This window comes from Sorangium sp. So ce119 (assembly GCF_051524405.1).
Classification (GTDB): domain Bacteria; phylum Myxococcota_A; class Polyangia; order Polyangiales; family Polyangiaceae; genus Sorangium; species Sorangium cellulosum_G.
This window is the reverse complement of record NZ_CP150310.1, coordinates 2,087,966-2,145,636: the sequence shown is the minus strand read 5'-3', so window position 1 is coordinate 2,145,636 and position 57,671 is coordinate 2,087,966. Positions and strand designations below refer to the sequence as shown.

At 72.3% G+C, this 57,671-nt stretch carries 40 protein-coding genes and 1 pseudogene (1 of these 41 cut by a window edge); 19 read left to right on the top strand and 22 right to left on the bottom strand.

Annotated elements, in window-relative coordinates:
• The first annotated feature begins 16 nt into the window (after positions 1 to 16).
• From WME76_RS08415 to WME76_RS08405, 3 genes are all read left to right on the top strand, one after another.
• Positions 17 to 361, top strand: a complete 345-nt coding sequence (locus tag WME76_RS08415) for an SCP2 sterol-binding domain-containing protein (RefSeq protein WP_061615991.1) — start codon at positions 17 to 19, stop codon at positions 359 to 361.
• Between the two features lie 172 nt (positions 362 to 533).
• Positions 534 to 1,745 carry a CaiB/BaiF CoA transferase family protein gene (locus WME76_RS08410; RefSeq protein WP_437959654.1) on the top strand — a complete coding sequence of 404 codons (1,212 nt, stop codon included), beginning with the start codon at positions 534 to 536 and terminating at the stop codon, positions 1,743 to 1,745.
• A gap of 633 nt (positions 1,746 to 2,378) precedes the next feature.
• Positions 2,379 to 3,032, top strand: coding sequence for a hypothetical protein (locus WME76_RS08405; protein ID WP_437962088.1), 654 nt, complete (start codon positions 2,379 to 2,381; stop codon positions 3,030 to 3,032).
• Between the two features lie 44 nt (positions 3,033 to 3,076).
• Here the strand turns inward: WME76_RS08405 and WME76_RS08400 are convergent.
• A pseudogene (locus WME76_RS08400) lies at positions 3,077 to 3,385 on the bottom strand (hypothetical protein); the annotation flags it as partial.
• Between the two features lie 225 nt (positions 3,386 to 3,610).
• Here WME76_RS08400 and WME76_RS08395 point away from each other — a divergent pair.
• The gene (locus tag WME76_RS08395) at positions 3,611 to 6,460 is read left to right on the top strand and encodes a protein kinase domain-containing protein (protein WP_437959653.1); all 2,850 of its coding nucleotides are present in this window, start codon (positions 3,611 to 3,613) and stop codon (positions 6,458 to 6,460) included.
• A gap of 10 nt (positions 6,461 to 6,470) precedes the next feature.
• Positions 6,471 to 7,550 carry a hypothetical protein gene (locus WME76_RS08390; RefSeq protein ID WP_437959652.1) on the top strand — a complete coding sequence of 360 codons (1,080 nt, stop codon included), beginning with the start codon at positions 6,471 to 6,473 and terminating at the stop codon, positions 7,548 to 7,550.
• 33 nt (positions 7,551 to 7,583) lie between these two features.
• Here WME76_RS08390 and WME76_RS08385 read toward each other — a convergent pair whose 3' ends face one another.
• The gene (locus tag WME76_RS08385; protein WP_437959651.1) at positions 7,584 to 8,399 is read right to left on the bottom strand and encodes a uracil phosphoribosyltransferase; all 816 of its coding nucleotides are present in this window, start codon (positions 8,397 to 8,399) and stop codon (positions 7,584 to 7,586) included.
• 241 nt (positions 8,400 to 8,640) lie between these two features.
• On the opposite strand from WME76_RS08385, the gene WME76_RS08380 reads away from it, so the two are divergent.
• Both WME76_RS08380 and WME76_RS08375 read left to right on the top strand, forming a co-directional pair.
• Positions 8,641 to 9,132, top strand: a complete 492-nt coding sequence (locus WME76_RS08380; protein WP_437959650.1) for an SMI1/KNR4 family protein — start codon at positions 8,641 to 8,643, stop codon at positions 9,130 to 9,132.
• Positions 9,133 to 9,189: 57 nt separating this feature from the next.
• Positions 9,190 to 11,145 carry a serine/threonine-protein kinase gene (locus WME76_RS08375; protein ID WP_437959649.1) on the top strand — a complete coding sequence of 652 codons (1,956 nt, stop codon included), beginning with the start codon at positions 9,190 to 9,192 and terminating at the stop codon, positions 11,143 to 11,145.
• A 63-nt stretch (positions 11,146 to 11,208) separates the two neighbouring features.
• Here the strand turns inward: WME76_RS08375 and WME76_RS08370 are convergent, their stop codons facing one another.
• Entirely contained in the window at positions 11,209 to 12,201 is a 993-nt protein-coding gene (locus WME76_RS08370; protein WP_437959648.1) for a hypothetical protein, read from the bottom strand.
• A 184-nt stretch (positions 12,202 to 12,385) separates the two neighbouring features.
• Between WME76_RS08370 and hisD the strand changes: the two genes are divergently transcribed.
• Positions 12,386 to 13,768 (top strand): histidinol dehydrogenase, encoded by a 1,383-nt coding sequence (hisD, locus tag WME76_RS08365; protein ID WP_437959647.1) that lies wholly within the window; start codon positions 12,386 to 12,388, stop codon positions 13,766 to 13,768.
• Positions 13,769 to 14,038: 270 nt separating this feature from the next.
• Here hisD and WME76_RS08360 read toward each other — a convergent pair whose 3' ends face one another.
• Positions 14,039 to 14,968 carry a DUF4388 domain-containing protein gene (locus tag WME76_RS08360; protein WP_061610377.1) on the bottom strand — a complete coding sequence of 310 codons (930 nt, stop codon included), beginning with the start codon at positions 14,966 to 14,968 and terminating at the stop codon, positions 14,039 to 14,041.
• 353 nt (positions 14,969 to 15,321) lie between these two features.
• On the opposite strand from WME76_RS08360, the gene WME76_RS08355 reads away from it, so the two are divergent.
• A complete protein-coding gene (locus WME76_RS08355; protein ID WP_437959646.1) occupies positions 15,322 to 16,386 on the top strand; it encodes an L-erythro-3,5-diaminohexanoate dehydrogenase in 1,065 nt (354 codons plus the stop codon).
• A gap of 100 nt (positions 16,387 to 16,486) precedes the next feature.
• Here WME76_RS08355 and WME76_RS08350 read toward each other — a convergent pair whose 3' ends face one another.
• The 6 genes from WME76_RS08350 to WME76_RS08325 form a co-directional block, all read right to left on the bottom strand.
• Positions 16,487 to 18,733: an ATP-binding protein gene (locus tag WME76_RS08350; protein WP_437959645.1), complete on the bottom strand. Its 2,247-nt coding sequence runs from the start codon at positions 18,731 to 18,733 to the stop codon at positions 16,487 to 16,489.
• A gap of 101 nt (positions 18,734 to 18,834) precedes the next feature.
• Positions 18,835 to 19,119, bottom strand: a complete 285-nt coding sequence (locus tag WME76_RS08345) for a hypothetical protein (protein WP_437959644.1) — start codon at positions 19,117 to 19,119, stop codon at positions 18,835 to 18,837.
• A gap of 106 nt (positions 19,120 to 19,225) precedes the next feature.
• A complete protein-coding gene (locus tag WME76_RS08340) occupies positions 19,226 to 22,861 on the bottom strand; it encodes a sigma 54-interacting transcriptional regulator (protein ID WP_437959643.1) in 3,636 nt (1,211 codons plus the stop codon).
• A 99-nt stretch (positions 22,862 to 22,960) separates the two neighbouring features.
• Positions 22,961 to 23,836: a DUF2520 domain-containing protein gene (locus WME76_RS08335; RefSeq protein ID WP_437959642.1), complete on the bottom strand. Its 876-nt coding sequence runs from the start codon at positions 23,834 to 23,836 to the stop codon at positions 22,961 to 22,963.
• The gene (nadD, locus tag WME76_RS08330; protein ID WP_437959641.1) at positions 23,833 to 24,495 is read right to left on the bottom strand and encodes a nicotinate (nicotinamide) nucleotide adenylyltransferase; all 663 of its coding nucleotides are present in this window, start codon (positions 24,493 to 24,495) and stop codon (positions 23,833 to 23,835) included. Before nadD ends, WME76_RS08335 begins: the two co-directional genes overlap by 4 nt.
• On the bottom strand, positions 24,479 to 25,096 hold the full coding sequence (locus tag WME76_RS08325) for a hypothetical protein (RefSeq protein WP_433935612.1): 618 nt from the start codon (positions 25,094 to 25,096) through the stop codon (positions 24,479 to 24,481). Before WME76_RS08325 ends, nadD begins: the two co-directional genes overlap by 17 nt.
• Positions 25,097 to 25,205: 109 nt before the next feature.
• Between WME76_RS08325 and WME76_RS08320 the strand changes: the two genes are divergently transcribed.
• Complete coding sequence (locus WME76_RS08320; RefSeq protein ID WP_437959640.1) at positions 25,206 to 26,480, top strand: (2Fe-2S)-binding protein; 1,275 nt, start codon at positions 25,206 to 25,208, stop codon at positions 26,478 to 26,480.
• 89 nt (positions 26,481 to 26,569) lie between these two features.
• Here the strand turns inward: WME76_RS08320 and WME76_RS08315 are convergent, their stop codons facing one another.
• The 3 genes from WME76_RS08315 to WME76_RS08305 all read right to left on the bottom strand — a co-directional run bounded on the left by WME76_RS08315 (position 26,570) and on the right by WME76_RS08305 (position 29,864).
• On the bottom strand, positions 26,570 to 27,319 hold the full coding sequence (locus WME76_RS08315) for a heme exporter protein CcmB (protein WP_433935610.1): 750 nt from the start codon (positions 27,317 to 27,319) through the stop codon (positions 26,570 to 26,572).
• A gap of 8 nt (positions 27,320 to 27,327) precedes the next feature.
• Positions 27,328 to 29,259 (bottom strand): biosynthetic arginine decarboxylase, encoded by a 1,932-nt coding sequence (speA, locus tag WME76_RS08310; protein WP_437959639.1) that lies wholly within the window; start codon positions 29,257 to 29,259, stop codon positions 27,328 to 27,330.
• A gap of 227 nt (positions 29,260 to 29,486) precedes the next feature.
• The gene (locus WME76_RS08305; RefSeq protein WP_437959638.1) at positions 29,487 to 29,864 is read right to left on the bottom strand and encodes a hypothetical protein; all 378 of its coding nucleotides are present in this window, start codon (positions 29,862 to 29,864) and stop codon (positions 29,487 to 29,489) included.
• A 253-nt stretch (positions 29,865 to 30,117) separates the two neighbouring features.
• Between WME76_RS08305 and WME76_RS08300 the strand changes: the two genes are divergently transcribed.
• Positions 30,118 to 31,131 (top strand): CPBP family glutamic-type intramembrane protease, encoded by a 1,014-nt coding sequence (locus WME76_RS08300; RefSeq protein ID WP_437959637.1) that lies wholly within the window; start codon positions 30,118 to 30,120, stop codon positions 31,129 to 31,131.
• A 15-nt stretch (positions 31,132 to 31,146) separates the two neighbouring features.
• Here WME76_RS08300 and WME76_RS08295 read toward each other — a convergent pair whose 3' ends face one another.
• On the bottom strand, positions 31,147 to 31,632 hold the full coding sequence (locus WME76_RS08295) for a hypothetical protein (protein WP_433935605.1): 486 nt from the start codon (positions 31,630 to 31,632) through the stop codon (positions 31,147 to 31,149).
• Positions 31,633 to 31,905: 273 nt separating this feature from the next.
• Between WME76_RS08295 and WME76_RS08290 the strand changes: the two genes are divergently transcribed.
• The 3 genes from WME76_RS08290 (at position 31,906) to WME76_RS08280 (ending at position 35,157) form a co-directional block, all read left to right on the top strand.
• Positions 31,906 to 32,592, top strand: a complete 687-nt coding sequence (locus tag WME76_RS08290) for a transglycosylase SLT domain-containing protein (RefSeq protein WP_437959636.1) — start codon at positions 31,906 to 31,908, stop codon at positions 32,590 to 32,592.
• Between the two features lie 200 nt (positions 32,593 to 32,792).
• Entirely contained in the window at positions 32,793 to 34,178 is a 1,386-nt protein-coding gene (locus WME76_RS08285; protein WP_437959635.1) for a KamA family radical SAM protein, read from the top strand.
• 148 nt (positions 34,179 to 34,326) lie between these two features.
• A complete protein-coding gene (locus WME76_RS08280) occupies positions 34,327 to 35,157 on the top strand; it encodes a hypothetical protein (protein WP_437959634.1) in 831 nt (276 codons plus the stop codon).
• A 58-nt stretch (positions 35,158 to 35,215) separates the two neighbouring features.
• Here WME76_RS08280 and WME76_RS08275 read toward each other — a convergent pair whose 3' ends face one another.
• The 4 genes from WME76_RS08275 to WME76_RS08260 all read right to left on the bottom strand — a co-directional run bounded on the left by WME76_RS08275 (position 35,216) and on the right by WME76_RS08260 (position 41,721).
• The gene (locus WME76_RS08275; RefSeq protein WP_437959633.1) at positions 35,216 to 36,361 is read right to left on the bottom strand and encodes a helix-turn-helix transcriptional regulator; all 1,146 of its coding nucleotides are present in this window, start codon (positions 36,359 to 36,361) and stop codon (positions 35,216 to 35,218) included.
• 431 nt (positions 36,362 to 36,792) lie between these two features.
• Positions 36,793 to 37,425: a hypothetical protein gene (locus WME76_RS08270; RefSeq protein WP_437959632.1), complete on the bottom strand. Its 633-nt coding sequence runs from the start codon at positions 37,423 to 37,425 to the stop codon at positions 36,793 to 36,795.
• Between the two features lie 336 nt (positions 37,426 to 37,761).
• Positions 37,762 to 39,822 carry a MopE-related protein gene (locus WME76_RS08265; RefSeq protein ID WP_437959631.1) on the bottom strand — a complete coding sequence of 687 codons (2,061 nt, stop codon included), beginning with the start codon at positions 39,820 to 39,822 and terminating at the stop codon, positions 37,762 to 37,764.
• 234 nt (positions 39,823 to 40,056) lie between these two features.
• The gene (locus WME76_RS08260; RefSeq protein WP_437959630.1) at positions 40,057 to 41,721 is read right to left on the bottom strand and encodes a hypothetical protein; all 1,665 of its coding nucleotides are present in this window, start codon (positions 41,719 to 41,721) and stop codon (positions 40,057 to 40,059) included.
• A 213-nt stretch (positions 41,722 to 41,934) separates the two neighbouring features.
• On the opposite strand from WME76_RS08260, the gene WME76_RS08255 reads away from it, so the two are divergent.
• Both WME76_RS08255 and WME76_RS08250 read left to right on the top strand, forming a co-directional pair.
• A complete protein-coding gene (locus WME76_RS08255) occupies positions 41,935 to 43,278 on the top strand; it encodes a porin (RefSeq protein ID WP_437959629.1) in 1,344 nt (447 codons plus the stop codon).
• Between the two features lie 11 nt (positions 43,279 to 43,289).
• Positions 43,290 to 46,922 carry a PHP domain-containing protein gene (locus tag WME76_RS08250; RefSeq protein WP_437959628.1) on the top strand — a complete coding sequence of 1,211 codons (3,633 nt, stop codon included), beginning with the start codon at positions 43,290 to 43,292 and terminating at the stop codon, positions 46,920 to 46,922.
• A 231-nt stretch (positions 46,923 to 47,153) separates the two neighbouring features.
• Here WME76_RS08250 and WME76_RS08245 read toward each other — a convergent pair whose 3' ends face one another.
• The gene (locus WME76_RS08245) at positions 47,154 to 48,824 is read right to left on the bottom strand and encodes an OmpA family protein (RefSeq protein ID WP_437959627.1); all 1,671 of its coding nucleotides are present in this window, start codon (positions 48,822 to 48,824) and stop codon (positions 47,154 to 47,156) included.
• A 987-nt stretch (positions 48,825 to 49,811) separates the two neighbouring features.
• On the opposite strand from WME76_RS08245, the gene WME76_RS08240 reads away from it, so the two are divergent.
• Positions 49,812 to 50,699 carry a formylglycine-generating enzyme family protein gene (locus WME76_RS08240; protein ID WP_437959626.1) on the top strand — a complete coding sequence of 296 codons (888 nt, stop codon included), beginning with the start codon at positions 49,812 to 49,814 and terminating at the stop codon, positions 50,697 to 50,699.
• A gap of 188 nt (positions 50,700 to 50,887) precedes the next feature.
• On the opposite strand, the gene WME76_RS08235 is transcribed toward WME76_RS08240, so the two are convergent.
• From WME76_RS08235 to WME76_RS08225, 3 genes are all read right to left on the bottom strand, one after another.
• The gene (locus tag WME76_RS08235) at positions 50,888 to 52,732 is read right to left on the bottom strand and encodes an IgGFc-binding protein (RefSeq protein WP_437959625.1); all 1,845 of its coding nucleotides are present in this window, start codon (positions 52,730 to 52,732) and stop codon (positions 50,888 to 50,890) included.
• Positions 52,733 to 53,131: 399 nt separating this feature from the next.
• The gene (locus WME76_RS08230) at positions 53,132 to 54,169 is read right to left on the bottom strand and encodes a cytochrome d ubiquinol oxidase subunit II (RefSeq protein ID WP_437959624.1); all 1,038 of its coding nucleotides are present in this window, start codon (positions 54,167 to 54,169) and stop codon (positions 53,132 to 53,134) included.
• Positions 54,159 to 55,622 (bottom strand): cytochrome ubiquinol oxidase subunit I, encoded by a 1,464-nt coding sequence (locus WME76_RS08225; protein ID WP_437959623.1) that lies wholly within the window; start codon positions 55,620 to 55,622, stop codon positions 54,159 to 54,161. The genes WME76_RS08230 and WME76_RS08225 overlap by 11 nt, the downstream gene beginning before the upstream one ends.
• A gap of 144 nt (positions 55,623 to 55,766) precedes the next feature.
• Between WME76_RS08225 and WME76_RS08220 the strand changes: the two genes are divergently transcribed.
• Both WME76_RS08220 and WME76_RS08215 read left to right on the top strand, forming a co-directional pair.
• Complete coding sequence (locus WME76_RS08220) at positions 55,767 to 57,077, top strand: thymidine phosphorylase (RefSeq protein ID WP_437959622.1); 1,311 nt, start codon at positions 55,767 to 55,769, stop codon at positions 57,075 to 57,077.
• Between the two features lie 53 nt (positions 57,078 to 57,130).
• Positions 57,131 to 57,671: the 5' portion of a sensor histidine kinase gene (locus WME76_RS08215; RefSeq protein ID WP_437959621.1), read on the top strand. The gene runs 527 nt beyond the window's last position; 541 of the gene's 1,068 nt are visible here — the first part of the coding sequence; its start codon is at positions 57,131 to 57,133; its stop codon lies off the right edge, out of view.

Here is a 57,671-nt window from a genome sequence, read left to right as displayed (position 1 = left end):
GATCCGGAGGCGATCCATGGCCGTCGATATCCAGAGACTGTTCAACGAGGAGCTCCCTGCTGCCCTGGCGAAGAATTCCGACACGGCCAAGCAGATCGGCGGGAAGTACCAGATCAACGTGACGGGCGACGGCGGCGGCGAGTGGCTGATCGACCTGGCGAGCGCCACGCCCAGCATCGCCCCCGGCAACCCCGGCAACGCGGACGTCACGATCGCGCTGACCGCCGAGGATTTCCAGAAGCTGCACGAGAACCCGCAGGCGAACTCGATGCAGCTCTTCTTCGCGGGCAAGCTCAAGGTCACGGGCAACCAGATGCTCGCGATGAAGCTCCCGAAGCTGTTCCAGCTCAACGCGGGCTGATCCAGGCGCCGGCGGCTCGCAGGGCGCCGCCGCGCGCCGCGACGGGCTGCCGCCGGGGCGCGACCACCGCGGCCACGAGGCGACGGCTGGGCGCCGGGACGTGCTGCACGGCGGACATCATCTCCGTCTCTTTTCCTCCCCACCGCAGCCCGCGCAGGACAAAGAGGTCGCCATGCGCCCGCTCACCGACACGCGCATCCTCGATCTCTCGAGGCTCCTGCCGGGGCCCTTCGCGACCCTCGTGCTCGCGGATCTCGGCGCGACCGTCGACAAGATCGAGGACGTCGCCGGCGGCGACCTCCTGCGCCACATCCCCCCGCAGATCGCCGGCGAATCGGCGGCGTTCCAGCTCCTGAACCGGGGCAAGCGCAGCGCCCTGCTCGACCTCAAGAAGCCCGAGGGGCGCGACGCCTTCCGCCGGCTCGCCGCGACGTACGACGTGCTCGTCGATCAGTTCCGCCCGGGGGTGCTCGATCGGCTCGGGCTCGGCCACGAGGCGCTGCGCGCGGACAACCCGCGGCTCATCGTCTGTGCGCTGACCGGCTACGGCCAGACCGGCGCCCTGGCCGAGCGCGCAGGGCACGATCTGAACTACGTCGCGCGCGCCGGGGTCCTCGGCGCGCAGGGGCCCGCGGAGGGCCCGCCGCAGGTGCCCGGCCTCCAGGTCGCTGACGTGAGCGGCGGCCTGTGGTGCGCCGTCGCCGTCCTCGCCGCGCTGCGGGAGCGCGAGCGCACCGGGCGCGGCGCGGTGCTCGACATCGCCATGACCGACGGCGTGCTCGGCTTCGCCCTCCCGTCGCTCGCCGCCGCGCTCGCGGGCGGCGCTCGCGCGCGCGGGCAGGACGACGGCGACGGCGTGGCCCCGCGCGAGCGCGCCGCGGGCGACGAGCTGCTCACCGGCGGCATCGCGCCGTACAACACCTACCTCTCGAAGGACGGGCACGCGATGGCGCTCGCCGCGCTCGAGCCGAAGTTCTGGGCCTCGTTCTGCGAGGGGGCTGGCCTCGATCCCGACCTGGGCGCGCTGCTCCCCGGGCCGCATCAGATCGAGCTCAAGCGCAAGCTCGCCGCCGTCTTCCGGGGGAGGACGCGCGCCGAATGGGAGGCGTTCTCCGCCGAGCGCGACTGTTGCCTCGAGCCGGTCCTCGAGCCGCGAGGCGTCGCCGCCGATCCCCACCTCGCGTCGCGCGGGCTCCTCTTCGAGATCGCCTCGGCGCGCGGCCCGATCCCGCAGATCAGGACGCCCGTCACGCCGCGCGGGGTCGCGTTCGCGCCGGCGCCCGGCGCCGGAGAGCACACGCGCGCCGTGCTCCGCGACGGGGGCTTCTCGGACGCAGACATCGACGCGCTGATCCACGCCGGCGCGGCGCGCGAGGCGCGCTGAGCGCCGTCAGGGCGCGCTGACGGCGCGCCGGCGAATGGATCGCGAGGCGCGCTGACCGCCGGCGCGTCGCGCCGAGCGCCGCCGCCAGCCCGGCGCTCGGCCTCGCGTCGCTCGCCTCAGATCTTCTTCAGCTCGTCGACGAACTCCCAGTCGGCGATCAGGTGCTTCTTGAGCAGCAGCGACAGGAGCGCCGCGAACATCGCCTCCCAGCGCACGTTGTTCCCGAGGATCTCGCTCGCGTCGGCGCCGTGCGAGACGGCGCGGAGCGCGGAGACCAGGTCGCGCGCGGTGAGGCCCGTATCGTCCGCGGTCGGCGCCGGCGGCGGATCGGACTGGGCTGCGGCCCGGGGGGCGGGGGCCGCCGCCTGGCGCTGCGGCTTGCTCCCGCGCGCGGGGAGCGTGATCGTCGTGCCGTCGAGGAGCGTGAGCGAGACCATCCGGCGCCGGCCGCGGCCCTGCGGCGCGGGGATGTTGCGCACCTCGCGCTCGCTCGGGGGCTCCTCGCCGTAGTCCGCCGGCGCGGGCGGCGGCGGGGGCTCCGGGGGGCTCTCCGGGACGCTGCGCGCCGCGGCGCTCGCGCGCCCGAGCACGGCGCCGAGGAGCGCCGCCGCCGGCGTGCTCGGCGCGGGCGCCATGTCCATGCTCGGCGCGGCCTCGCTGGCGGGCGTCACGGGCCCCGGCGCGGTGCTGGGGCGCAGCGTCTTCCGGCGCTCCGACTGCGTCGTCGGCGCGGACTGCGTCGTCGGCGCGGACTGCGTCGTCGGCGCGGACTGCGTCGTCGGCGCGGACTGCGTCGTCGGCGCGGATTGCGTGGCCGGCGCGGATTGCGCCGACTGCGCGGATTGCGCTGCCTGCGCGGCCGCGAGCAGCTCGGGCGACGGCGCCACCTTCAGCGTCGGCCGCGAGCGCTCGTCGGGGCGCCCGCGGATCTGCCGCTCCTCCGGGCGGCCGCGGACCTCCCGCTCCACAGGCCGCTGCGCGGGGCGCGGCGCCTCCCATCCCAGCTCGTCGTCGAGGACGCCCACGTCGTCGGCGTCGACCTCCGAGGTCTCGATCGCCGGCAGCGCGTCCTCGACGAGCCGGGCCCCGGAGCGGAGCGCGGGCCTCGTCAGCAGCAGGGGCTCCGGCGTCGACGCGACCTCCTCCGAGTGCCTCGCGGTCTCCGGCGCCCTGGCGAGCTCCGAGGACGGCGGCGGATCGACGGGGCGCGCCCGCGACTGCGGCTCGCTCACCTGCGTGCGCTGCGCGGGCGCGGGCGGCGGCGCCGAGCGCGCCCGCGCCCCGTAGTAAACGCGGATCGCGTTACGGATGTCGCTCGGCGGAGCGATCATCGCGCGCACGGGCAGCCCGGAGAACGCCATGCACTCCTTCATGCCGTCCTCGTTCGTCGGATCGTCCATGGCGACGTAGAGCGTCTCGCCCTGGTTGCGGACGTGGCGCACGTAGATCGGCACGAGGCAATACCGCTCGGCCACGTCGTGCGGCACGAGGTTGAGCAGCTGCCGCGAGAACTCGATGTGGAGCAGCGACACCCAGGGAACGGCGAGCTGGTGTGACAGGATCTGCGTCAGCTGGGTCTCGTTGATGAGGCCTTGCTCGACGAGGAGCGTCCCGAGCCGCCGCCCGTCCGTGCGCTGCATGTCCAGGGTGCTCTCGAGGGCCTCCTGGGTGATCATCCGCGCGTCGACCAGGAGCTGACCGAGACGTAGGCGAGGCGTAACCATCGCGCCCGAGGTTACCCCAAGTGGGATCCAGGACCTAACAGACGGCTGGACGAGCCCCCCCGCCCCCCTCCCGGCCGCGCCCCGGGGGCCGGCGCCGACCTCGACCCCAATCGCTATCCCGAACGTGGTAAGGTCCCGCGCGTGTCCACAGTGGTCTGCCCGCAATGCGCGAATCCGTGCGAGCAGGCGCACAAATTCTGCCCGGTGTGCGGCTTCCCGATCTCGGAGTTCAACCGGACGTCCGACGACCCGCTGATCGGCACCACGCTCCCGGGCAACTACGTGATCCTGGAGCTCGTCGGGGTGGGCGGCATGGGGCGCGTGTACCGGGCCGAGCAGAAGGCCCTGGGGCGCACGGTCGCCGTCAAGATCATCCATCCGCACCTGCTCGGCGACGAGAGCGCGTCCGTCCGGTTCATCACCGAGGCGCGCGCCGCGAGCCGCCTGAACCACCCGAACTCCGTCGGGGTCATCGACTTCGGCAAGAACGGCGGCCAGCTCTACCTGGTCATGGAGTTCCTGCGCGGGCGCGACCTCGCCCGCGTCGTCTACGAGGACGGCCCGCTCCCCTTCCGCCGCATCGTCGACATCCTCTGCCAGGTGCTCGCGGCGCTCTTCGAGGCGCACCACCTCGGCATCATCCACCGCGATCTCAAGCCCGAGAACATCGTGCTCGAGCCGATGCGCTCGGGCGGCGACTTCGTGAAGGTCGTCGACTTCGGCCTCGCGAAGATGAAGGCGGAGGTCGCGACGACGAACATCACGAGCCCGGGCATCGTCTGCGGGACCCCGGACTACATGGCCCCGGAGCAGGGCCGCGGCGATCCGATCGACGCGCGGAGCGACCTCTACGCGTGCGGCGTCATCCTGTTCCAGCTCCTCACCGGCCGGCTCCCCTTCGAGGCAGAGTCGCCGACGCAGGTCGTGCTGATGCACCTCTCCCTGCCGCCGCCGGATCCGGCGCTCATCGCGCCCGAGCGCGAGATCCCCGAGCCGCTCGTCGAGGTCACGCTCCGCGCGCTCGAGAAGGAGGCCTCGCGGCGCTACCAGTCCGCGGACGAGTTCGCGGCCGCGCTCCGGTCGGCGGTCGGCACGTTCGACACGCCCTCGGGCCGCTTCTCATTCGCCGAGGCGACGGTCATCTGCGCCGCGTGCCGCGCCATCGTGCCGCGCGGCCAGAAGTTCTGCGGCGAGTGCGGCGCCCGGATCGCGCAGCCGCACGCGCCCGCCCCGGCGCCGCGCGCCGCGCAGGGCGCCGCGCCCCCCACCGCCCGGCGCGATCGCGCGTCCTCGGCGCCCCCGCTCCCGCTCCCGTTCGCGGCGCGCGAGGACGACCTCGCGTGGCTCGACGGCTGCCTCGCGGACGTCGAGGGCTCGGTCGTCGCCGCGCGCATCGTCGGCGAGCACGGCGTCGGCAAGACGCGGCTCCTCCGCGAGTTCCTCGACGTCGCCGCGAGCCGGGGCGACGTCGTGATCCAGACCGGCCCGGATCCGTGGGGCGCCGAGGTCGGCTACTACGCGCTCCGCTGGGCGATCGCCGGGCTCGCCGAGCTCCCGCCCGACGGCGGCAACGCGTCGAACTGGAGCGGCGCGACGCCCGAGGCGCGGCGCGGCCTGCTCGAGATCTTCGGCAAGGGCGACCGCGGCAGCGACGTGCGCAGGCACGCCTGGAACAAGCCCGCCGCCGGGGGCCTGTCGCCCGACGACCGCCGCTTCATCGCCGCGGAGGCGCTGCGCTGGGCGCTCTCGCGCGCGCAGCAGGCCGCCTTCCCGCACCGCGTCCTGCTCGCGGTCGACGATCTGCACGCCGTCGACGGCGCGAGCCGGAACGCGTTCGCCGACGTGATCGCGGAGCCGCCGCTCGCGGCGCTGCTCATCGTCGCCAGCCACACGCCGGGCTTCGATCCCGAGTGGGGCGGGGCCGCGCGCACGCTCGGCGGCCTGCCGAAGGACACCGCGCTCTCGCTCCTCCGGAGCAGCGTGAGCCTGGATCACCGCGGCGCCCGCAAGACACCGCCGAGCACGGGCGGCGCGCGCCTGTCGCCGCGGCGCGACGCCGCGGACGGCGCGACCGATCCGGCCGCGCTGGGCCTGCCGCCGAGCGCGGCGAGCCCGTCCGGACCGGGCGGCGAGGCCGCGACGGTGCCGCCCCTCTACATCGACCAGCTCGTCCGCTACACGCTCGAGGGCGGCAGCGACCCGCCCGCGCGGATGGCCGACCTGGTCGCGGCGCGCATCGAGCGGCTGCCGCAGGACGCGCGCCGCACGCTGCAGGCGCTCGCGGTCATCGGCGACGCGGCCGACCGGCCCACGCTGCAGCGCCTGCTCCCGGACATCCGCGCCTTCGACGACCTGCTCGGCAAGCTGGTCGCGGCGGGCATGATCGAGGAGCACGCGAGCGGCATCCGCACGACGCACCCGCTCCTGCGCGACGTGACGCTCGCGACGATCCCGGCCGGCGTCCGGCGCGACCTGCACGCCAAGGCGACGTTCGACAGCGCGGGCGACCCGCTCGCGCTGCCGATCGAGGTGCAGGCGATCCACGCCTACCACGCGCAGAACGCGTTCGTCGCGCTGATGCTGCTCGAGCAGGCGGCCGATCGCGCCGCCGCGCGCGGGGACAACGCCGGCAGCGTGCTCGCGCTGCGCCGCGGCCTCGACCTGGCGCGGCGGGAGATCTTCCGCGGCGAGCTCGACGACCCGGTGCGCGCGGTCCTGATCTTCAGCCGCAAGCTCGGCGAGGCGCTCGCGCGCGCCGGCGACCTGACCGACGCCGACGGCGTGCTGCGCGAGGCGCTCGACCTCGCCGGCCCCGGCGGCCCCGATCGCGCGCTCGTCCTCGGCGCGCTCGCGCACGTGGCGCACCAGCGCGAGCGCACGGGCGAGGCGTCGATGTACCTGCGGGAGGCGATGGACCTCGCGCGGCAGAGCGCCGACAGCGACGTGGTGCAGTCGCTCGACAAGATGCGGCGCGAGTGGATGTCGCGCTGAGCGGGGCACCGTGAACGGCGAGGAACGAGCGCAAGGGCCCCGATCTCCGGCGAACGCAGCGGCGACGGCCGAGCGCGCGCCGTTCATCGCGCGGTGGGACCTCGACAAGACCTACCTCCGCACGGACTTCGACACGCTGCGCGATCTCGTGCGGACCGCGATCGAGCGGCCGGATCAGAAGCGCACGGTGCCCGGCGCGGGGTCGCTGCTGCGCGAGCTCGGCCGCGCCGGGGTCGAGACGCACATCCTCTCGGGCAGCCCGGAGCAGCTCCGCTCCCGCATCGAGCAGAAGCTGCGGCTCGACGGCGCGCGCTGGGCGTCGCTCACGCTGAAGCCCAACCTGCAGAACATCCTCAGGCTGCGCTTCCGCGCGCTGCGCGGCCAGCTCGGCTACAAGCTGCCCGCGCTGCTCCAGCGGCGCTGCGAGCTCCCGAGCCAGCGCGACCCGAGCGGCGCGCTGATCCGCGAGGTGCTCCTCGGCGACGACGCCGAGGCCGACGCGTTCGTCTACTCCCTGTACGCCGACGTCTGCGAGGGGCGGATCACCCCGCTGGAGCTCGGCGAGGTGATGCGGCTCGGGAACGCCTACGACGACACCATCCTCGATGCGATCCGGTTCGCGAGCTACGTGGAGAAGGGCCCCGTGGTCGAGCGGATCCTCATCCACCTCGACCGGCAGTCCTCCCCCTCGGACTTCCGGATCTTCGGGGACCGGGTGGTCCCCTTCTACAACTACCTGCAGGCGGCCTTCGTGCTGCACGAGGACGGCCGCATCGGCGCGCACGCCGTGCTCCGCGTCGCCCAGGATCTGGTCGTGGCCCACAACTTCGACAGCGCCGCGCTCGCGCGGAGCTACGTCGACCTGTCGCGCCGCGGCCACGTCTCGGGCAAGGGCATTGCGTCGCTCGAGGCCGCCTACGGCGAGCTCGCGCAGCGCAGGGCCGCGGGCGCGAGCGACCTCGGCGCGATGATCGCGGAGCTCACGCGGCTCTGCGGCGACCTGCGCCCCGCGATGAGCCGGCCGCACGCGTCGATCGACTATCGCGCGCTCGCCGTCGGCCACAACCGCCGCTCGAAGCGCCGCCGCTGACGCGCCCTGCCCCCGCTCGACCGATCCGCGCGCCTACAGCCAGGCGTTGTTGAGGATCTCGCCGACGCCGCCGGCGCCCGGCACGATGTACTGGATGTTGTTCAGGCCGCGCTCCTCGTCCCAGTGCGTGCCCGGCTCGGTCTTGAGGACGCGCGCCGGCGAGAGGCCGCGATCGAGGCGCAGCGCGTAGATGATGGCGTCCGGGTGGGCGTCGGTGACGCGGCGGATGTACTCGGGCGTGACGATGAGGTGCATGGTGATGCACTTGGCCGGCCGCCCCTCGAGCGCGGTCTTGTAGTAGGAGAGGGCGCTGACCATGGATGAGCCCGTGGCGCCCATCGGATCCGGGAAGAGCACGTGACGTCCCTCGACGTCGCGGCCGATCTTGGCGTCGTGCCATGTCGCGCCGATGACCTCGCCATGCTCGTTCGTCTGCCGGCTCATGAACAGGTGATCTTGCCGGACCAGCGCGGGGTCGAGGACCTCGTTCAGGAGCTCGTAGACGACCTGCGAGGGCATCGTCCCGGCGCGCGCGATGCCCACCGTGACCACCTTGGTCGCGCGCGAGAGCGCGGCGCCGCGGTAGACCGCCTCCGGATGGGACGAGATCATCCGGGTCGGGACGTCCACGCGCGCGCGCCCCAGCTCGGCGGCGAAGACCGAGCGCGCCAGGATCTGGTAGAGGACGCCGACGAGGCGCCCGACGTCGGGCTGACCCGTCTCCGGGGAGCAGGCTCGAGCCAGCAGCGTCCATGCGAGTGGGTCATCGAGGAGGTGCACGCCCGGACCGTACCGGTGGGCGATTTCGGGGGGCCGGAATCGACTCTCAGCGTACGCAACGTCGACCATCGTTTTTCTGTTACACTACCTGGCCCGGCGCAGGGTATTCCTCCGGGTGCGCGCCGGTGCCTCTCCCCGGGAGCGAAGCGGTTTCGAAGCGATGAGGGCGCCCGCCCCAGCGGGTCGGCCGGTGGACTTGCAAAGGAAGGGATGTTCGGTGGATAGCGACCTTGCCGAGTCGGTTGCGGCGCTCAAGGATGCCTTTGCCCGAAGAGGCATCCCTGCGAGGTTCGGAAAGGCGGCTCCAGCGGTGGTGGAAGAGCTGCGCAGGACGCTGCGGGTGCCCGCCAGGTACCGTGCTTTCCTGCAGGAGGCGGACCCGCTCGACGTCGAGACGGTGACGCCGGTCGAGCGCGTACGCCTCATCCCTTCGGAGAAGCTCGCGGCCGAGCAGCAGGCGAGCGGGGGCGAGAGCTCCCTCGCGGGCTGGCGCAAGAGCTGGATCCTCATCGCGCGCAGCGCCCTGCTGGGAGACCCCTACTTCCTCGATATCTCGAAGCTCGACGCCGAGGGGGACTGTCCCGTGTTCACCTGCATGACCGGGACCGACTCGCTCAAGCCGGAGCTCTGCGCGTCGAGCTTCCAGCAGTTCCTTCGCATCCTCGCGACCTCGATGGAGGTCGCGTCCGGCTTCGGCGAGAGCGGCCTCGACGACGAGGATGAGGCGATCTTCCGCGAGGCGCTCGCGCCGAAGATCAAGACGATCGACTCCGCGGCCCTGCGCGCGGGCCACTGGACGTGACGGAGCGTCCACGGCGCGCTGCTCGCCGGGCGCGCCGTGGCTCGAGCTGACCGTGCCATGGCCAGGTGCCCGGCTTGCAATGCAGAGAACCCGGGTTCCGCCCGGTTCTGCGTGTCGTGCGGCGCGTCGATGGCCGCGCGGGGCGGCGCGACGCCGTCGGCGTCTCCTGCGCCCCACGCGCAGGCGACCGTCCCGGGCCAGCCGCTGACCGAAGCGCTGCTGGCCGAGGATCCAGCGCACCGCGTCAGCCAGGCGGCCTTCGGCGCTGACGGCGCGAAGTTCCCGCCGGCCTTCGGGAGCGCCGTGCTCGTGCCGGCCTCCGGAGGCGGCGCGAGCGCGGCGGCGGCGGCGCCGCACGTCGTCCCGGCGCCGCTGGCGGGCTCGCTCCCGCGGCGGGCTCCAGGGGGTCACCTGCCGGCGGGGACGCTCGTCGATCAGAAGTACGTGGTCGAGCGGGTGCTCGGCGAGGGCGGCATGGGGGTCGTCTACCTCGCGCGGGACGTCCACACCGGGCTGCACGTGGTCCTGAAGGCGGTGCGGCAGGAGCTCGGTCACCGGCCCGACGTGCGCGCGCGGACGCTCGCCGAGGGCCGCGCGCTGGCGCAGATCGATCATCCGAACGTCGTCCACCTGAAGGCCGTGGTCGCGGAGCGGGACGATCTCTGGCTCGTCATGCAGTACATCGACGGCGAGAGCCTGGAGCAGACGCTCGCCAGGTACGCCGAGGAGCGCCGGCCGATGCCGCTGCCCGAGGCGCTCTCGATCTTCCGGCAGCTCGCCTCCGGCATCGCGGCCGCGCACCGCGAGGGGGTGATCCACCGCGATCTCAAGCCTGCGAACGTCCTGATCCGCCGCAAGGACGGCGTCGCGAAGGTCACCGATTTCGGCATCGCCAAGGCCGAGGCCGACGCGCTCGCGGGGCGCGGGATGACCAAGGGGATCATCGGCTCGCTCTATTACATGTCGCCGGAGCAGGTCCTCGGGCGCCGCGACCTCGACAAGCGGGTGGACATCTACGCGCTCGGCGTCGTGCTCTACGAGATGCTGATCGGGCAGGTGCCGTTCGACGCCGAGAGCGACGTCGAGATCATGCGGCTCCACGCGGAGGTGCCGCTCCCCAGCGTCAGCGCGGTGCGGCGCGACGTCCCGCCGGAGCTCGACGCGTTCCTCCGGAAGGCGTGCGCCAAGGACAGGGCGGACCGCTTCTCGAGCTGCGAGGAGATGCTCGCGGCGCTCGACGCGATCGCCCGCCCCGCGACCGCGGCGCCCCTCGGCGCGTCGAGCCGGCCGCCGCCGCCGGCGGCCACGACCGTCGACGAGATCCGCGACGCGGCCACGGGTGGCCCGCTGGCGGGCAGGCCTGCGCGGTCGCATCGCGGCCGCGGGTCGTGGCTCGCGATCGGCGCAGGCGCCCTCGTGATGTTCGGCGGGGCGGCCGCGCTGCTCTGGCTGGGCGTGCTCGACAAGCCGCGCGATGGCCGCCGGAGGGGCGCCGCGCCGCCGCCGGCCCCGGTGGCCAGCGCGAGCTCCGCCGCCCCTGAGGCGAGCGCGCCGCCGCCGGATCCGTCGCCGCTCGCGGGCCTCACCGGCCTGTGGGTCGGCAACGGGCGCGAGCTCGAGGCCGTCCTCGCCGGCGAGACGCTCGAGTTCCGGGTCCGCCACCCCGAGCAGTTCGCGCCGCAGGACTACGTGGAGGGCGAGGCTCGCTTCTCGCTGCGCGAGATCCCCGGGGAGACCGGGGTGTTCGCCGTGGAGGACCGGCTCCGGTTCATCGCGCCCGAGTCGCGCCAGTTCGATCCGTCGCGCTCGCGCGGCACCTGCCAGGACGTCCGCAGCGCCGTGGAGGGCCGCCCCCTGCGCGCGAGCTTCGACGGGACGCGCCTGAGCGTCGAGTTCGCGAAGATCGAGCCGTCCGCGGGCAACTTCGTGATGGATCGCAACAAGGTCGTGAGCTGCGTCGGCCTCAGCGCCCTCCCCGCCACGCGCGTCGTCAGCACGCTGTCGAGGATGTGACGCGACACGCCGCTCCGGAGCGGCGGCCTTCTGGCGCGCGCGCCCCCGCGCGGGGCGCTCCGCTCAGAGGCCGCCGACCGCCGGCACCGGCTGCGGCTTGCCGGCGTGGATGATCGCGCACCGGACGTTGGTCGACGACGTCGGCGCGCTCGCCCTCCCGCCGCCGAGGACGAGCGTGGCGAAGATGTTGCGCGCGGCCGTGTCGACCTCCGCGGCGCCGCGCGGCGGGACCGGGTTCCCGCTGGCGTCGAACACCGTCACCGCCTGCACGACGCCGCGGGCGATCTCGCCCTCCGGGAAGGACATCATCACCGCGATGCGGACGTAGGCCGACGCCCCCTCGACGACCCCGAAGCTGTGCGGCTTCTTGGCGAAGGCGCCGCAGAAGCCGCTCGTGCCCATGCCGCCGTTCGGGCCGTAGTTCGCCGACGCCCACTGCCCGACGTTGACCGTGAGGCCGCCCTCGCCCGACCCCTGCGCGTACTGGACGCACTGGGCGAGCGCGGGATCCCACATCGATCCCGTCGAGCACTGCCCCACCTTGGCGCAAGCCTGACCGGTCCACACCTCGTCGCGCGCGCAGGTCTGCGAGAGCGGGACGCACGCGGCGGTCGGCCCGTCGACGACGAGCTCCTGGCCGGGCGGGCACCCGAGCTCCTGCCCGGCGCCGACGGCGACCCCGATGTTGCTCGCCACCTGCTCGCGCGACACGCAGTAGCCCGTGCTCTGGTCGATCTCGTCGCCCGGCTTGCAGCGGTCGGGGGCGCACCCGCCGGCCTCGTAGTGGCGACCCACGCCGCAGTAGGCGTTCGCCGCCTGAGGCGTGAGGCACTGGCCCGCGACCGAGAGGTAGCCCTTCAGGCAGCGGCAGCGGTTCTGCGTGGTGTCGAAGCCGGCGCCGTCGCTGCACGACGAGATCGAGCAGCGGCAGCTGCTGCCCTGGCAGATCTTGAGGAAGCAGGAGTTCTCTGGGCACCCGACGAGGACCGCGGGCGCGAGCGCGAGGAGCGCGAGCGAGATCGCGGTGGGGGCGACGCCAAACGAGCCGGGCCGCATGGGGGCGACCCTACTCCATCCGGTCGGGCCGGGGAACTTCGCGGCGCCACGCGCGGCCGCGCACGCGCGCGCCGCGCGACCTGCGACGGCGGGCGCGCGGCCGGCGTACCACCGGACGGGGTGCTGTGGTACGGGGTGTCGCCGTCCGGGCGGAGATCCCGCCGCGCCGGTCCCACGTGAAGCCATGCTGCCCATCTACATCGAAGGTTCGCCCGAGTTCGAGTCCACCCTGTCTGCCCTGCGCGCCCGCGGCACGGGCGATCTCGCGAACGTCACGCCTGCGGTGACCGAGATCATCGACGACGTGCGGCGCGGGGGCACGGCCGCCGTGCTCCGCTACATCGAGAAGTTCGAGCGGCGGACGCCGAAGGCGCTCGTCCGCCACGCGGGCCCGGAAGCGGAGGGCGGCTTCGGCGGCGCCGAGGCGCTCGCCCGGCTCTCGCCCGACGTCCGCGCCGCCCTCGAGACCGCGGCCGCGAGGATCGCGCGGTACCATGAGCGGCAGCGCGACGCGGGCGACCTCGGGCCGGCGGACGCAGCGCAGGGCGGGCCCGCGCTGCAGGCCGGGTTCAGCTACGAGGAGGAGGGCGTCCTCCTCGGCATGCGCGTGCGCCCCCTGCGTCGCGTCGGCGTCTACGCGCCGGGCGGCAAGGCGCGCTACCCCTCGAGCGTGCTGATGTCGGCGATCCCCGCGCGCATCGCCGGCGTGCGCGAGATCGTCCTCGCGAGCCCGTCGGCGGACGACGCCACGCTGGCCGCGGCGCACCTCTCTGGCGTGACGACCCTGCTCGACTCGGGCGGCGCGCAGGCGATCGCGGCCATGGCCTACGGGCTCCCGGAGCTCGCGGCGGTCGACAAGATCGTCGGGCCGGGCAACGCGTATGTCGCCTGCGCGAAGCGGCTCGTCTTCGGCGATGTGTCGATCGACGGCATCACCGGCCCGAGCGAGATCCTGGCGCTCGCCGACGACTCCGCGGATCCGCGGCTCGTCGCTGCCGACCTGCTCTCGCAAGCCGAGCACGACGAGGCCTCCTACGCGCTGCTCGCGACGACCTCGGCCAAGCTGGCCGAGGCGGTCGCGCGCGAGCTCGACGCCGCGCTCCCCGAGCTCACGCGGCGCGCGATCGTGGAGCAGTCGCTCTCCCTGCACGCCGCGGCGCTGGTGGTCGGGTCGCGCGCTCGCCTCGCCGAGATCGCCGATCAGCTCGGGGTCGAGCACGTGGCCTTCCACGTGGCCGATCCCGAGGCGCTGTTCTCGGAGATCGGCACGCTCGGCGCCGCGCTGCTCGGCAGCCTCACCCCCGTCGCCGCGGGCGACTACCTGGCCGGGCCGTCGCACGTGCTCCCGACCGGCAACTCGGCCCGCTTCGGATCGCCGCTCGGCGTGTACGACTTCGTGACCCGCGCGAGCCTCATCCGTTACTCCAGCGCGGCGCTGCGCGCGCAGGGCCCGGTCATCGAGAAGCTGGCGCTGGCGGAGGGCCTCCAGGCGCACGCCCGCGCCGTGACGCTCCGCCTCGCGAGCACCGCGCTCGACCCGGCGAAGCGCGACCCCTCGAAGGCCTGACGGTCCCTCGCCGCCGACGGCCCCTCGCCGCCCCGTCGATCGTGCCGCGCCCTCTGGAGCGCGGCGATCGAAGGGGCGGCGCCGACGGCTCGGAAGCGCGCGTTGCCATCGCTGCGCGCCCACCATTCCTCGCAGCGACGAGCGCGCGCGGCGCCTCCGCGCTGAGGCGCGCGTGCGCGGTTCTCACCGGCCACATCGCGGGCGTCACGAGGCGCCGCACGGGCCCACAACGCCCGCGCGGCCTCCCGGCGCCCTGCGCTCAGCTCGGCTTCACTCGACGCGCAGGTAGCCTGCGTTGATCAGCTTCAGCACGGACTGCGCGGTCTCCAGATCCGTCGCGGGGCTCTTGTTGAGGACCATCGCGAGGTGCCCGTGGTTGAAGACGACCTGGAGGACGTCCAGATCGACGGGCGAGAGATCGCGGAGCAGCGGCTTGAGCGGCTGGGGGATGACCAGGCGCGCCGACAGATCCGGGAGCTGGTGCCGGATGTTGTTCAGCTCGTCGATCTGCCGGAGCCCCTCCATGAGGAGCTCCTGCACCGTCGCGCTGATCTCGCCGGTCATCACCCGTTCCTCGGCCGGCTCCAGATCGAACGTCCCGCCGGCCCACGTGAGGATCCGGTAGACGCTCTTGAGCGGCGGGACGTCGGTCAGATCGTTGATCGTCGCAAAGGTCACGATGCCCTTGCGCAGGTAGATCTTGCCGACATCGTCGTCGGAACGGACGACGAGGACTCCGCTCTTCTTCGATGTGCCGAAGAGCTGAAGCAGATCGGGGAGCGGGATCTCGTCGATCGACCCGGACATCGACCGGGTCTGACCGCTCCTGAGCGAGGGCTCGTCCATGCGACGACGCGCCGGGGGCGCGCCGGGATCGGTGGAGACGACCTTGAGGATGCTGGTGCCGATGAGCACCCGATCGCCCTCCTTCAGGGTCGTCTTCTTGATCTTCTCGCCGTTGACGAACGTGCCGTTCGTCGAGCCGAGGTCCTCGATCACGATCTGCTGATCGGTACAGGCAATCCGGGCATGGCGCCGGGAGACCATGTCCTCGACGAGGACCATGTCGAGGTCGCTGGAGCGACCCACGACGATCTCCTGCTGCTCCCCGAGGGGAAATTCGCCGCCTTGGTACTTCCCGGAGATGAAGCGCAACGCCAGTTGCCGCGTTGCCGACACCTTGGGAGCGTGGTTATCCATCGCAGGGAGTAAAAACCTTCGAGCGCTACGCGAGCGCCAGCAGGGGGCAAAGTCTAGTTTCACCGAGCAAAGGTGGTCAAGAGATCCGGTCTGTTCTTTCAAATGAGTTCGACCGCTCGGGTTAACGCAACGCGCCGACCGCCCTCCTCCAGTCCAACCCAGAGCCCACCGCCGCCGGCCATCGGGCTCGCCCAAATGCATCCAATCCGCGAGGAAACCGGCCACTAACCACGGCTGAGACCGCTGGTTTCCACGTCCCGGCCCCTCCGCAGCAGGCGCCCTCCTCCACGGAGATCGCGGCCGCTCGGTTCATAGCCCTTGCTTTCGGCCCCGGCATGTTGAACGGCCTCGGCGTGAGCTCCGAAGCGACGCAACACACCCTCGCCGCAGGCGATCCGCTGGGCACGCACCGCGTGCTCGATCCCCCCGGGGCCCTCCCGCAGCCGGCAGAGCGGCTGGACGCCGACGCCTCGCGCCACTTCGAGACCGAGATCGTCGTGGACGTGGCGACGCTGAACATCGACGCCGCGAGCTTCCGCCAGATGGAGGAGGCTTCCGGCGGCGATCCGGACGGCGTGGCGCGCCTCGTCCTCGAGACGGTGGCGCGCCGGGGAAAGCAGCACAACCCGATCACCGGCTCGGGCGGCATGCTGCTCGGCGTCGTGCGCCGCGTCGGGTCGCTCGCGGAGCACCGCGGTGTCGCCGCCGGCGACCGCATCGCGACGCTCGCGTCGCTCTCGCTCACGCCGCTCTCGCTCCGCCGTATCATCGCCGTGCGCCCTGGTTCCGCGCAGATCGACGTCGAGGGCACCGCGATCGTCTTCGCGTCGGCGCCGCTCGCGCGGATGCCGAGCGACATGCCCGAGCGGCTCGCCCTCGCGCTGCTCGACGTCGCCGGCGCGGCCCCCCAGGTGGCGCGCCTCGCCGGCCCGCGCGACAGCGTCGTGGTGCTCGGCGCGGGCGGGAAGTCCGGCCTGCTGTGCGCGGCCGAGGCGCGGCGCTGCGTCGGCCGGTCCGGCCGCGTGATCGGCGTCGAGGCGTCGCCGGAGTTCGCCGCCGACCTGCGCGCGCTCGCGATCTGCGACCACGTCGCCGTGGTCGACGCGCGCGACCCCATCGCGGTGCGCGACGCCGTGCTGCCGTTCACGGGCGACGCGGGCGCCGACCTCACGCTGTCGTGCGTGAACGTCCCCGGGGTGGAGCTCAGCGCGATCGTCGTGACGCGCGATCGCGGCAAGACGTACTTCTTCGCGATGAGCACGAGCTTCACCGCCGCCGCGCTCGGGGCCGAGGGCATCGGCAAGGACGTCGACCTCTACATCGGCAACGGATACGCGCACGGCCACGCCGAGCACACGCTGGCGCTCGTGCGCGAGCACCCCGCGCTCGAGCGCCTCATGGCGTCGCGCTACGGATGAGCACGCCTCATGGCGTCGCGCTACGGATGAGCACGCCGCGCGGCGCCAGCAGGCCGCGCGCCCCGGCGCCGCGGCTTCGGCCGGGGCGCGCTCGCCGGCCTCACCCGGCCCGCTCCTGAGGAGCCATCTCCGCCCCGGGCAGCGCCGCGGGCGCCGGCCCAGCCGCGGGCGCCGACCCAGCCGCGGGCGCGGCTGTGCCCAGCTTGTCGACCGCGGCGGGGAGGATCACGGCGAAGGTGCTCCCCTTCCCTTCGTAGGAGCGCACCTCGATCCGGCCGCCCGCGCTCTGCGCGATGCGCTGGCTGATCGACAGCCCGAGCCCCGTCCCCTTGTCCTTCGTGGTGAAGAACGGCAGGAAGATGTTCGCGAGCACCTTCTGGGAGATGCCCGGCCCGTTGTCGGTGACGTTGAGCTCGACGAACGGCTCGTCCGAGCCGGAGCCGGGCCGCGTGCCTCGGCCGAAGCGGACGCGCGTGGAGATCACCACCTTGCCCCGGCCCTTCATCGCCTGGACCGCGTTGCGGAACAGGTTCATCAGCACCTGCCGGAGCTGCTCGGGATCGATGGCGACGCGGGGGAGATCGGGATCCAGCGTGACCTCGACCTCGAGGTGATCGTTGCGGCGCTCGATCGAGAGCACCTGCAACGTGCGGCGCACGATCGCGTTCACGTCGGTCGGCACGACCGAGCCCTGCGCCGGTCGCGCGAGATCGAGCACCGAGCCCACGACCCGGTCGAGCCGATCGACCTCCTCGAGGATGATCCCGAGGAACTCCCGCGAGGCCGGGTCGAGCTGCGCCTCCGGCACGGGATCCGCGAGGAGCTGCGCCGCGCCCTTGATCGCGCCGAGCGGGTTCCTGATCTCGTGCGCGAGCCCGGCCGCCATCTGGCCCAGGAGCGCGAGCCGGTCCCGCTCCTTCATCTGCGCGTAGAGGCGCGAGTTCTCGAGCACGACGCCGATCTGCGCGGCGAGCGTCTCGAGCAGCGTCAGCTCCTCGGGCGAGAACGCGTCGCGCACGCGCGCGTCCGCCACGACGAGGAGCCCGATGGGCTCGCCCTGCTCGTCGCGCGCGCAGAGCACGACGCCCGAGCAGAGGCTGCCGAGCACCTCCGCCGCCGCCAGCACCGCGTCCTCCGGGACCTGCGGCCGCACCTCCGTCCGCCGCGCGAAGTTGCCGTCGTCCTCGGCGTCGCTGCGGCTGCGGCGCGCGCGCCGCTCCCGGGCCTCGCGCTCGAGCTCCTCCATCGCGAGCGGCCCGCGCTCGAGGCGATCGAGCATCGCCCTCGCGGTCGCCACCTCGATCCGCTCGGGGACCCGCGGCCCGAGCGAGGCGAGCCGGTCGAAGCCGGTCCCGTCCTGATCGCGCAGGTAGAGCGCCGCCCCCGTGACCCGGCGCGACTGCTCGAGCGCGCTCATCACGATCGCGCCCATCTCCTCGACCTCGAGCGTGTGCACGAGGCGCCGCCGCGCCTCCGCGAGCGATCGGTCGAGATCGAACCGCTCCCGCAAGAAGAGGCGCTGGATCTGCTCCTCGACGCGCTCGCGCAGCGGATCGAACAGCACCAGGATCACGATCGCGGCGAGCACGGCGTTCAGGTACATCGTGTTGAAGCCGCCGATGAACGTGAGCAGCAGGTAGAAGATCAGCGCGATCAGGAACGCGACCGCCGTGGCGACGAGCAGGCGCGCGAGCATCTCGTAGGCATCGAGGAGCCGCTCGTGCCGGAGCGCCTGGGCGAGGACGAACAGGAAGACGATCGAGAGCGCCGCCCCGACCGGCGGCGGCTCCGCGCCGAGGAACCAGGCGAAATCGGCGACGCTGGCGAGCCCCGCGAGCGCGCCGATCACCACGAGGAACCGCACGCGCCGCTGCGTCGCGCGCGAGGAGCTCCGCTTGCCGCGCTGGCCGAGCGTGTACAGCCCCGCGGTGAGCAGCGCGAAGACGTAGGTGAAGATGCAGCCGCGCGTGAGCCAGTCGAGCCACGAGCCAGGCTCCCGGCTCACCAGCACGAGGACGAACAGCGGGATGACGAGCACCCCCGCGAACCGGAGCAGCCGCGAGCGCCGATCCTGGTCGTGGGGGATCATCGCCTCGAAGAGCTGCAGCGCGAACTGCGGCAGCAGCACGGCGAGGATCGCGGTGAAGCGCTCCCAGATGGAGGCCTGGAAGAAGCCGAAGAGCGACTGGGACAGGTACCAGAGCCCGACGTCCGCGGCGAACGCGGCGAAGAACAGGTGGACGCGCCGGACGCGCCCCCGGAGCAGCGTCGAGGCCGCGATCGCGAGGGCTAGGGCCCCGCAGACCAGGGTCGTCCGTGTGCGGAGATCGAACCCGAGCGGCGCCACGCGCGAAGGCTACCGCAGGGCGCCGGGCCGCAACCGCAAAACGCGCCAGGGCGACCGGCCGCGCGGCGCAGGGGCGCGGCCGCGCCGGCCCGGCCCTCGGCTCAGCGCGTCCCGTCGCCGTCGGACGGCGTCTTGTCGTGGCTGTCGGTGCGGCCCGGGGGGCACCAGGGGAGCGGATCGGGCTCCGAGTCGTCGCGCTCCCGCGACCGCACGTAGCTCGTCGCGGGCCACCGCTCGTCGGCGGACGGCAACGCCACGTCGCGCTGCCGGAGCGACCCGGGCGCGACGACGTTGATGACGGGGAGGCCGACGTCGCCGTCCATGTCGTCGGACCTGCCGGACGCCTCGTCGGAGATCATTGGATCGAGATCGCTCCACGGTTCCACGCCCTGCTCATCGTGCTCCGCGGGCGCGATCACGCACCCCACAATCAGCAGCAGAGGCGCCGCGAGGCCCCCGAACAGCCAACTCGTCCAGCAACCTCGCATCAGCTCAATCCTCCGACGTCCCGCCAAAGCCATACTGTTTGACAAGCTGGGAAAGCCGCGGGCGCTTCATGCCCAAGAGCACGGCGGCGCGCGTGATATTCCCACGACTTTCGTCGAGCGCCCTAGCAATGCACTCTCGCTCGATCTCGCGCTTCATGTCGCTGAGGCTGACCCCTCCTCGGACATGCGCGTACGCGAGCTCCAACGGCGTGCGATCCGCGGGCATCGACGGTGGCTGAGACTCCGGCGCCGCCCGCTCGGGCGCCGACGTGTGCGGTGCGCTGGAAGGCTCACCGGAATGGCTAGCAGGCTGCGTGCCAGCCCTCGACGTCATCGGCGTGCTCGTCGGTTCCGCGGCGTCGAGGTCCCGCAGCCCCTCGACGTTCGTGGTGAAGTCCTCCAGCTCGATCACCTCGCCGTCCGCGAAGATCGCCGCAGCGCGCAACGCGTTCTCGAGCTCGCGCACGTTGCCCGGCCACGCGTGCCGCGACAGGGCCGTGATCGCCCTGGCGGAGAGGCGCTTCGGCGCCGTGCCGCGGTCGGCGGCGATCCGCTCCAGGATCGCCGCCGCGATCACCGGCAGGTCGCGCGGGCGCTGCCGGAGCGCGGGGACCTCCAGGACGACCTGCCGCAGGCGATAGTAGAGATCTTCCCGGAACTCGCCGCGCGCGACCATCGCGCGCAGGTCGCGGTGGGTGGCGCAGAGGATGCGGACGTTGGCGCGCAGCGGGGTGACACCGCCGACCCGCTCGAACGTCTTGTCCTGGAGGACGCGGAGCAGCGCGACCTGCGTGCGCGGCGAGATGTCCCCGATCTCGTCGAGGAAGAGCGTCCCGCCCTCGGCGAGCTCGAAGCGCCCGCGGCGGCGCGCCGCCGCGCCGGTGAACGACCCCTTCTCGTGCCCGAACAGCTCCGACAGGAGCAGCGTCTCGACCAGGGCGGCGCAGTTCACCTTGACCAGCGGGCCCATTCGCCGCGCGCTCACCTCGTGGATCGCCTCGGCGACGAGCTCCTTGCCGGTGCCGCTCTCGCCGTGGATCAGCACGGTCGCGTCGCTCGCGCCGACCTTCTCGATCTGGTGGACGAGGCTGAGCAACGCGGGCGTCGTCCCCACCATCCGCTTGAGCGCGGGGGCGACGGCGGACGGCCGCGGGGCGCGCACCGAGACCCGCGCGCACCCGGCGCACGCGACCGATCCGCAGAGCTCGCAGCCCCTCGGCTCGGCCTCCGCGGCGGTGCGCGCGAACGCCTCCAGCCGGGTGAGCTCCGCGAAGCTGCGGCGCGAGAGGAACCGGCGCGAGATTTCGGGCGGGAGCGACTCGGCGATGCGATCGCGGAGCGAGAGCGCCGCGTCGAGGTGCGATCGCGCGGCCGCGGGCTCGTCCTCGGGGGCGTGCGGCGTCCGGTCCACGGACGAGGCGTGGTGGAGCAGCACGTGCGCCTCCAGGGCGCGCTCGCGGTTGTGCGCCTGGCGCGACAGCGCGAGCGCCTCCGCGGCGGCCTGCCCGAACGGCTCCCCCGCGGCGCGGGCGCGCAGCGCCTCGAGGAGCGCGACCTCGGCGCGCAGCCAGTCGGAGCTCGCCTCGGCGCGCGCCCGCTTGATCATGTGCGCCGCCTGCAGGAGGTCGCCGTCGTCCAGCGCGATGCGCGCGGCGATCGCGTAGCACTCGCCGAGCTTCGAGCCGGCGCCGTACGCGAACGCGGCGCTGAGCTCGGACCAGGCGTCGGCCGTGCGGCCGCACGCGAGGTGGATCTGCGCCGCGACGTACGCGACGTGCGTGATCCGCACGCCCGGGATGACGTGACCGCAGACCTTCCGCGCGAACGCGAGCGCCTGCTCGGCCTCCTCGATCAGCCCGAGCTGGAGCCGGATCTCGGCCAGGTTCGCGATGAGGTTCACGAGCGCGACCTTGTCGCCGATCTTCCGGAAGATATCGATCGAGCGCTCGAGGAGGCGCAGGGCCTCCGGGTACTCGTGCTTCAGGTGCGCGATGACCGCGAGGTTCGTGAGCGCGTAGCCGGTCGCGAGGCGCTCGCCGCGCCGCTCGCCGTCCTGGAGCACCCCGGCCAGCATGGAGCGCGCCTCGTCGAGGCGGCCGCTCGAGAGCATCGCGATCGCGCGGTTCAGCCGGGCGCGCAGCTCGCTCACGTGCTCGCCCGCGCACGCCGCCTCCCACGCGTCGGCCGCGAAGTGCACCTCCGCCTCGGCCCAGGCCTGCTGCGCGAGGAGCAGCTTGCCCAGGATGTTGCGCGCCTGCAGGCGGGTCGCGATCTCGCTCGCGCCGGCGAGCCCCTCCTCCGCGTGCCCCCTGGCCGCCGCGAGGTCGCCCGTCTTGCAGCAGAGCTCCGCCATCTCCACGGCGCCGCGCGACCGCTCCGCGGGCGTCGCCGCGCGCGAGAGCGCCCGCGAGAGCACCATCGCGGCCGTCGTCAGGTCGCCGCGCGCGCTCGTCGCGCGGCCGTGCACGAGCAGCGCGGCGAACGACTCGCGCTCGCGCATCGCCGCCGAGGAGAAGTCGATCGCGAACTCGACGTCGCCGAGCCGGAGCGCGAGCTCGGCGGCGCGGAGCAGCCGCTCGCCCGCGGCGGCCCGGTCCCCGTGGAGCGACCGCATCGAGCGCGCCCAGCGCTGCCAGAAATCGGCGCGCGCCGACGGCTCGCCGACCGCGGCGATCGCCTGCGTCGCCGCCGCCTCGGCGCGGTCGTCACGGCCCAGCGCGGCGAAGAGCTCGCTGGCGCGCGAGGCGCTCCACGGATCGGACGACTGCGCCTCGAGCGCCTCCGCGACCGCGAGCACGTCCTCGGGATCGACGCCGGCCGGGTCGACGACCGCGCGCCGCGCCGCGATCCACCCGCGATCGTCGACCTCGATCAGGCCGAGGGCGGAGAGCTCCTGGAGGGCGCCGTGGCGCGCCACGTCCCCGAGGCCCTGGTCCGCGATCAGGCCGAGCTGCGCGGACGCCCAGGGCCGCTGGCTGAGCGCCAGGCGATCGAGCAGCCGCCGGGCCGCGCCGCCGGGCGGCTGGCGCGCGGGGCGCTGCTCGGGCGGCGCGGCGAGCACGGCGGTGCACCAGCCCTCGAGCGCGTCGAGCCGCTCGAGCTTCGCGACGACCCGGCGCTCCGCGTCCGCGGCGGCCGCCTCCCAGAAGCGGTGCAGATCGTCCGGCGAGGCGACGGCGTCGATCGTGAGCGCGCTCGTCCACGGCCGGATGGCCGCGTCGCTGCACACGATCACCAGCGCGGCGCTCGAGCCCCCCGCGATGAGGCGCGAGAGCTCCTCGAGCACGAGGCTCCCCCAGCTCGTCGGCTCCCCCTCGGAGACGAGCAGGATCGCGCCCTGCGCGGCGGAGCCGATGCCCTGCGCGGCCGCCGCCGGGTCCGCGGAGACGACCCCGCAGCGCAGCGCGAGGTCGCGCCAGGGATCCCGGTCCGCGGCGTGCGCGGCCGAGATCAGCGAGCGCCCCACGCCCCGCGCGCGACGCGCGAGGTGGGAGCAAACCGCGTCCAGGACCGACCGCTGTCCATGGACGTGGAGCACCCCACGGGACGCGGCGTCGAGGACACGCTCGTCGAGCGCCCGGAAACCTCCGGCGTCGCTCGTCGTGGCGGAAGAAACACTGGCTGCAGCGACTGATCCCAAGGCACCAAAAGCGTACCTTCGCGCTGGACCTCGCATCAACGAATCCCGCGATCGAACATCGATAAGTTCGTGCCGCGTTGGTGGAAAATTCCAGCGCAGCTACTTGCTTCCGTCCAGGGCCTGTTCGATGGCGTCGAACGCATCGGGAGGCGCTTCGCCGAGGGCGCGGGCCAGCGGGAGCTGCGTCGCGGCGGCGGCGACGTAGAAGGGCACGAGGTGCGGCGCGAGCCGGCGGAGCGTCTCGAGGTGCCGCGCGACGCCGGCCGCGTCGCCGCGCCGCACCGGCCCGGTGAGCGCGTCGGGCACGCCGAGCACCTCGACGTTGTCCGCGACCGTGCGGAGCAGCGGGCCGAGCATCTCGGCGGCGGTCTTCCGATGGATGCCCGCGCGCTCGAGCAGGTCGACCCCGGCGGCGGCCAGCGCGGCGGCGCCGTTGGCGACGAGGCCCGCGGCGGCGTGGTAGGCGACGCGGTCGAGGCCGGGGAACGTGCGCGGGGCCATGCCGAGGCGCACCCCGAGCGAGCGCGCGACCCGCATGGCGCCGGGATCGCCGTCGACGTGGAGCTGGCCGCGATCGAGGAACGGCAGGAACGCGGGCGAGGCGAACGAGATCATCGGGTGCATCTGCGCGACCGAGACGCGGTCGCCGCGCACCGCCGCGAGCGCCTCGGGGCCCAGCGCGCCGGCGCAGTGCACCACCGCGACGTCCCTGTGACCGACGAGCCCGCGGTCGCGCAGCGCCTCGGCGCAGGGCGCGATGTCGCGATCGCGCACGGCGAGGATGACGAGGTCCGCCTCGATGCGCTCCGCCGGCAGCCCATCCCGGGCGGGCCTGAGCGTGACAGGCAGCCCCGCGTCGCGGATCGCGCGCGAGAGCCCGCGGCCCACCTTGCCGCCGCCGTAGATGAACACCTCCAGCGGCGCGCCGTCATCGCGGTGCATCGGCGACGGGCGCGTGCTGTCCATATCGTTCATGGCTTGCTCCCGTAGAGGCCGTGCGCGAGCGCGTAGTCCAGCACCGCGCTCGGCACGCGCTGGCGGACGGCCTCCAGATCGCCCGCGGCAAAGGCGCGGCGGACGTCGCTGCTCGAGATCTGCGGGAGCAGCACGTCGGCGGCGCGCAGGGCGGGCCGGGCGACGGCGGCCGCGTCGTCGGGGTGCGCCGCGACGGACGCGACGAAGCCCGAGCGGCCGAGGACGATCGGCGGCGCGATCTGCTCGATGCGATCGAAGCGGTGCCACCGCGGGAGATCGGGCAGCACGTCGGCGCCGACGAGCAGGCGCATCGCCCAGCCCGGGTGCGCCGCGGCGAGGTGCTCCAGCGTGCGCAGCGTGAGGCTGTCGCCGCCCAGCTCGCGCTCGACCGTCGACACCGACACGCCCGGGAGCCAGCCGAGGGCGAGGTGGCACATCGCCAGGCGGTGCTCGAACGGCGCGAGCTCCTTCGAGAACGGGTGGCGGTAGACGGGGACGACGAGCACCTCGTCGATCGGCGCGACGGAGATCGCGTAGGTGGCCGCGAGCACGTGCGCCACGTGCGGCGGGTTGAAGCTGCCGCCGAAGATGGCGACGCGCCGCGCCTCGGACGGGCGCGAGGGCGGCGCGCCCGCGCGCGCCTCAGCCGTGCGAGCCACCTTGAACCCTCAGCCTGGGGCCGGCCGCGGACGGCCCCACGATCTCGCGCGCGGTCACCGCGCCGCTCGCGTTCATCACCTCGATCCGCACCCCGCCCTGCCCGTCGTCGAGGAGCGCCGTGCCGCCCTCGGAGCCGATCGGCCCCGGGGAGAAGAACGTCCGCGGGCCGACCTTCTTGATGAGCGGCCCCGAGCTCTTGCCGAACACGAGCAGGGACGCGGCCACGATGTCCTCCTCGTCGAGCGCCGCCTTGTCGAACACGAAGAGCGCGACGCGCCCGTCCAGGATCTCGATCGTGCGCTGGCCCGGCGGCAGGCTCATCAGCACCTTGAGGCGCAGCCGCGCCCGCTCGGACGCCACGAAGGCGTCGATCGCCTCCGGGGTCGACGTCGCGCACCGCGCCGCCCGCTCGAACAGGGCGCCCTCGGTGGGGTTCGCGCCGACCAGGCTCTGCGCCCAGCCCTCGACGACCCGCTCGAGGGCGTCGTCGTCGGCGACGTAGATGACCCGCTCGGCGTGCCCTTCGTCGAGCAGGTGCTGCGCGCCACGAGCGAGCGCGGGCAGATCACCCTGTGCAGGGCCGAGGACGCCGAGGCGCATCGGCGACAGCATAGATCAGCGCCCCAACCGGGGGACACCTTCTCCGCTTCGCGCGATCGCGCGGCGCCTCCCTCCTCCATGGCGCGCGGGCGTCTGCTAGCGTCCGCGCATGTTTCGGCGAGGTCGCGCGCTCCGGGATCCGGTCACCATCACCCTCGACGGAGCGGCCGTCCCGGCGGAACGGGGGGAGCCGCTGGCCGTGGCGCTGATCGCCTCCGGGCGCGTGACGCTCGCGCGGAGCCCGAAGCTGCACCGCCCCCGGGCGCCGACGTGCCTGCGCGGCGGCTGCGACGGCTGCCTCGCGCGGGTCGACGGCGTGCCCAACGTGATGACGTGCATGCGCCCGGCGGCCGGCGGCGAGCGCGTCGAGGTGCAGAACGTCGTGGGCTCGCGGCAGGCGGACCTGCTCCAGGTGACCGACTGGTTCTTCCCGCAGGGGATCGACCACCACCACCTGATGGCCGGCGTCCCCGGCCTGTCCGCGGTCATGCAGTCGATCGCGCGCAAGCTCGCGGGGCTCGGGCGGCTGCCGAGCGCGGCGCTCGCGGCCGAGCCCGCCGCGCGGCTCGACGTGGACGCGGCGGTGATCGGCGCCGGGCCCGCCGGCGTGGCGGCGGCCTCGGCGCTCGCGTCGCGGGGGCTCCGCGTCGCGCTGATCGACGACGGGCTCGCGCCCGCCGGATCGCTCGCCGGGGCGCCGCGGCGCGCGGCGGAGCTCCTCGCGCGGCACCCGCTCGACGGCGTCCGCGTGCTCTCCAGGCACGTGGCCGCCGGCGTCTACCTCGGCGAGCTGCTGGTCGCCGGCGACGCGGGCGCGACCGTGATCAGGGCGCCCGCCAAGGTCTTCGCCACCGGGGCGCACGACGGCGTCGCGGCGTTCCCGAACAACGATCTGCCCGGCGTCTTCTCGGCGCGCGCGCTCTGCCGGCTGCTCGCCCACGGCGTCGAGCCGACCGGCCCGATCGCCCTCGCCGGCGAGGGGTTCTGGGCCGACGAGCTCGCGGGCGCGCTCGGCGACCGCATCGCGGCGCGGATCCCGCTCGCCGCGCTCGCCGCGGTGAACGGGATCTCGCAGGTGAAGGGCGTGACCGTGCGCGAGGCGCCCTTCGAGGCCGACAGCCTGACGACCGACCTGAAGGTCGTGGCCGTCGCCGTGGACGCGCCGGCCGCGCCCTCGTTCGAGGTCGCCGCGCAGGCAGGCGCGCGCGTCGAGGCCGACCCGCGCTCGGGGTACGCCGTGCGGGTCGACGCGCGCGGCCGCGCGGGCGACGGGGTGTGGGCGCTCGGCGAGTGTACCGGCGCCGCGCTCGACCTCGCCGCCATCGAGCGGGCGGCGGCGACCGTCGCCGACGACGTGCTGGCGGCGCGCGGCGCTGCCGCGTGAGCCTGTGATCCGGTCGGCCCTGGCCGCGCGGCCACAGGAGCCCGCGCTCGACCGGCCCCGGCCGCGCGGGATCGCGGTCGCGCGGCGGGTCAGCCCTCGATCATGAGGTCGAAGAGGCCGACGCCGCCCGCGATGAACACCACGTCGAACACGCCCATGAGCGCGATGTAGTCGGTGAGCTCGCCGATCGACGCGCCGCCGAAGAGCTCCCGCGTGCCCGCGACCGCGGCGAGCAGGGTGGGCGCGAGGAGCGGGAAGAGCACGCTCGCGAGCACGAGGTCGCGGGCGCGGGTGCGCACGGTCATGGCCCCGAACAGGGTGCCGCTCGCGGCGATGCCCGGCGTCGCCGCCAGGCAGAAGAGCGCGAGCCCCGCGCCCGTCTCCACGAGATCCACCGCGAAGAGGAGCGCCGCCACCGGGATGATGATGGCCTCGACCGCGCCCACGAACAGGCAGAGCCCGAGCGCCTTGCCGGCGAACAGGGCGCTCCTCGCGATCGGCAGGACGAGCAGGCCCGCGAGCGCGCCGTCCTCGCGCTCCCGCTGCCAGGTGCGGCTCAGCGCGAGCACCGACGCGAACGCGACGCTCACCCAGATGACGCCGGGCGCGACCCGCTCGGTCGCGTCCTGCCCCGCGTGGAACGCGAGCGACGCGATCACGGCGACGAGCACCGCGAAGAACCCGCTGGTCGTGACGATCTCGCCCGTGGAGAGCTCGATCGAGAGGTCCTTCCCCGCGACGAGCAGCGCCTGGCGCGCCCAGCCCGGCGGGCGGCGCCCGGGGGGCGCCGCGCGGCCCGCGATCACCGTGGTCTCGGGCGCCGTGGTGTCGGAGGGCACGGCGCGGCTCAGAGGCTCAGGTACGTCTGGTCCTTGAGCCCGCGCTCGTAGTCGGCGAGCAGCCGCATGCCCTCGGTCGGCTTGAGGAGATCCTGCTTGATCGCGCCGTCGACCTGCGCCTTCACCTTCCCGACGAGATCGCGGTTGTCGTACTGCGTCAGCGCCAGGACCTCCTGGATCTTGTTCCCGGCGATCGTCTCCTCGATGTAGTACCCGCTGTCCTCGTCCTCATCGAGGAAGACGTGCACCTCGTTGACCCGGCCGAACAGGTTGTGGATGTCGCCCATGATGTCCTGGTACGCGCCGGTCAAGAAGATGCCGACGTAGTACGGCTTGTCGCCCGAGATCGGGTGCAGCGGGAGCGTGTCCTTCACATCGTTGAGATCGATGAACTTGCTCACCTTGCCGTCGGAGTCGCACGTGATGTCGACGAGCGTGCTGTCGGCCGAGGGGCGCTCGTTGAGCCGGTGGATCGGCACGATCGGGAAGAGCGCGCCGAGCGCCCAGTGATCGAGCAGCGACTGGAACACCGAGAAGTTGCAGATGTACTGGTCGGCGAGCTGCTTGCGGAGCTCGCCGAGATCGTCCGGCACCTCCTCCGGGTCGAGCTCCGACGCGATCTTCTGCATGCTCTCGGCGATCTCCCAGAAGAGGATCTCGACCCGGGCCTTCACGTCGAGGTTGAGCAGGCCGAGCTCGAACATCTTCTGCGCCTCCTCCTTGATCTGGAGCAGGTCGTGCCACGACTCGCCGAGGTTCGGCGAGGAGAGGTTGTCCTTGATGTAGAGGAGGTTCTGGATGAGCTTGTGCTCCTCGGTCTGGATGTCGATCGGCGACATCGGCGTCTTCTCGATCGAGCCGAACGCCTGGACGACCAGCACCGAGTGGTGCGCGACGATCGCGCGCCCGGACTCCGAGACGATGTTCGGGTGCGGCACCCGCTCCTCGTCGCAGATATCGGCGATGTTGTGCACGATGTCGCGCGCGTACTCCTCGACCGAGTAGTTCATCGACGAGTGGAACGTCGAGCGCGAGCCGTCGTAGTCGATGGCGAGCCCGCCGCCGACGTCGATGTACTCGATGCGCTGCCCCATCTTGCGGAGCTTCGCGTAGTAGCGCGTCGCCTCGCGCACCGCGCGCTTGATGATCAGGATGTCCGGCACCTGCGAGCCGATGTGGAAGTGGAGGAGCTTGAACGAGGCGCTCATCCCGGCCTCGTCCATGATCCTGATCGCCGCGAGGATCTCGGCCGTGGAGAGGCCGAACTTCGCGTTCTCGCCGCCGGAGGTCTTCCACTTGCCCGCCCCCTCGGTGAGCAGCCGCACGCGCAGCCCGATCATGGGCTCGACGTTCATGTCCTTGGCGACGCGCGTGATCATCCGCACCTCGGAGAGCTTCTCCGCGATGAGGATCACCTTCTTGCCGAGCTTGCGCCCGATGAGCGCCGTCCGGATGAAGTTCTCGTCCTTGTAGCCGTTGCAGACGATCAGCGACTCGGGGTCGGTGTGCACCGACAGGCCGGCGAAGACCTCGGGCTTGGAGCCGACCTCGACGCCGTAGTGGTAGGTCTTGCCCGCGTCGAGGATCTCCTCCACGACCTCCCGGAGCTGGTTCACCTTGATCGGGAACACGCCGCGGTACGTCCCGCGGAACTTGCTCTCGGCGATCGCCTTGTTGAAGGCCTCGTTGAGCGACCGCACCCGGTGATGGAGCAGGTCCTGGAAGCGGATCAGGAGCGGCGTGCGGAGCCCCTGCTCGAGCGCCGCGTCGACGACGTCGCGGATCGCGATCTTGCTGCCGCGCTCCTGGAGCGGCGCGACCGTGAGGTTGCCGTCCGGGCTCACGTCGAAGTAGCCGCGGCCCCAGCGGTCGATCATGTAGAGCGACTTGGCGTCTTCCGTGGTCCAGACGCCGGTCTCGTTCTCGTGCGCGCTGCTCACAGTCGTTCTCCTTGGCGGGGCTCGCCGGGGGCGATACCCGCCTTTCTGGGAGGGCCCAAGAGGGGATTCACGGTCAACGGGGGGACGTCAGATCGTCGGTCCGACGCTGGACGGCTGGACACCGCGCGCTGGCGACGCGGCTCAATTACGATAGGAACGCCGGACCTTCAAGGGCAGGCAGCCCGGTCAGGTCCGACATGGATGGGCGCGGTCGGTGGGCGGGGGGCTCAGGCCTGGGTCTTCGGGGTCGCCGAGGCGGCCTTCGCCCGCTTCGAGGCCGACTGGTAGAGATCGTAGAGGCGCGGGACGGGGTACGCCTCGAGGCGCTTCTTGTACCCCTGGTCCTTCGACCGGTTCAGGACCGTGAGCGTCTCCTCGATGAGGCGCGCCCGCGTCCCGAACTTCTCCTTCACGGCGCTGAACGTCGCGTGAAGACGGAGGAGCTTCGCGTTCGAGACGTGATCGAGCCCCTTGCTGCCGCCCCGATCCGAGCTGACGCGCCCGAGCCAGAGGTCCTCGTTCGCGAAGCCCTTCACGGCCTCGACGAGCTTCGCCTTGTCGCCGAAGCGCTCCTTCACGATCGCAAGCGGATTCTTGATGGCCATCGCTGATACTCCCACGGGCAGGCGAGGCCTGCGCCGGTCATGCGCGAGATGACTCGCGCGGCATTGAAGAGGGAGCGCGATCTAGCAGAGCGGCCCGGGTCACCGCAAGGCCGCGCTGCGGGAGTCGCGGGAGTTCGGCGAAGCGGCGCGGTCGCTCTTCTACGCTGGTCGGGGGCGCTGGTCGGGGGCGCCGGCCGGGCGCGTCGCTCGTCGGCGCTGTGCTGGGCCCGGGATCATGGTACACGCCGCGCCGATGCTCAACCTGGGGAGCTGGCTCGTGGCGAACGTCGACTGGCTCCGACCGCTCCGGCCGCCGCTCCAGGAAGCGGCCTCCCGCCTCGCCGAACCGTCCTCCGCCCTGGCGAGCACGCTCCTCAAGGCCCTGTTCCCGGTCGCCGCGTTCGTCGCGCTCGCGCCCGTCCTCTGGCTCTTCTTCCGGCGCACCTGGCGGGAGCTCGACGTCGAGGCCCACGAGCACCAGCGGCGCACCCTCGCCGCCGGGGGCTACGACCGCCGCCCCGCCGTCCTGTTCACGATCACCGCGCTCGTGCTCATGCTGCAGCAGTACTACGGCGGCCGGGCCGTCTACGACGCGCACATCCGGCCCTGGCTGCGCGAGGTCGAGCTCGCCCAGGCGCTCTCGCCCGCCGGCGCGCTGCTGCCCATCTCGCTCCGCCGCTACGACGAGCTCTACAGCTACGTCTGGTGGTCGTTCACCCGCGTGTTCGGCTACGTGGCCATCCCGATGGTCGCCTGGAAGCTCTGCTTCCCCAGGGACAGCCTTCTCGACATGGGGCTGCGCGTCCGCGGGCTCGCCAGGCACGCGTGGATCTACCTGCTCTGCCTGGCCGTCGTGGTCCCGGCGGTGTTCATCGTCGCGAGCGCGCCCGACTTCGGGACCTATTACCCCTTCTACAAGCAGTCCTCGCGATCCTGGTTCGACCTCATCGCCTGGGAGGCGATGTATTTCGCCCAGTTCTTCGCGCTGGAGATCTTCTTCCGCGGCTTCTGGCTGGCCGGCCTGCGGCACACCATGGGCTCCGGGGCGATCTTCGCGATGATCGTCCCTTATTGCATGATCCACTTCGGCAAGCCGTACCTCGAGGCGGCCGGCGCCGTGGTCGCCGGGATCGCGCTGGGGTCGCTCGCGATGCGCACGAAGAGCATCTACTCGGGCTTCCTCGTGCACGTCACGATCGCGCTGCTCATGGATCTCGTGTCGCTGTCGAACCGCGGCGCGCTGCCGCGGACGTTCTGGGCGACGTGAAGGCCGCGCGGCGGATCAGCCGAACGTCTCGGCCAGCTTGCGCATGATCTCCGCGCGGTTCCGGTCCCGGATCTCGCGCCGGTAGAGCGCCTGAAGCCCGACGGCGGCCGCGCGCGCCGCGTCGCGGTGCTCGCCGTCCCACGGGAGCACCGCGAGCCGCCGCCAGAGGATCTTCTCCAGGAGCCGGGGCCTGCGCCTGGCCAGCGCGCCGCTCGCGAGCTCGATGACGCGGGCCGAGGTGGGGTCGGCACGCATGGCGCGCACGAAGAAGCCCACGGCCGCGGTGACGCGGCGGCCGCCGTGCAGCGCCTGTACTCCCGCGTCGCACAGCGCCTCCGCCCGCTCGCGAGGGGTCGCGGCGCGCCGCGCGCGCTCCCGCGCGGCCTGCACCTCGGCGCTCAGCGCGTCCCGGCGCCGCCGGGCGGGGCGCATCTTGACGATCAGGAACAGCAGAAAGAGGGCCGCAACCCCCACGAGCACGTGTCGCCAGCCGATCTCCATCGCGCCCGCCTTAGTACAGCGCCCGGGACGTGCTCACCAGACAGACCTTCCGCCGCGACGCCCACGAGCACGCACAGGGGCGCCACGGCGCGCTGGCGCTCCCGCGAGGGCGTCCCGGAATGGCGCCGCGGATCGCGGCGTTGCTTCCGCCGTCTCGCTCCGCCGTCCATCCATCAGCTGTTTCCGCCGACTGATTCCGCCGTCTGCTCCTGGTTCCGCCGTCACGGTGCGGTTTGCGCGAGCGGACGATCACAACCTATGCTTCGGCCAGAGATGCCCGTCACATCGACCTCCGGCTCCTCCCTTCGCCTGCCGCTCCGCGCCCTCGCCGCCGCGCTCGGGCTCGCCGCCCTCGCGCTGCACCCGGGCAGCGCGCACGCCGACATCTTCACCTACACCGACGCGGATGGGACGGTGCACTTCTCGAACCGCTCCAGCGGCGACGGGCGGTTCAAGCTGTACATCAAGGGCGACGGCCGCCGATCGCCGGCGCGCGCCGGCGTGAACCCGGTCGCCCCGAGCGACAAATCGCTCGAGCGCTTCAGCCGCTACGACGCGTGGATCCGGCAGGCCGCGGCGCTCTACCAGATCCCCGAGGAGCTCGTTCGCGCCGTGATCAAGTGCGAGAGCGACTACGACCCGCGGGCCGTCTCGCCCGTCGGCGCGCAGGGGCTGATGCAGCTCATGCCCGAGACCGCCCTCCGCATGCAGGTGCGCGACGCGTTCGACGCGCGCGAAAACATCTTCGGCGGAACGCGGTACCTGCGCATCCTGGCCAACCTCTTCAACGGAGATCTCGATCTCACCATCGCCGGGTACAACGCTGGCGAAGGGGCGGTCATGCGGTACGGCGGCATCCCGCCGTACGCGGAAACGCAGGCTTATGTGACGCGCGTGCGGACCTACTATGCGCGCTACCGCACCACGCGGGATACGACGCTGGCTTCCATCGAGCCCTGACCGGCTCGCCCGCCTCGGAGCACCTCCGCCCGCCAGCCGAAGACACGGCGCACACCGCCCCCGACGGGTGTGTACCGCGATGCTACGATCCGATAAACCGCTGCCCCTGCCTCTCCCGGGCGGGCCCCGAGGGGCGCAGGCGCAGGCAGGCGGCCATCCGCTGACGCCCTCTCTTCTCCGCGCGGACAAGGGTCCACGACATGACGACCACCTCGAGCCTCATCGAACTCACCAAGCGAAACAGCGACATCGCGCCCCTCAAGCCGCCGGTCGACCCGGCGTCGCTCGAGCACGCGAAGCTGCTCGAGATGCCCGACTTCCGGAGGATCCCGGCGTACGCCGACGTGACCGACGAGCAGTTCATGGATCACCGGTGGCAGGCGAAGAAGTCGATCACCCGCCCGGACAAGCTGCTCGACACGCTGCGCGGGATGGTGTCGGAGGATTTCATCCGCGACGCGACCGAGGGCTTCGCGCACGCGCCGATGAGCGTCCGGGTCTCGCCGTACATGCTCTCGCTCATCGACTGGAACGATCCGTACAACGATCCGCTCCGGACCCAGTTCATCCCGCTCGCGTCGCGCTTCCTGCCGGACCACCCGAAGCTCGGGCTCGACTCGCTGCACGAGCGCGCGGACGCGCCCGTCCCCGGGCTGACGCACCGGTACGCCGACAAGGCGCTCTTCCTGCCGCTCGACACTTGCCCCGTGTACTGCCGCTTCTGCACGCGCAGCTACGCGGTGGGCATCGACACGGAGGAGGTCGAGAAGACCCACTTCAAGGTCGACGAGGACCGCTGGAAGCGCGCGTACGCGTACATCGCGTCGCGCCCGGAGCTGGAGGACATCGTCGTCTCCGGCGGCGACGCGTACAACCTGCGGCCGGAGCAGCTCGGCGCGATCGGCGAGACGCTCCTCAGGATGCCGAACATCCAGCGCATCCGCCTCGCCACCAAGGGCCCGGCCGTGATGCCGCAGAAGCTCCTCACCGACGACGAGTGGATCGACGCGGTCACGCGGACCGTGGAGCTCGGCCGGAAGCTCCACAAGGAGGTCGTGATCCACACCCACTTCAACCACCCGAACGAGATCACGGGCATCACCCGCGACGCGATGAACAGGCTGTTCGAGCACGGGATCACGGTGAGGAACCAGTCGGTGCTGCAGCGCGGGGTGAACGATACGCCCGAGACGATGAAGCTGCTCGTGAAGCGCCTTGGGCACGTGCACGTGCACCCTTATTACGTCTACATCCACGACCTCGTGCGGGGCGTCGAGGACCTGCGGACCACGCTCGCGACCGGGCTCATGATCGAGAAGCACGTGCGCGGCTCGACCGCCGGGTTCAACACGCCGACGTTCGTCGTCGACGCGCCCGGCGGCGGGGGCAAGCGCGACGCGCACTCGTTCGAGCACTACGACCGCGCGACCGGCATCTCCGTGTTCGAGGCGCCGAGCGTCAAGCCGGGGCAGCGGTACACGTACTTCGATCCGATCGATCAGCTCCCGCCCGAGGGGCGCGCCCGCTGGGCGGACCCGGCGGAGCACCAGAAGATGATCGACGAAGCGCTCCGCGCGTCACGCTGAGGCGGCCCGGCGCAGCGGGCCGAGCGGATCGGCCCGCCGCGGGCAGCGCGCGCGTCGCTCGAAGAAATCGGAATCAGGTCGCCTGCCAGCACGCAACTCCATGGTGTGTCCCGCCGACTCCGGAGGGACCCAGCTGGAGGCTGCTACCATGACCCTGCGCATGCCGTCGAAGAACCCCGCCGCATTTCATCAGGCCCCCGAGGCGACGTCGCCCGCCCAGAAGCTGCCAGGCCACGGCGATCTGCCGCGCGTGGACGAGCGCCTGGTCCAGGTCGAGACCCGCGAGGAGATGATCGGCGGCCGCCGCGTGCTCGCCGCGCCCGCGGCCCCTCCCCACGGCGACGCCCACTGCCAGGTCGACGGCGAGGCGCTCTTCCACGTGCGGCCCGGATACGTGGCCTCGACCGACATGCTGACCCGGACGGATGACGGCTCGGACTTCGCCACCGACACGTCCATCCGCAAGGAAGGCAACGACCCGGCCACCGGCGCCCGCTACCTGGAGGAGGTCGTGTTCGAGGTCGTCCACAAGCAGCCGCTGCGTGACCTCATCGACAGGGCCGAGCGCCTCACGGCGCGGGGCATCCGGCGAATGTTCGCGATCTTCGTCCAGCGGCGCGTCGTGGCCGAGTGGTCGCCGGCCGAGCGCGCGTTCCGGCCGTTGCCCATCGACGCGGAGATCGAGGACGCCTGCCTGATCCGGCCGCTGCCGGTGCGGGCGCTGCTCGACCGCGCCGAGGGGCGCAACGCGGTCGCGCGCGTGCTCCTGGACGAGAAGAACCCCGTCCTCGCCGAGGCCCAGCAAGAGGCCTTCCGCAGCGGTCTCGCCGAGGGATACCGCAAGGCGATCGAGCGCCTCTGCCAGGCGCTCCAGATCGAGCTCACCGGCGAGCGCCGCGCCGCGCTCGCGCGCCTCGACACCGCCGCGCTGGAGGAGATCGCCGCGCGCGTCGCCGCCGAGCGACGCTGGCCTTCCTGAGCGACCGCGCGCAGCCTGGCCGGAGCGCCGGCGAGGTCCGCCGGAGCGCCGGCCAGGTCTATCCGTCGGCGGGCGGCGGCTCCGCGTAGCGCGCGAGCGCGCCGGCCAGCTCGCGCTTCACGCGGTCCACGAGGTCGGGCGGCTCGACAACGCGGGCGGTCTCGCCGAAGCCGAGCACCCACGTCGCGAGCTCGGTCATGTCGCCGATGTGCATCGTGAGCCGCACGCCGCCGGCGGGCAGCGGCGTGATCTCCTGCGACGGGTGCACCTTGCGCGTCCGCACGAACTCGGTCACGCGCTCGTCGAAGTCGATCACCACGCGCCGGGGCTCGCCGCCGCGCCAGATGCCGAACTGGCCCTGGAAGTAGTCGTCGATCGAGAAATCAGGGGGCAGCTCGAACCGCTCGGTGACGGCGCACTCCGTGTCGCGCATGCGATCGAGCAGGAACGTGCGCACCTCGCCGCGGCCGACGTGGAGGCCCACGCAGTAGATCGCGTCCTTGTAGAGGACGAGCGCGTACGGGTGGATGAGCACCCGCTCCTCGCGCCCGTCGCGCGCGCGGCGGTAGCGGCACCGGAGCGGGCGCAGGTCGGCGACGGACTGGAACAGATCGTCGAGCTCCTCGGTGCGCGCGGCGTAGTCCTTGGGGGCGAACGGGAGGTAGAGGAACCGCTCCTCCAGCCGCGCGTCGGCGACGCCGGCGTTCGGCCCGCGCCCCGGCCGGCGCGCGACGCCGAGCAGGCGCTGCGCGGCGAGATCGATCTCCTCGAAGAGGGTCGAGCCGCGCATCGGCTCGAACAGCCGGCGGGCGGCGAGCAGGGCGTACGCCTGCGTCCGCCGCACCTCGACGCGCCGGGGCGCCTCGCTCGGCGACAGCCGCCAGAGGCGCGGGCCGCCAGGGCGCGTGGCGACCGAGACGAGATCGAGCTCGCGCTTGACCTCGACGAGGTAGCGCCGGAGCGACCGCGGCGTGACGTTGAGCTCGCGCGCGAGGTCGTAGATCGTCAGGCCGGCAGGGTGCTTCTGCAGCAAGCTGCGCAGCGAGTCGAGCCGCCGGTGCTGCGTGAACGGGCCGCGCGGCCGGCCGCGCTGCGAGCCGCCCCTGGCCTCTCCGGCGTCGTCGTCGTCCTCGTCCTCGTCCGGCGGAGGAGGCCTCTTCGAGGCGGCCGCGGACGGGCTCGCCTCGGCCCGCGGAGGGGCCACCGGGGGGCGCACGCTCGGCGAAGCCGGGGGGCGCACGCTCGGCGAAGCCGGGGCCGCCGCGCCCGGCCTGACGTCGGGCCCCGCGTCGCCCGTGAGGCGCGGCGCCGCGCCCGCGCGCGGCTTCGACGGCGGCAGCGAGCTGCTGGAGAACGGGTCGGCCGCCTGGCCGACGCGCGCGCGGGGCGCGCCCGCGGACCCGCTCGAGCCGCCGGCACCCCGGCCGCGAGTCGGCGAGGCGGCCGGCGCATGGGCACCCCCGGGGCCTGTGCGAACAGCGCGCGCCATCAGCTCAGCGCTCTATCGCATCACCCCCGCCCGTCCAAGATGTTTTCCCGCGCGACGCCGGCCGAGCGGCGACCGCCGCTCGGCGCGCAGGCGCGAGGCGCGCCGCGCGGCGCCCGCTGGGCTCCGAGGCGCGCGCGGCGGACGGCTCACCAGGGGCGATCGCGCATCGTCTTCTTGTACTGCTCCTTGTAGAGATCGTGGCACTGCTTGCAGCTCGCCTTGGCGCCGTCGATGTCGCCGGCCTTCGCCTTGGCGGCGCCGGCCCTGGAGATCGCGCCCCAGCTCCCCATGCCGGGCGGCGGCTTGCCGGCCACGTACTGCAGCGCCGCCGCGATCTTCGCGCCGTCGCCGCTCGAGGTCGCCGAGGCCATCGTGCTCTTCATCCAGGCCTGCATCGGGCACATCTTCTGGCCCTTCGCGCCGCACTCGACCTTCTTCTCGCCCGCCTGGGCAGCGCCGGTGGCCGCCGGTCCGGCGGCCGCGGCCGCCGACGCCGCGGCGGTCGCCTTCGGCGCGGCCGCGGCCGCCGTCTCCGCCGGCTCGGCCGCAGCGGCGGCCGTCTCCGCGGGCGCGGCCGTCGGCTCGGCGGTCGCAGCGGCCGGCACGGCCGCCGTCGCCGCCGGCGCGGCCGTCGTCGCCGCGGGAGCGGCGCTCTCGGTCGGCTTGTCCTCGGCGACCGCCCCCGGGGTGGTCGCGTCGTTCCCCTTGCTGTCGCAGCCGAGCGTGGCGAAAGACAGGCCCGCGAGCAACAGCGCGAGCGGGGTGATCGTTCTCCTCATGCAGTCTCCTTGGGTGATGAACAGAAGCGCTCCCGTGAGCGCGAGGCCGAGGGATGCGTGCCGCGGTCCCCGGCTTCGTCGCGCAGTGTAAACGGGTCGCCGTCCGTCCGCTGCGTTCGCGCGCGGCACGACGGAGCGCCGCTGGCCCGGGTGCCCGCCCTGATGCGCCTTCACGGACGCCCATTCCGGCAGGTGGTGGCAGGTTGGACCACGGGGACCGGGAAGGCTGGTAGAAAAATTCAGGAATGCATTGGCCTGGCAAGGAGCGCTTTTCCCGGACGCCAGCGACCGCGGGGCCCTTGCTCGCCGGCCATCAGGACCGCCACGCTGGGCGCCTCAATTGCGCGTGCCGGGCGTCGAGGCGAAGCTCGACCACTGGAAGTTGTCGAGGAGGGCGACGGAGTCGTTCCAGGGATCGCCGGTATCCCACAGCACGAACCGCAGCTCCATGATCTCCCCCGGGCTGACATTGCCGTTCATGACCAGCCACCCGGTGCCGCCGCCGGCGAGCTCGCTCGCGCCGCACCAGCCCGGCTCGCCGTCGAACTGGGCAGCCGGCCGCGCGATGTCGAACCCCGTCCCCTGGAGCTGCTCGACGCCCGCGCAGGTCGTCGTCGTGCCGGGGACGGCGCCGCCGCCGCACCCGGTCTGGCCGTTGACGCACTGGGTGAAGAGCCCGGTGCCGCCGAAAGCGAGGTTCACGCCCAGCGGGTAGACGGGCGCCCCGGCGGGCGGAGGGTCGTGGAAGGCGAGGTTCCTGTCCGCGGGGTTCGGCGCCTCCCCCGCGAGGGGCGCGAACGACGAGTCGAGCAGCGCGAGGAAGAAGTCGTTGAACCGGCTGCACACCCACTCGGGGTATTCCGACGAGAGGAAATAGGTCGAGACGCTGAACGAGCTCGCGTTCGTCGGGACGCGGACGCGCAGCCGCAACATCACGGGATCGTGGGCAGTCGACCCGCCCTGCGGCTCCGGACACCCGGGCGCGTTCGGGAGGTTGCCGCCGTTCGCCTCGAGCCAGTCCTCGGGCACGCTGCTCGAGGTCCCCATGTCCCGGCCGCCCTGGAACGGGGCGAAGCTCGGCCTCGTGTTGTTCGGCGCCGCCTGGGCCGCGGCCACGCCGGTCGAGAGCACCGCGAGCCGCGCGCCCCGGAGCGGCGCGATGCCGGAGCCGAAGCCCTGGCGGATCGACCGCTGGGCCGCCGCTGGCGCGCCGGCGGCGTCGGCGCGGTGGAAGCTCGCGGAGACGACGCCCCACGTGCGCGCCGCGGGCGACGACGGGGCCGCCGCCGTCGTGACGCAGAGATCCATCGCCCTGGCGTAATCGAGCGCCGTCGCCGAGTCGCTCGCGAGCCCCGCGTCGCAGGGCGCGGCGTTGTCGACGGCGCCGTCGCAGTCGTCGTCGAGGCCGTTGTCGGCCACCTCGAAGGCGCCGCGGTTCACGAGGGCCGGGGTGCTGCACCCGTCCGACGGGGAGTCGCAGCAATCGCCGTCGCAGGCGGTCCAGCCGTCGCCGTCCTGATCGGGGGTGTTGTCGACCGCGCCGTCGCAGTCGTTGTCGATGCCGTCGGCGCACGCGTCGAGCTCCGGGAGCACCTGGCCCAGGCACGGACCCCACCCGAGGCCGTTCGCCCTGCAGGTGGAGACGCCGGGGGCGCAGGGAGAGACCCCCTCGGTGCCCGGCGGCCCCTGGTAGCACGCCCTGGTCTCGTCCGGCGTGCACGAGCAGGGCCCGCGCGCCGCGACGTCGTGCTCGCACCCGTCCGCCGGGTCCTTGTTGCAGTCGATGAACCCGTCGTCGCAGGCGCTGAGCGCGCAGGCGCCGTCCTCGCAGGCGCTCTCGCCGTGGGCCAGCGACGGACAGGCGCGATCGCAGGCGCCGCAGCTCCGCGCGTCGGTCTGGAGGTCCCGGCAAAGGCCGTCGCAGCACGCGGCGTCGCCCTGGCACGGGTGCGCCGCCGAGCACCCCTCCACGCACTCGCCCTCTCCGGTGCACGCCATGCCCGTCGGGCACTCGTCGCTCGCGGCGCAGCCGACACAGGCGCGCTTCGCGCGATCGCAGGTGAGCGCAGCAGGGCAGTCGGACTCGGATTCACACCCGGCCACGCAGCGCTTCGCCTCGGCGTCGCAGTGCTGGCCGGCCGGGCACGCTGCCGCGCCGGGGAGGCACGCGACGCAGCTCCCCGTCGCCCGGTCGCACAGCGGAGCGCTCGGGTCCGCGGAGCAGTCGATCGGACAGCCGACGGCGTCCTCCCCGCCGCCCCCGAGCGGGACGTCGGGGGGCTCCGCGCTGGCGCAGGACGGCGCCACCCCGGACGCGAGCGCGAGCGCCGCCAGGGCGGCCAGCCCTCCGGTCCAGGCCAGCGGGCGGCGACGGACAGCGCGGGTTCTCTTCGACATCGGCAAGCTGCTCCCCTCCGCGAGGCGGGCACACCCGAGGGGCGCCGGCCGCAAGATCGTAGACTACCCCGCCGCCGGCGAGCGCGACGGCCGATCGCGAGCCGCGTCGCTGCGCGTCGCGGGACGCGCAGCGACGCGGCCGCCGACGACCGCGGCCACGCCGTGACGCGCGCGCCGCGCGGCGCAACGGCTGCGCCGGGGCGGCCGGGGCGGAGGTGCGACCGGGACCGGCGATCAGCGCGCGCGCTCGTACAGCGTGAAGGCGCCCTCGAGAGCGACGCGGCGAAAGGGGGTGCGCGCCGCGGCGAACACCGACCTGTCCGGCCGCTCGTTCCGGAGGATCACGTAGTCGTAGGCGACGCCGTGGACATCCGGGTTGAACCACTCACCGCGGTTCGACGGCGGGGCGGGGAGACGGCGCTTCAGCGTGAAGGGGAAACCCACGTTGTGCCAGCCGTCCGCGCTGAAGCCCCCGCGCATGATCTGCACCCACGAGGAGAAGTGGTTCGTGCCCTCGATGATCAGGGCCTCATCGGTGCGCGGCGGCAGCGACACGAAGAGCACCTCGGCGCGGGGCGGGATCCGCGCCACCATGCGCGCGAACGGCTCGAGTCGCTCGTCGAAGCTCGCGTATTTCTCCGAGAGGTGCAGCGGCAGCACCAGCGCCGCCACCGCCGCGGGCGCCATCAGCAGGCGAGAGAGGCCCCGGAGCGGCGCCGTGATGGCGAGGAAGCCGAAGAAGCAGATGAGCGGCGAGAAGCGCCCGCTCACGAACCACCAGTCGAACGGGCGGGCAAGGTGCAGCGGCACGAGAAAATAACAGGCCACCATCGCCGCGCACAGGGCGAGGGAGCGATGGCGGTGCAGCCGGTCGAAGAGCGAACCGGGAGGCGGAGGAGGCTCCGCGCCCCGGCGCGGGAAGAAGCGCACGGCGGCGCTCCCGAGGGCGAGCAGCGACGCCGTGGCGAGCAGCACCCAGAAGAGCCGGGTGTCGAGATCGCCCGAGACCGAGTCGAGCGTGTACGCGGGGAACGACCTGATCATCTCGTGCCATGGCACCCAGGCGCCCTGGAAGCGCGGGCCGCTCCGCAGGTCGACCATGGGGCTCTTGAAGGCGACGAGCTGCCAGAGGAGGAGCGCGACCGCGGGCGCGAAGAGCGGGAGCGCGCGGGCGATCCGCGACCACCGGGGCAGGTGGCAGAGCATCAGCACGGCGACGCAGACGTAGTAGCCAAAGAGGATGAGCGGATGGCTGAGGCCGCAGCCGACGCTGAGCAGCGCCACCGCGGCGGCGCGCCCGTGGCTCGGCCGCTCGAGGTGGGCGTCGAGCGCGACGACGCCGGCGAGCAGCAGGGCAATGCCGACGAGGAACGGCAGGAAGCCGCACGCCCAGGAGAGGCTGAAGGCGAGCGGGAACGTGAGGACCGAGAGCCACGGGCTGCGCCGCGTCCGGCGCGCCCAGACCAGCGCCGCCGCGGGGATGCCGAGCACATAGCCGGAGAGCACGAGTCGATTCGCGTTCTCCAGACTGACCCCGTGGGCGATGACGTGCGTCAGGATGTGATAGGCGCCATACGGCGCCGGGCGCAGGCTGAGCTCGTAGAAGTCGCGGAATCGAGTCCACGGCGCGTCGAAGTTGTGCCAGATGTGGACGGCCGCGAGGTGGTTCGGCAGGTCGAGCAGGGGCAGGAACCGCACGCGCCATATCGGCACGATGGCCGCGACGGCGAGGAGCGCGAAGGTCGCGGCAAATGCCCTGTCGCCCGGCCATCGTCGTGGCCCCTTCGCCCCGGCGAGGGCGTCCGCCCCGCCGGCGGGGCGGACCGGCGCGTCGTCGGCGAGCTCGGCAGTCGCGGGCGGGAGATCGCTCTCGGGCTGGCTCGATTCGGGCGTTCGCATGAGAAGGGTGGCCCTCCCTGCCCTCCGCGCTGCGGGTGGGCCGATCGAGGCGCTGCGAGCCTTACCACAGGACGCCGCGCCGATTGCAGCGCCGCGCGTCTTCCTCTAGTTTCAGCGGCACCTCGTCGGGCGGACACGGCACGAGATGACACCCCACTGGCCATCCGGAGCGGCGCGGGGCGCTCCGCGCAGCCCTCCAGGAGACCTGAATCCATGAGGCACCTTGCTGGCGTCGCAGGCGGCGCCGCCGTCCTGCTCGCCCTCTCCACGCCGCGCGCGCAGGAGCCTGAGCCCGGAGCCGACGAGCCCGCCGGCGCGAGGCCGGCCGACGCGCAGGGAGGAGCCGTCGAGTCGACCGGCGAGCCGGAGAGCGCGCCGGAGACCGCCGCGCGCCCGGAGGCCCCGGAGCCCCCGCGGGAAAGGCCGGCGCGGGCCGCGGCGGCGGCGGTGCCACCGGCGCCGGCCGCGCCGGGGGCCGCGCGCGACGAGCCCCTCGGGCCGGGATTCCGGGAGCGGATGCGGCTCGCGCTCGGCCCGCTGGAGGTCGCGCCGATCGCGCTGATCGCGCTGCAGGCCGCGCCGTACGTGGGCGACGACGCGCTGAGCCAGGCGGGGGACAGCGCGGAGCAGCCCGGCTTCCGGCTGCGCCGCGTCCGCGCCGGGCTGTACGGCGACGTCGCGGGGCTCGTCCGGTTCGCGATCTCGACGGATCTCGCCGGGGGCGACGAGGGAACAGCGCGCATCCACGAGGCGTGGGGCGGCGTCACGGCGATGCCCGCGCTGGAGGTCTATGCGGGCGCGCGGACCGTCCCCTTCTCGCGCTCCGCGATGACCGGCGCCGGAGACGGGTCCCTCACGGAGCGGCCGCTCGCCGTGCGCGCGATCGCCCCGTTCACGCAGGTCGGGATCCAGGCCGAGGGGCACTTCCAGGACCGCGCCTTCAGCTACCACGCGGGCGTCTACAACGCCTTCCAGCGCTCCGATCAGTTCTACACGGGCCATTCCGAGAGCGTCGCCCCCCTCGGCAACCGCTTCGAGGGGATCGCGGTCGCCGGCAGGATCGCCACCGAGCCGCAGGGCCCGCTCGGCCGCACGATCCAGGACGTCGCCCACTCACCCTTCCGGATGGGGGCGGGCGCCGACGGCTTCTTCAGCGACGGCGGGGCGCGCACGCTCTACGGCGCGAGCGCCGACGTGCTGCTGCACGCCTCGGGGCTGCACGCGCTCGGCGAGGTGCTCTGGACCGGCGCGAGCCCGAAATCGGTGCCCACCCAGCCGATCGCGCAGGTCACGTCGGTCACGTCGCTCGCGCTCGTGCTCGAGGCAGGCTACATGATCGTCGCCCGGAAGCTCGGCGTCTCGGGTCGGGTGGAGTGGATCGACCCCAACGTCGATGTCGAGGACGAGGGGGACAACCTCGTGCTCACGGGCGGCGTGAGCTATCACGCGGTCGATGATCTGGTGAAGGCCCAGCTCGATTACACGCACCGTGAAGAGCTCGGCGGGCTGTCGCTCTCGAACGACGCCCTGATCCTGCAACTCCAGCTCTCGCTGTAGGGGAGATCGCTGTGCGGCGAACACACCGCTGGTTCACGAGGGTCGCCCTCCTCCCGCTCGCCGCCGCCGCGCTCGCCGCGCCCGCGCTCCCGAGCTGCGGAGAACAACGGCTGCTCCGCGCCAAGCAGATCGAGCACCGCGCCGAGCTCGTCGGCGGCCCGGTGGCGATGGCGGACGTCGGCGACTTCCTGCTCGAGAACGACCAGATCCGCGTGGCGATCCTGGGCGGGCGGGACTCGCCAGGCCCCGGGATCTTCGGCGGCGCCATCGTCGACGTCGACAGGCGGCGCGGCCGGATCGGCGAGGAGGGCGGACAGGGGCGAGACCGGTTCGCGGAGATGTTCTCGCTCGCCAACCTGATCGTGCCCGATCCGACGGCGACCGACGTCTCGGTGCTCGCGGACGGATCCGACGGCGCGGAGGCCGGGATCCGCGTCGAGGGAGACGGCGAGTTCCTGTTCGAGGCGATAGGCCTGCTCCGGGCCCAGGAAGATCTGCTCGGCCTCTTCTTTCCCGACGTGCGATCCAGGATCCGCTTCCGGACAGACTACCTCCTTCGCCCGGGCGATCGGTTCGTGACGGTGCGCACCACGCTCCTGCTCGACGACAAGCCGCCGCCCGGCTGCGCGCCGCAGCAGAGCTGCGAGGCGTGCCCGAGCGGGTACCAGCAGGACCCGGGCAGATGCCCGACCTGCGCGTGCAGCGATGTCCTCCCGCTGCACAACGCCACCGCCCCTGTCTCTGTGTTCGGCGGCATCCTCGGGGATCCGCCGGACGAGGCGCAAGAGGCGCCGTCGCGCCGCGCCGGCATCGTCGCCGGAGACTTCGTGTTCTTCGGCAACCAGAACGACGTCTTCGCCCCCGGGGCGGGCTTCGACGAGGACACGGCGGTCCAGGACGCCTGGAACGCGGGGCGGAACTCGTTCCAGGAGCCGCTCACCTTCGATTTCGTGGCCGCGGCCGGCGGGGACGTGAGCTACGGCTACTTCACGAAGGCGCAGGAGGGCGCGGCGCCCTCGGTGGTGAACGTCCCCCTCTTCGCGAGCGCGGCCACGGCGTTCGTGTCCGCCAGCCGATCGTGCCTGTTCGGCGAGGAGGACGACGCGGCGTGCGACGTCCATCGCGCGTTCAGCTACGAGCGCTACCTGGCCGTGGGCGACGGCGACATCGCGAGCGTGACCGACGTGATGCACGCGCTGCGGGGGACGGCGACGGGCACGGTCAGCGGCCACGTGCTGTGGGAGAGCACCCTGGAGGCCGCGCCGAACGCGCGGGTGTTCGTCTTCTCCGATCCCGATCCGTCGCGGCCCTTCGGCTCGCTGGACGAGCTCGTGGCGGCGAACCGGGAGGCGCGCGGCGACGTCGGCCTCGTCAACGAGATCGACGCGGACGTGGGGCTCGACCCGTCCGAGGACGGCGATTTCCGCGGCGCCCTGCCGCCCGGCAGCTACGTGCTCGTGGCGCGCAACGCGGCGGGGACGGCGACCTCGGCGCCCGTCCGGGTGAGCCTCGGGGCCGGGGAGCGCGTCGCGGTCTCGCCGCGCCTGCCCGCGCCGGCGACGGTGCGCTACCGCGTCGCCGACGGGAACGGCCAGCGGATACCGGCCAAGATCGCGTTCGCCTCGCTCGACGCGGCGGGGCGGAGGCTCCCGGGGGACGGCCGGCGCAGGGTGTACCTCGGCGACGGGCGGCTCGGGAACGGCAACCGCGCGATCGAGGTCACGGCCACCGGTGAGGGAGAGGTGGAGATCGAGCCGGGGCGATACCAGATCACGGTGTCGCGGGGCATCGAGTACGGGATCCACGTGGAGCGCGACGTGACGCTCGCGCCGGGCCGCGCGTTCCAGCTCGACGCGACGCTGGTGCGCGAGGTCGACACGGCCGGGTGGATGTCGGCCGACATGCACCTCCACTCCAGGCCGAGCTTCGACAGCGGCATGCCGCTGCCGCGGCGGGTCGCCACGATCGCGGCGGAGGGCGTGGAGCTCGCGGTGTCGACCGATCACGACGTCGAGACCGATTACCACCCGATCGTGCGCGCGCTCGGGCTCGCGCCCCACCTCGCGACGGCGGTCGGGGCGGAGATCACGACGCTGGAGCAGGGGCATTTCATCGGCTTCCCGCTCCGGTACGACGAGCTCGACGTGCCGAGCCACGGCGCGCACGACTGGACCTGCGAGCCCGGCGGGACGATCCTCGACGCGATCCGCGCCTCGGGCGACGGCACCGTCGAGCCGCTGACGATCGTCGCCCACCCGCGCGACGGGTTCTTCGGCTACATCGAGCAGCTCGGCGTCGACACGTACACGATGGATCGGACGCCGACGTTCCTCGAGGAGAACAACCCCGTCTTCCGGACCGCGAGCTGCGAGTTCGACGCGATGGAGCTCATCAACGGCAAGCGGTTCGATCTGGTGCGCACGCCCAGCCTGGCCGAGGTCGTCGACTGGAATCGCTGCCTCGCGCGGCTGAACGCCGCCGGGAGCGCCGCCGAGATCGAGGCGGCGTGCCCCGAGGTGCAGGGCTGGCTGCGCGCGCCCTGCGCGGAGACGCCCGCGCCGGGCGGCGACCCCGGCGCCGCGCCGGGGCCGATCGCGATCGCGGACTGCAGGCGTCGCGCGCGCACGGAGCTCGCGTGGGCGCTCATGAAGCGCGTCCTCGCGCGGACGCCGGACGAGCAGGAGAAGAACTGGGGCTTCGCCGGGACGACCCCGGACAGCCAGGAGCTCTGCGGGCCCGCCGCGCTCGGCGACAAGGCGGTCGACCCGGAGGCGCGCGACGAGCCGTGCACGTACCGGGCGGGCCAGGTGGACGACTACTTCCGCTACCTCGAGCGGGGCTTCGTCCCGGCGCAGATCGCGAGCAGCGACAGCCACGACAGCTCGAAGGAGCCGGGCTATCCGCGGACCTACTTCCGCAGCGCGACCGACTCCCCTGCCGCCCTCGAGACGCCGGCCGCGGTCGAGAGCCTCCGGGGCGCGCACGCCTTGACGACGTACGGGCCGTTCATCCGGGCGACGATCGGCGGCAAGACGTACGGCGAGGTGGCGGCGGGGCGCGCGGGAAGGCCGCTCGAGGTCCTCTTCGATGTCCAGACGGCGAGCTGGTTCGGCGTCGACCGGGTGGAATTTTACCTCAACGGCAGAATGATCCGGCTGCTGGAGCCGGACATGCCGCCGAGCGCGCTCGTGGACGTTCGCGGCAAGGTCACGTTCACGGCGCCAGACCGGGACTCCTGGGTGGTGATCATCGCCATGGGGCTGGAGGACAGGAATCTGATGAGCCCAGTTTCCCTGGACGTCCCGTTCGGGGAGATCCAGCTCTCCCGGCTGGCGAGCGACGCGTTCGGCAGGATCCCCGCGATCAACGCCCTGTTCGCGCCCACGCCGACGGTGCCTGACTGGTCGCCCGTCCCGCCCTACGCGGTCACGAACCCGATATACATCGATGTGGACGGCAACGGCCGTTACGACGCGCCGCTGCCGCTGCCCGACTTCTGCTCTCGCCCGTGCGATCCGGACGTGCTCGATCCGGAGCAGTGCCCCGCGAAGCAGGACTGCCTGACCGAGGAGAAGGTCTGCGGCTTCCCGATCCCCGGCAAGTGCGACCATCGCCGTCCGGCGCTCGGGCATCGCGACGACTGAGGGTCGGGCCGCGGAGCCGCGGGGGCGGTCGTGGCGCGCGGAGCCGCGGGGGCGGTCGTGACGCGCGGAGCCGCGGGGGGCGCGCGCGTGGAGCGCACGCGCGCGCTCCGCGCGGCCAGACCGGCGCCCGGCGGCCGTCGGAGAAGACGGTTTGCGTGCGCGCGGCGAGCCACGCGCACGCAAACCTCGCTGTATTTCGGGGGTGAGCCGGTCAGCCGCTCCGTGCGGAGCTTACCGGCCTTCGATCGCCTGCGACTTGATGTGGAACTCGACGCGCCGGTTGCGCTGCCGGCCTTCCGGCGTGTCGTTGGACACGAGCGGCCGGCGGGAGCCGAAGCCGGCGGAGGTGAGCCGCTCCGACTGGACGCCCTTGTTGATGATGTAGATCCTGACCGCGGTGGCGCGGTTCTGAGCGAGCCTGTCGTTGTAGTCGATGGTGCCCTGGTTGTCGGTGTGCCCCTCGATGCTGAGCAGCTTGATCTCGGGGTTCGCCTTGAGCAGCCGCACGACCTCATCGAGGATCGGATAGCTCTGCGGGAGGATCCTGGAGCTGTCGAACTCGAACTCGACCTGCTTCATGATCTCGATCTCGGCGGAGCCCTGGATCCTGCGGATGTAGTACGGGCAGCCGTTCTTCTCCGGGTCGTCGACGACGACCTGCCCCGGCTCCTTCGGGCACTTGTCGACGGCGTCGGGGATGCCGTCCTGGTCCGCGTCCTCCTCGGGGCAGCCGTCGCGGTCGTCGATGCCGTCCTTGTCCTCGGGGTCGTCCGGGCACTTGTCGACCACGTCGGGGATGCCGTCGCCGTCGCGATCGGGCATGTCCGGGCAGCCGTCGCTCGGCTTCGGCTGCTTGCCGTCCTCCGGGTCCTCCGGGCAGAGGTCGATGACGTCGGGGTAGCCGTCGCCGTCGGCGTCCTTCTCCTGCTCGATCACGAAGTTGAAGCCGGGCGAGCGGGTGTCGGACTCCTCGATGCTGAACGAGCCGCCGACGATGGCGACGCCCCGGAAGTCGGGGGCGTAGCCGCCGCTCATCCGGGTGCCGACGCCGGCGCCGGCGTAGAGCGCCTTGTCCTTGGTGAGGAACATCCGGCTGTTGAGCTGCCACTCGATGGGCGAGGCATCGAGCTCGCCGCGCGTCTCCTTGATGAGGCCGAACGACCCGAAGACCTCGGCCCCGACGCGGATGGTGTCGTCGCGCAGCGGGACGTAGCCGCCGACGCCGTACGTGAGCTCGGTGCCGACGTGGAGCTCGTTGAGCTGCACGTGGGGTCGGATCGCGACGCCGGTGTTGAGGGTGACGATGAAGTCCTTGAAGTCGTACTCGGCGCCGAGGCCGAACGCGCTGCTCACGGTCCTGTCGCCGGCGAACGAGTACGTGTTGCCGAGAGGCACGAAGACCGCGCCGGTGAGCCCGAGCCGGAAGCGGCGCTCATCGAGCTCCAGCGGGACGACGCGCGCGTCGATCCGGAGGTCCATGGGGGCGGCGGTCTTGAGGTCGACGCTCTGGTTGAGGCCGAGGTCGCGGTTGTACGTCTGGTTGCCGTCCTGGAAGAGGATGACGGGGAGCGAGACCTGGAGGGAGCCGCGGCCGAGGATCTCCACGCCCGCGTTCAGGTAGGTGATGAGCTGCGAGGTGACGGGCCCGTCGCCTTGGAGCTGCTCCTCGATGGCGAGGTTGTCGACGTAGTTGTCGTTGCGGAGCGGGTGGACCGACACGCCCAGCCCGAGCTGCCCGAAGAGGCGCGTCCGTTCCCCCATGTGGGGGCGCCAGAGGCCGAACCCGTCGTCGGGGGCGCCGGCCATCCTGAGGCGATCGAGGTAGAAGGTCCGGTCCTGCGCGTGCGCGGCGGAGGGCGCCAGCGCGGCGAGGGCCGGGGCGGCCAGGGCCGCTGCGGTCAACGCGCAGCGAAGGCGCGACCGGCGTCGCGGCTTCCGGCCCGGCAGGTGTCGTCGATCCATCACGGTGAGCTGTCCTCCAAGCAACGCTCGAAAAACGAGGTTGACGCGAGCTTTCCGCCGCATGCGGGCCGGCGTCCGGGCGGGAGACTACTCGGGCCGGGGGAGGATGTCTCCTGGGTCGAGCCAGGAGGTGCGAGGAGGGCGCCAGGGGGGAGGAGCGCGGCGGGGATTGGCGAGAAGCGCGGCGGGCGCAGCGATGAGCGCGGCGGGGGCGAAGCGCGCCGCGGGGTGGGATGAGGAACCACCTGACGAGGTTCAGCGAGGTGGTCCACGTGGACGGCGCGGGTGGACAAGCGGCGAGGACGGAGCGAGTGATGGCCACAGGGCACGAGAAGGCACGTATGCTGCCCGCGTGAGGGTCGACCGAAACGAGCCGCCGAGGCGGGGGTCACCTGGCCGGAACGGGAACCGAAACACAGCGGCCGCGCGGCCCGGCGAACCACCGACGAACGAGCATTCAAGGACAGCGAGTCATAACGCGAATCGAGCGCTCCGGATCCGATGTTCATACAAGCACAAGCAAAGAACAAGACACGTCGTTCAATGGCGCCACGACTGCTGGTTTCCCTTGTCTCAGGCCTGACCACCGCTGGATGTGGGCTCGTTCTGGGGCTCGATGAGTTCGCCGACGCTCCCCCCTCCGGGAGCGGCGGAGGCAGCGCGAGCTCCGCGGCCGGAGGCGCACCCTGCAGCGACGGCGATCGAGACTGCGTGGGCGACGTGCCGCGGCAGTGCGCGTCGGGAGAGTGGGTCGCCCAGCGGTTGTGCAGCGGAGAACGGCCGGTATGTTCACAAGGAAGTTGCGTTGAGTGCCGCGACGGAGAGCGAGATTGCAGCGGCCGTACGCCGCGCCATTGCGTCGACGGCGTCTGGGAAGATGAGACGCCGTGCCGAGCCCCGTTCCCCGGGTGCCGGCTCGGCGTCTGCGTGGCGCCGAGCTGCCAGGGAGGCGGGCCAGGTGCGGGAACGGACTGCGGACCTAGCCCGGGCGCTGACTGCTGCGGTACGGCGAGCATCCCCGGTGGGACCTTTGATCGGATCAATGCTCCGGTGTACCCGGCGAGCGTCAGCGATTTCCGACTGGATATCTACGAGATCACCGTGGGGCGGTTCCGCGCGTTCGTGGAAGCAGGGAAAGGCACGCAAGCCGATCCACCCCTCCCTGATGCGGGCGCGCATCCCAAGATTCGAGAAAGCGGATGGGACTCTGACTGGAACAGCGAGCTGACGGCCGACAAATCGGCCCTGAAGGTCGCGATCAGATGCCCCGATGCGTTCTGGACCGATTTTGCGGAACAGAATGAGAACCATCCCATGACCTGCATGACATGGTTCGAAGCGTTCGCGTTTTGCATATGGGACGGCGGACGCTTACCTACCGAGGCGGAGTGGAACTACGCGGCCGCAGGCGGCGCCGAGCAGAGGCTGTATCCATGGGGAGCATCGATCGACCCTTCGAAAGCAGCCTACGAATGTTATGGCGACGGGGATCGTGCGGCGAAGTGCAGCATGGATGACTTTTTACCGGTAGGATCAAAATCTCCGGACGGCGACGCCAGGTGGGGGATGGCTGACATGGCAGGTAATGCCGGAGAGCTGGTACTGGACATGTACGAAATTGGGTTCCCTACCCCGTGCCACGATTGTGCTCGGCTCGAAGCGAACACAGAAGGTCGTATCGTTCGCGGAGGCACGGCATGGACCGATGATCTCTATGTTGCCACCGATGCCCAGTCAGCGGAAAGCCCGCGCAACAGGAATTCCTTCGTTGGCGCTCGCTGCGCCAGGGACCTCGTAGCCGACATTGATCCATAGGACATCATCGCCCGCCTATCCAGCGAGGTCGCCCGCTGGGTCGGGGCAACCTGAGCGCACACTCAGCCAGTTCAGTGCTCTGGTTGACGCGGGCGATGTGCCGCGAACGATGCAAGGCAAGGAGGCTGGCGCTCAGCCTCCGGCCTCAAAGGTACGGCAATTCAGCTCGGCGATTCGCCGGACAGCGCTCAATTGGCCGTGGGAGGGATCTCGACCTCGTTGATCGGCAGGAACCCAGCGCCGGCAGGATAGGCGTAGGATACACGATAGTTCTGCTGGATCGCCCCCCACCCCCAGACCGTGACGCCGAACGGGAGATCGCTCCGCATCTCGTGTCGGCCATTGGCGCAATCGCCTACGGGTTCGAAGTTTCCCGTCGTGATATCGACGACGGTGTATTCGTAGTCTCCGTCTCCAATAGGCGTCCACCCGCTGAGCTTGCCTGTACAGTCGAGCTCGACGTCGGCAAACTCATCATTCAACTTGGAACGGGTACGAACAACGACAAGGCTCGTCTCAGGGTAGGTCGGATCTGTAAAGAACACATAGTAATCCAGGAACTGCGACGGCGGGACCACATTCACCCAGTCCGGATCACCAATATTCATGAATGCGCTGCCGCCGGTCATGTACTGGCCAACATAGAACGGATGGTTCACATCCTGGCTCTTGACAACGAACGGCTCACCAGTATCGAACTGATACACCTCACCGAGCTTGATGGTATCCGGTGCGCCCTGAGGCTTGGATGGCTCCCAGGTGAGCGTCGTGTCGTCGACCATGCCTACGATCCGCCAGGGCGGCGACTCGTCGCGATCCGCAATTCGATTCCGGTAACGCACCGACACGTACTCGCTGCCGGTAGCCCTGACGGGTGCAATCTGCTGTTGCCCCGAATCACAGTCGGCGACACCGTTCGGCACGACCATGCAAGCATGAGCCCCGAAAAGGCCGATGGGCTTTGTCGATTCGATAGGACTTCCGGTCAACTCATCCTTCTGGGTGATCTGCAGGAATTCACCTGCATTCAGCCTGTAAGTCTTCGCCTCGTTGCTGTTCGCTGCCTCGACGTTAGCACCCGCCTCGACGTCCACCTTCGGCAGGATGGTCACGTCGGTTTCGTCTTGGTGGGCGACGATGGCCAGCGAGGGATGAGCTCCACGGTAGGCGGACGAGGTGGTAGACTCTGATGACGAGTAGCCGTTGATGGCAACGTAGTTGGTGTGCCAGGCACTCGTGGGCAGGAGCAAGGTCGCTGAGGTCATGGCGGCCTGCCCTCCACCGTAGGGTAGCATTTGGTACGCTACGACTGGATAGTCCGTCGTGATGTGAAACGCTGTTCCGCGGCCGGTGCCGTCGACGCCAGTCTCGTCGTCGAGCGCGCCCGGCGCAGGACAATCGACAACGGCCGTCCCGGCAGAGAGCCTCGAAAGGAAGAGGACTGCGACTTGCCCGACGCCCAGCCCTTCATTCAAATTGTATGGTATGTATTCAATATCATCTATGGATCCCTGTCCGACCGGGATGTAGGCAAAATTCTCTACCGGAAGTCGCTGCCCGCCGCGTTCAACATTGATATGGACCGGCAACTCCCAAGTGTTCGCAACTATTGCAGAGAAACACGCACCCTCAGCAGTCGGCCGGAGCGCCGTCTTCAACGCCCAGTAGTCACACCCGTACGAGCTCTTCGATTTCTCCGCAGCCTCGCACGGGTTCGGCTCGCACTTCGCGTTGACGCACCCCTCCTCGGGCTCACACTCCTCGACCGTCACGCCGTTGCAGCTGATCACTTTCTTCAGATCGTTGGAGCACGTGTACTCGCACCGCCCCCCCTCCCCGAAGGTCCCCGCGCTCTCCGTGTCCCCGCCGCCCTGGCCGCCGCCGCCGCCGCTCGTGGCACCGGGGCCCGTGCCGCTGCCGGTGAGCGCGCTACGGTACGAATCCGAGCAGGCGGCGAACGAGCCCGTCACACCGGCTGTCGCTGCAAGAAGACTCACTATCGCGTGTCGACGGTATCTAGCCATGTTCGCCATCTCTACAGGGCTCCTTCCCCCACAAGCATCCTGAAACTCTTGACTGCGAGCCTAACACGGTTCCCTCGCCCTGGGGAGGCCCGCGAAAGCGCTCGCGTTTTTTCACCGGCCTCATGAGAGGGGGTTCCGGGTTTCAGGAATGCAATGCGCGACCAGCCCCGCGCCACGACCGCCTAGCGCCCGGACGGATAGCCGCCCTGTTGAGCGAGCCGACCTCACGCCTCTCCCGCGGGTGGGGCGAGGTGTTCAGACGGTTGCGACCCGCTCACGACCGGTCGCGACCGATTGGGACCGTTCGCGGCCGGTCGCGGCCGACCGCCACGCTTTACGCCCGGTTACGCCCGCTCACGACCGCTCACGACCGATTGCGACCGATTGCGACTTCCACGTACCTCGACCCTACTCCCGCTCATGAACCTCATCGCCGTCACGCGCAGCCCCCGCCCGGCCGCTCCCGAATATCCGGAAAAGGACGTACAGCGATGGGAACAGCAGCACGAATCCGACGCCGAGCACCCAGACCAGCAATCGCAGCGTCCTCGGGTTCGCCGCGGCCCCTGCGAGCGTCACGTCGGGCACGACAAGGAACGGGTACTGAGAGGCCGCCCAGCCCAGCAGGATCAGCGTCACCTGCGCCGCCGCCGCGAGGCGCGCCAGACGGAAGCGGCGGGTCCACAGCGCGAAGAACGCCGCCGTCGCGGCGAGGCCCGTCGTGACGTGAAGCGGCCACGTGATCGGATGATCCGTCAGGCCCTCTCGGATGAGCGGAGCGCCCCGGAACGAGGCCGCGAACGACGCCAGCGCGAGCGCCGCGACCACGCAGCCCGAGAGGAGCGCGCGCCGACGGAAATCGTCGACCAGCGCCGGCTCCGTCGCCTCGTTCGTCAGGTAGACCGCCGCCAGGAACGCGAACAGCGCCAGCGCGAACAGCCCGACCACGAACGGAAACAGCGAGAGCCACGGGGCGAAGAAGCCGCTCGTCACCACCCCGGACGCCACCCGGATCCGACCCGACGCCACCGCGCCGACGATCATGCCGAGCAGCACCGGCGCGATCACGCTCGCCAGCGAGAAGACGAATCCCCAGCGCTTCTGCTGCCTGTCACCCCGCGAGTCGTAGCTGCGGAAGCTGAACGCCGAGCCGCGGAACACGACGCCCACGAGGAACAGCGTGAGGGGGACGTGCAGCGCGATCGAGATCGCCGCGAAGGCCGGCGGAAACGCCGTGAAGAGCAGCACGATGGCCAGGATCAGCCACACGTGGTTGGCCTCCCAGATCGGGCCCATGACCCGCTCGATCAGCGCGCGCTGCTCCTGCTTCCGCGGGCCGGAGGCGAGCAGATCCCAGACGCCGCCGCCGAAGTCGGCCCCGCCGAACAGCGCATACAGGACGAGCGCCGCCACCATCACCCCGCCGAGGAACCACTCAACGTGCATCGGCCGCGCCCCCCTCGAGCGCGCGCGGCGCGCCGCCGCCGGCCGTCACCCCGGGCTCCCCCCCGCCGCCGGCCGTCACCCCGGGCTCCCCGCCGCCGCCGCCGCCGGCGCCCGTCGCGCTCCCGCTCCTCCCCGCGCGCGAGCCGCCGCCCGTCACCCCGAGCGGCGCCGCGCGGAGCTGGCGCACGAGCAGGTACGTCACCATGACGCCCAGGAAGACATAGAGCGCCGTGAACATCCAGAAAGGCGCCGCCAGGTGCGGGAACGGGGTCACCGCGTCGCGCGTGCGCATCGCGCCCCGCACGATCCACGGCTGGCGCCCGAACTCCGTCACCAGCCAGCCCGCCTCCATCGCCACGATGCCGAGCGGGCTCGCCAGCACCGCCGCCCAGAGGAACAGGCGCTGATCCGGGATCCCCCGGCGGCGCCACGCGAGCACCGCCGCGACCAGCGCGAGCAGCGCCATCGCCGAGCCCGCCGCGACCATCACCTGGAACGAGAGGTGCGTCGCCGTGACCGGCGGCCACTCGTCGCGCGGGACAGCGTCGAGCCCAGGCACCACCGCGTCCGGATCGGCGTGCAGGAGCATCGACAGCCCGCCCGGGATCTCGATCGCGTAATCGACCTCGCCCCGCTCCACGTCGGGCAGGCCGCCGATGAGCAGCGGCGCCCGGGCCGAGGTCTCGAAGTGCGCCTCCATCGCCGCGAGCTTCGCCGGCTGCCCGGCCCCGACCTGCACCGCCGCGTAATGGCCGACGAACGGCTGAGCCAGCGCCGTCACCCCGGCGATCGCGAGCGTCACCGCGAACGCCTTCCGGAACAGCGGGCTCCCAGGGTGCCGCAGGAGCACCAGGGCGTGAATCCCCGTCATCACGAACGCCGTCGCCTGATAGCACGCCAGGATGCCGTGCAGCGTCTCGTGCTTCCACGGCGGGCTGAACATCGCCGCGATCGGGTCGATGTCCACCGGGCGGCCGGACGCCATCGTGAAGCCGGCCGGGTCGTTCATGCAGGCGTTCACCAGGATCACGAAGAACGCCGAGAGCGCGCCGCTCAGGGCCACCAGCGCGCCGGAGAGCAGGTGCAGCTTCGGCGGGAGCTTGCCGCGCCCGTAGAGATAGATGCCGAGGAAGATCGCCTCGGTGAAGAACGCGAAGCCCTCGAGCGAGAACGGGAGCCCGATCACCTCGCCGAACGTCCCCATGAAGCTCGGCCAGAGGAGCCCGAGCTCGAACGAGAGCACCGTCCCCGACACGGCGCCGACCGCGAACAGGATCGCCGTCCCCTTCGCCATGCGCTTCGAGAACTCGAGGTAGTCGCGATCGCCCGTCCGATGCCAGAGCGCGTCCGCGATGACCATGATCAGCGGCAGCGCCACCCCGGCGGCGGCGAAGATCATGTGAAATGCCAGCGACAGGCCCATCTGGGCCCGGGCGTAGAGGAGGCTGTCCATGAGGCGCCGTGCGGCTCCCTTCCAGAGCGAACGCGACCGGCACCGGATCCGCTCTCCTGCGGGGGCGGCCCGCGCGCTCCCGGGCACCATAGGGACGACCGCGCCGGGGACAAATAGGGTCGAACCCGGCTAAGCTCGGCGCCGATGCAGACCCTTGTCGAGCTCGTCGCGAAGAAGCGCGACGGCGGGCGGCTGTCCGAGGACGAGATCGCGCGGATCATCCGCGCCCACGGCGAAGGCGAGCTCGCCGACTACCAGATGAGCGCGCTGCTCATGGCCGTCTTCTTCCGCGGCATGGACGACGCCGAGACCGTCGCGCTCACGAAGGCGATGCTCCACTCGGGCGACGTCCTCGACCTGTCGAGCGTGCCCGGGCGGAAGGTCGACAAGCACTCGACCGGCGGCGTCGGGGACAAGGTCTCGATCTGCCTCGCCCCCCTCGTCGCCGCCTGCGGCGTGCCCGTCCCGATGGTGTCCGGCCGCGGGCTCGGCCACACGGGCGGCACGCTCGACAAGCTCGAGGCGATCCCGGGGTTCGACGTCGGGCTCGACACCGCCACGTTCGCGCGCATCGTCCGCGAGGTCGGGACGTGCATGATCGGGCAGACCGAGCGGATCGCGCCGTCGGACAAGCGCATCTACGCGCTGCGCGACGTGACCGCCACGGTCGAGTCGATCCCGCTCATCGTCGCCAGCATCCTCTCGAAGAAGCTCGCGGAGGGCATCGACGCGCTCGTGCTCGACGTCAAGGTCGGGCGGGGCGCGTTCATGAAGACCCTGGACGACGCCCGCGCGCTCGGGACCGCGCTCGTGCGCGTCGGGACCGCGGCCGGCAAGCGCGTCTCCGCGCTGCTCACCGACATGAGCGCGCCCCTCGGGCGCACCGTCGGCAACGCCATCGAGACCCGCGAGGCGATCGAGGTGCTGCACGGCGGGGGCCCGGCCGACCTCGTCGCGTGCACGCTCGCCCTCGCCGAGGAGATGCTGATCGCCGGCGGCGCCGCGGCGAGCGCCGCCGAGGCGCGCGTCAAGCTCGAGGCCGCCATCGCGAGCGGCGCGGCGGCCGAGGTGCTCGCGCGGATGATCGCCGCGCAGAAGGGCGATCCGGCCGTGGTGCGGGATCTGGGCCGGCTCCCCAGCGCCCCCGTCGTGGTCGAGGTCGCGGCCCAGGACGAGGGGTACGTCGTCGCCGTGGATCCGCTGGAGATCGGGCTCTCCGCGGTGGCGCTCGGCGCCGGACGGACGCGCGCCGACCAGCGCGTGGACCCCGCCGTGGGGATCGAGCTCGCCGCCGCGCGCGGCGACCGCGTGGACCGCGGGGCGCCCCTCGCCCGCATCCACGCCCGCCGGACGGAGGACGCGCAGGCCGCGGCCGATCGCGTCCGCGCGGCCTTCCGGCTCGGCCCGGCGCCGGCCGAGGCGCCCGCGCTCGTGCTGGAGCGGATCGAGCCGTAGGCCCGCGCCCGAGGCTGCTCGCGGGCGGCGCGCGGCCCAACTAAGCTGCGGTCATGCGGACCCCGCGGCGCGACCTCACCACGCTCGGTTACCGGCGGATCATCCAGCTCCTCGTCTACCTCGTCATCGTCCCCGGCGTGCTCCTGTCGGGCGTCGGCTTCCTCCTGCTCGTGCTCGGCGAGGCCCAGTACAACCTCATCATGGGCATCCTGGTGCTCACGTTCTGCGGGACGCTCGCGACCGGGGTCATCCTCGTGTGGGTGTTCCTCCGGCGCGAGCGCAACCTGTCCGAGCTCCAGGCCGACTTCGTGTCCAAGGTCTCGCACGAGCTGCGCACGCCGCTCACGTCGATCCGGATGTTCACCGAGACGCTCAAGCTCCGGCGCGGCGACACGGTCAGCGAGGACCGCTGCATCGACGCGCTCACCAAGGAGAGCGCCCGCCTCCAGCAGCTCATCGACCGGCTGCTCGACTGGGGGCGCATGGAGAGCGGCCGGCGCGTCTACGAGCTCTCCGAGCACCGCCTCGAGGATGTCGTCGACGAGGCGGTCCACGCCTTCGAGCCGACCCGCGAGAAGCGCAGCGTCGAGCTCG

What these genes read in the sequence shown, in the direction of transcription:
- WME76_RS08230 (WP_437959624.1), bottom strand. Translation starts at nt 54,169, where the DNA reads ATGCACGTTGAGTGGTTCCTCGGCGGGGTGATGGTGGCGGCGCTCGTC.
- WME76_RS08360 (WP_061610377.1), bottom strand. Translation starts at nt 14,968, where the DNA reads ATGGATAACCACGCTCCCAAGGTGTCGGCAACGCGGCAACTGGCGTTG.
- WME76_RS08325 (WP_433935612.1), bottom strand. Translation starts at nt 25,096, where the DNA reads ATGCGCCTCGGCGTCCTCGGCCCTGCACAGGGTGATCTGCCCGCGCTC.
- WME76_RS08270 (WP_437959632.1), bottom strand. Translation starts at nt 37,425, where the DNA reads ATGAGGAGAACGATCACCCCGCTCGCGCTGTTGCTCGCGGGCCTGTCT.
- WME76_RS08220 (WP_437959622.1), top strand. Translation starts at nt 55,767, where the DNA reads ATGCAGACCCTTGTCGAGCTCGTCGCGAAGAAGCGCGACGGCGGGCGG.
- WME76_RS08265 (WP_437959631.1), bottom strand. Translation starts at nt 39,822, where the DNA reads ATGTCGAAGAGAACCCGCGCTGTCCGTCGCCGCCCGCTGGCCTGGACC.
- WME76_RS08260 (WP_437959630.1), bottom strand. Translation starts at nt 41,721, where the DNA reads ATGCGAACGCCCGAATCGAGCCAGCCCGAGAGCGATCTCCCGCCCGCG.
- WME76_RS08295 (WP_433935605.1), bottom strand. Translation starts at nt 31,632, where the DNA reads ATGGAGATCGGCTGGCGACACGTGCTCGTGGGGGTTGCGGCCCTCTTT.
- WME76_RS08405 (WP_437962088.1), top strand. Translation starts at nt 2,379, where the DNA reads ATGTCCATGCTCGGCGCGGCCTCGCTGGCGGGCGTCACGGGCCCCGGC.
- WME76_RS08385 (WP_437959651.1), bottom strand. Translation starts at nt 8,399, where the DNA reads ATGGTCGACGTTGCGTACGCTGAGAGTCGATTCCGGCCCCCCGAAATC.
- WME76_RS08375 (WP_437959649.1), top strand. Translation starts at nt 9,190, where the DNA reads ATGGCCAGGTGCCCGGCTTGCAATGCAGAGAACCCGGGTTCCGCCCGG.
- WME76_RS08285 (WP_437959635.1), top strand. Translation starts at nt 32,793, where the DNA reads ATGACGACCACCTCGAGCCTCATCGAACTCACCAAGCGAAACAGCGAC.
- WME76_RS08225 (WP_437959623.1), bottom strand. Translation starts at nt 55,622, where the DNA reads ATGGACAGCCTCCTCTACGCCCGGGCCCAGATGGGCCTGTCGCTGGCA.
- WME76_RS08335 (WP_437959642.1), bottom strand. Translation starts at nt 23,836, where the DNA reads ATGAACGATATGGACAGCACGCGCCCGTCGCCGATGCACCGCGATGAC.
- hisD (WP_437959647.1), top strand. Translation starts at nt 12,386, where the DNA reads ATGCTGCCCATCTACATCGAAGGTTCGCCCGAGTTCGAGTCCACCCTG.
- WME76_RS08320 (WP_437959640.1), top strand. Translation starts at nt 25,206, where the DNA reads ATGTTTCGGCGAGGTCGCGCGCTCCGGGATCCGGTCACCATCACCCTC.
- WME76_RS08290 (WP_437959636.1), top strand. Translation starts at nt 31,906, where the DNA reads ATGCCCGTCACATCGACCTCCGGCTCCTCCCTTCGCCTGCCGCTCCGC.
- WME76_RS08305 (WP_437959638.1), bottom strand. Translation starts at nt 29,864, where the DNA reads ATGGCCATCAAGAATCCGCTTGCGATCGTGAAGGAGCGCTTCGGCGAC.
- WME76_RS08370 (WP_437959648.1), bottom strand. Translation starts at nt 12,201, where the DNA reads ATGCGGCCCGGCTCGTTTGGCGTCGCCCCCACCGCGATCTCGCTCGCG.
- WME76_RS08415 (WP_061615991.1), top strand. Translation starts at nt 17, where the DNA reads ATGGCCGTCGATATCCAGAGACTGTTCAACGAGGAGCTCCCTGCTGCC.
- WME76_RS08300 (WP_437959637.1), top strand. Translation starts at nt 30,118, where the DNA reads ATGCTCAACCTGGGGAGCTGGCTCGTGGCGAACGTCGACTGGCTCCGA.
- WME76_RS08410 (WP_437959654.1), top strand. Translation starts at nt 534, where the DNA reads ATGCGCCCGCTCACCGACACGCGCATCCTCGATCTCTCGAGGCTCCTG.
- WME76_RS08280 (WP_437959634.1), top strand. Translation starts at nt 34,327, where the DNA reads ATGACCCTGCGCATGCCGTCGAAGAACCCCGCCGCATTTCATCAGGCC.
- WME76_RS08255 (WP_437959629.1), top strand. Translation starts at nt 41,935, where the DNA reads ATGAGGCACCTTGCTGGCGTCGCAGGCGGCGCCGCCGTCCTGCTCGCC.
- WME76_RS08235 (WP_437959625.1), bottom strand. Translation starts at nt 52,732, where the DNA reads ATGGCGAACATGGCTAGATACCGTCGACACGCGATAGTGAGTCTTCTT.